This window comes from Rhodococcus sp. SBT000017, assembly GCF_003688915.1.
Taxonomy (GTDB): domain Bacteria; phylum Actinomycetota; class Actinomycetes; order Mycobacteriales; family Mycobacteriaceae; genus Rhodococcoides.
The window spans coordinates 1-57,671 of record NZ_REFU01000002.1; the positions used below are offsets into that span (position 1 = coordinate 1).

Here is a 57,671-nt window from a genome sequence, read left to right on the forward strand (position 1 = left end):
TTTACTCGTAATGCAATTTCGCCGAGTCTATGGTTGAGACAGCTGAGAAGTCGTTACGCCATTCGTGCAGGTCGGAACTTACCCGACAAGGAATTTCGCTACCTTAGGATGGTTATAGTTACCACCGCCGTTTACTGGGGCTTAAATTCTCAGCTTCGCCTCACTGGCTAACCGGTCCTCTTAACCTTCCAGCACCGGGCAGGCGTCAGTCCGTATACATCGTCTTACGACTTCGCACGGACCTGTGTTTTTAGTAAACAGTCGCTTCTCACTGGTCTCTGCGGCCCCACCCAGCTCACACTGCAAGAGTGATCACCGGACAGGGCCCCCTTCTCCCGAAGTTACGGGGGCATTTTGCCGAGTTCCTTAACCATAGTTATCTCGATCGCCTTAGTATTCTCTACCTGACCACCTGTGTCGGTTTGGGGTACGGGCCGTGTAACAACTCACTAGAGGCTTTTCTCGGCAGCATAGGATCACTGAATTCGCCTCAATCGGCTACGCATCACCTCTCAGGCTTGATGAACGGCGGATTTGCCTACCGTTCGCCCTACAGGCTTACACCAGTACAACCACTGACTGGCCCAGCTACCTTCCTGCGTCACCCATCGCTTGGCTACTACCAGATCAGGTCCCACGCATCCACCACACGCCTCACTCTCGAAAGAGATCAGTCACGTGGATTCAGGGTGGTTAGTGTCACTGATTCACCATGGGCGCGGTTACACGGGTACGGGAATATCAACCGTTGTCCATCGGCTACGCCTGTCGCCTCGTCTTAGGTCCCGACTCACCCTGGGCGGATTAACCTGGCCCAGGAACCCTTGGTCATTCGGCGGACGAGTTTCTCACTCGTCTTTCGCTACTCATGCCTGCATTCTCACTCGCGCAGCCTCCACACCTGGATCACTCCGATGCTTCCATGGCTGCACGACGCTCCCCTACCCACCCACACACCTGCACACAAATCCGCAGACTTGCATGGGGCTGTTGTGTGAGTGCCGCAGCTTCGGTGGTGTACTTGAGCCCCGCTACATTGTCGGCGCAGGATCACTTGACCAGTGAGCTATTACGCACTCTTTCAAGGGTGGCTGCTTCTAAGCCAACCTCCTGGTTGTCTTCGCGACCCCACATCCTTTTCCACTTAGTACACGCTTAGGGACCTTAGCTGGCGATCTGGGCTGTTTCCCTCTCGACTACGAACCTTATCGCCCGCAGTCTCACTGCCACGCTCTCACTCACCGGCATTCGGAGTTTGGCTGATTTCGGTAAGCTTGTAGGCCCCCTAGACCATCCAGTAGCTCTACCTCCGGCGAGAAACACGTGACGCTGCACCTAAATGCATTTCGGGGAGAACCAGCTATCACGGAGTTTGATTGGCCTTTCACCCCTACCCACAACTCATCCCCTCAGTTTTCAACCTAAGTGGGTTCGGTCCTCCACGACGTCTTACCGTCGCTTCAACCTGGCCATGGGTAGATCACTCCGCTTCGGGTCTAGAACACGCCACTACACCACACAAGGTGGATACGCCCTATTCGGACTCGCTTTCGCTACGGCTACCCCACACGGGTTAACCTCGCGACATGCCACTAACTCGCAGGCTCATTCTTCAAAAGGCACGCCATCACCAGCAACAGTAAACTGTTCACCAGCTTTGACGGATTGTAAGCGCACGGTTTCAGGTACTATTTCACTCCCCTCCCGGGGTACTTTTCACCTTTCCCTCACGGTACTAGTCCGCTATCGGTCACCAGGGAGTATTCAGGCTTATCGGGTGGTCCCGACAGATTCACAGCAGATTTCACGGGCCCGCTGCTACTTGGGTATCCACAACGACAGTTGCAATGTTTTCGTCTACGGGACTCTCACCCTCTACGACAGGCCGTTCCAGACCACTTCGACTAACACCACAATTTCTCACTGTCGGCCGATCCGGCAGAATCGACAATGCAAACCCCACAACCCTCCATACGCAACCCCTGCCGGGTATCACACGCACAAAGTTTGGCCTCATCCGCTTTCGCTCGCCACTACTCACGGAATCACTATTGTTTTCTCTTCCTGTGGGTACTGAGATGTTTCACTTCCCCACGTTCCCTCCACACACCCTATATATTCAGGTGCAGGTAACACGACATCACTCGTGCTGGGTTTCCCCATTCGGACACCCTCGGATCACAGCTCGGTTGACAGCTCCCCGAGGCTTATCGCAGCCTCCTACGTCCTTCATCGGCTCCTGGTGCCAAGGCATCCACCGTACGCTCTTCATTACTTACAACAAAGATGCTCGCGTCCACTGTGCAATTCTCAAACAACACACACTCGAAAGACTCGCTGCACTACCAGCCACCACCCGAACCTCCGAAAAGACCCGAACAATGCGATGTAGATACAATCTCCCGCTTGTATATGTCTTGCCTAGAAAGAAACATGCTTTCGCGTGTTCTCTCAGGACCCAACAGTGCATCGATATAGTTCCTGCCGGCGAAACATGGTTTCGCGTTCTGCAGGATCTGATTGTCAGTGTTCCACCCGTGAGCTCCCGCCGTTCCACGTGTGGGAACGAAACGGGCTCTGCCAGACCATCATCCGAGCACCTGTGTGCTGGTACATGTCCTGGAGAATGCTCCTTAGAAAGGAGGTGATCCAGCCGCACCTTCCGGTACGGCTACCTTGTTACGACTTCGTCCCAATCGCCGATCCCACCTTCGACGGCTCCCTCCCACAAGGGGTTAGGCCACCGGCTTCGGGTGTTACCGACTTTCATGACGTGACGGGCGGTGTGTACAAGGCCCGGGAACGTATTCACCGCAGCGTTGCTGATCTGCGATTACTAGCGACTCCGACTTCACGGGGTCGAGTTGCAGACCCCGATCCGAACTGAGACCAGCTTTAAGGGATTCGCTCCACCTCACGGTCTCGCAGCCCTCTGTACTGGCCATTGTAGCATGTGTGAAGCCCTGGACATAAGGGGCATGATGACTTGACGTCGTCCCCACCTTCCTCCGAGTTGACCCCGGCAGTCTCTTACGAGTCCCCGCCATAACGCGCTGGCAACATAAGACAAGGGTTGCGCTCGTTGCGGGACTTAACCCAACATCTCACGACACGAGCTGACGACAGCCATGCACCACCTGTACACCGACCACAAGGGGGACCGTATCTCTACGGTTTTCCGGTGTATGTCAAACCCAGGTAAGGTTCTTCGCGTTGCATCGAATTAATCCACATGCTCCGCCGCTTGTGCGGGCCCCCGTCAATTCCTTTGAGTTTTAGCCTTGCGGCCGTACTCCCCAGGCGGGGCGCTTAATGCGTTAGCTACGGCACAGATCCCGTGGAAGGAACCCACACCTAGCGCCCACCGTTTACGGCGTGGACTACCAGGGTATCTAATCCTGTTTGCTACCCACGCTTTCGTTCCTCAGCGTCAGTTGTTTCCCAGAGACCCGCCTTCGCCACCGGTGTTCCTCCTGATATCTGCGCATTTCACCGCTACACCAGGAATTCCAGTCTCCCCTGAAACACTCAAGTCTGCCCGTATCGCCTGCAAGCCCGAAGTTGAGCCCCGGGTTTTCACAAACGACGCGACAAACCGCCTACGAACTCTTTACGCCCAGTAATTCCGGACAACGCTCGCACCCTACGTATTACCGCGGCTGCTGGCACGTAGTTAGCCGGTGCTTCTTCTGCAGGTACCGTCACTCACGCTTCGTCCCTGCTGAAAGAGGTTTACAACCCGAAGGCCTTCATCCCTCACGCGGCGTCGCTGCATCAGGCTTCCGCCCATTGTGCAATATTCCCCACTGCTGCCTCCCGTAGGAGTCTGGGCCGTGTCTCAGTCCCAGTGTGGCCGGTCACCCTCTCAGGTCGGCTACCCGTCGTCGCCTTGGTAGGCCATTACCCCACCAACAAGCTGATAGGCCGCGGGCCCATCCTGCACCGATAAATCTTTCCACCACAACACATGCATGCTGTAGTCATATCCGGTATTAGACCCAGTTTCCCAAGCTTATCCCAGAGTGCAGGGCAGATCACCCACGTGTTACTCACCCGTTCGCCGCTCGTGTACCCCGAAAGGCCTTACCGCTCGACTTGCATGTGTTAAGCACGCCGCCAGCGTTCGTCCTGAGCCAGGATCAAACTCTCCGTAAAAGACCTGCGAAACAACAACCCCACCCCCGAAAAGAGAGCAGAAGCTGCGAATCAGTCAAAGACATCAAGTCAAATCACTAGCAGAAAAACTCAACTAGCATTCAAAACAACACCCGACAACAACCACCACAAGCGGGCAGCTGATACATCGAATGCATTCACCAAAACAAATAATTTCGGCACTGACATTCATCGACACACTGTTGAGTTCTCAAAGAACACGCACACACCGTCGCCGCCGCTTGCACGGAAACTTCGGGGCTCACACGCTCGAACCCCAGGCATGGCTGATACCATCTCGCCTTGCCTGGGTTGTTCAGTGCATACGCCGTACAACCTCGTTGTCCCGGTTTGTGAAGACCGGGTCGGTGTCCGTGTCGCTCTGACTCGACAAAAGTTACGCGAAGACCAACGCTTACGCAAATCGCCTGGTCAGATGTAATTTTCGTGTGAACATCTGCCGCACGACTCGGTCAGAGGATCGCGACGGCATCGATTTCGACCGACATCTCTTCTCTGGGCAGTCCTGTGAACACCGTCGTGCGGCTCGGCAGGACATCCCCCGACGTATGCGCCGACACGAACTGGCCATAGGCGTCGTTCATGGTCGAGAAGTCCTCGCGCTTGGTCAGATACACCCTGAGCATGACGACGTCGTCGAATGTCGCACCGCTGGCCTCGACGATGGCTTTGACGTTCTCGAGGGTGCGGGTCGTCTGCGCGGCAACATCGCCTGGATACAGGTACTCGCTGGTGGCCGGGTCGACCGGCCCCTGCCCGAAACCTGAACGAACGATCCCTTCCGGACTCCTTGGGAAAAGGTGTGAGCCGGTGCGGGCGCACCTGTGGTGCGAATTTCGATCTTTTCACTCATCGTGATCCTTCCTTCGAGCTCTCGTTTTGTGTCTTGCGGTCTTGGGTTTCTTGCGGTCGCCAGCCCAACCCCTCGGATATCGTGGCCGCAGCACGCTGCACTTCGGGGAGTGTGGCGAGCACCTGCTGGTGATCGAGCAGCATGTCGGGCACAGAAATCGACACCGCGGCCACCACATCACCGGTTCCGTTGCGCACTGCGCAGCCGATGCAGTTGACGAAGGACTCGTGCTCCTCGCGGTCTTCGGCGAACCCCTGCTCGAGCACTAGGTCCAGCTCGCGCAGATAGCCCTCGGCCGTCGTGATGGTTCGTTCGGTGAACGGCGTGTAGGTGATGCCGCGTGCAATCTGCGCTCGCTCTGCCTCGGGACGGGCCGAGATCAGAATCTTCCCCACAGCTGTGCAGTGGAGAGGTGCCGGCTTTCCGATTCGCGAATACATCCGCACACTCTGTTGGGCGTCGAACTTGTCGATGTAGATGACGTCGCCCGCCTCGTAGGTGGCGAGGTGGACGGTCTGACCGGTGATCGAGTTCAGTTCGGCCAGGTGCGGCCTGGCAATGCTCCGAACGTCACGCTGTTCGAGCGCATGGTTGGCGAGCTCGAACAGCCTGGATCCGAGCTGATATCGGTGATCTGCGTCGTGCTGGACGAATCTGTCGGCTTCCATCGTGCGCAGCAGCCGCAGCACGGTCGTCTTGTGGACCTCGAGGACCGAAGCCAGCTCGTCCAGTGATCGCGGTCCGTCGCCGAGCAAGCCGAGAAGTGTCATCGCCCGCGCGAGACTTTGACTCACTGCGATACCCCCGAGTGACGCGCGGTAGTGGCTGCGTAGTCCAGCCTCGCCCAATCGACGTCGGCCAGTTCGGCCAGTTCGTTCAGCACCGCCAGAGGCAGCACCGAGGCGATGTCGCCGTGCCCGGTCAAGGCACCCGCCGCACACAGATGCCCGAACCGAACGCGCTCGATGGAACTCCTGCCCAACAGCAGTCCGGTCAGATATCCGCCCGCGAACGCGTCTCCGGCACCGATCTTTTCGACTACGTCGAGCTTCAGCGCCGGTACGTCGACCCGAGAGGTTCCCTCGAACGCCGTCACGGTGTGCGCATCGTTCTTGATCACCAGGTGGTGTGGTTGCGGAAACATCTCGCGCAACTCGGCGGGATCGGATGTGCCGAACACCAGGGCAGCTTCGTCGGCACCCATCGACACCACATCGCTTCCTCGAACATGTTCCCCGAGCACATCGGTGGCTGCGTCCGGCCGAGACTTCCACAGCGCCGGCCGATAGTTCAGATCGAAGCTGACGACGGTGGGTAGATCCAACAAGGACCTCGTCAGGTCGGCCGCGGTATCGGAGATGGCCACGGTGATTCCGGTGAAGTGGATCAGGTCGGCACGGGCAACCAGGTTCGACGCGTGCCCGTCGATGTCTCCGGGCGACAGGGCGCTCGCAGCCGAGCCGGCGCGAAAGTACGTCATCGCACTGTCTCCGCATGCAAGGTCGTGTCGGTCGCCGGAACCCGAGCCGCGTTGCTTCACGTACATCCCCGTGGGTCGCTCGTCGTCGATGGTCACACCGGCGGTGTCGACACCTGCCGCGGCCAATTGTCCGACGAGGTACCGGCCGAATCCGTCGTCGCCCACTCGTGAGATCCACGATGCGTCCACGCCCAATTGACCGAACACCCTGGCCACGTTGGCTTCTGCGCCCCCGGCCGTGCGGTGGAACGTGTCCGACTTCTCCAGTGGGCCCGGCTCGGCAACCAGAACGACGAGGCCTTCGCCTACACACACCGCTCGTGGTGCTTTCACGTCGATCTCCTCGAACTCTTGCGGGAACGCTGACTTTCGTTGCAGACTACAAACCATAAACACATTGCGCAACTGCCGTTGCAAATTACGCAACGTTATGCGATTTTTCCAAGACCGAGGAGACGAACGTGATCGACACCGATGCCGTCGAGGCACTGAGCCGACGAGTGCTCGGACCCGAGCACAAGGCGCTGCCCCCCAGGTCGTGGGGGCACACCATCGAGAGCTTTCTCGCCACGTCGCCTCGGCTGTCCGAGTTCACGACGCCCGTACTCACTCTCGACCGTGCACGCATCGCATCGAACATCTCGGTGATGGCCGAGTGGACGGCGCGCGCGGGAGTGCTGCTCGCACCCCACGGCAAGACGTCGATGGCCCCTCAACTGTGGAAACAGCAACTCGACGCGGGAAGCTGGGCCATCACCCTCGCAACCGGATGGCAGGTTCAGGCAGCACGTGCGTTCGGGGTCGAGCGGATCGTTCTCGCCAATGCCGAGATCGACCCTGTTGCGCTGACATGGATTGCGGCCGAACTGGATTCGCATCCGACATTCGAGTTCTACTGCTGGGCGGACAGCGTTGCAACGGTGCACGAGATGGACCGCATACTGACGGCGCAGGGAACACGCCCCATCCCGGTCATCGTCGAACTCGGTGGCCCGCACGGCCGAACCGGCGCACGGACAACAGACGAAGCGACCGCGGTCGCTCGTGCGATCGCGTCGTCGCCGCGGCTGAGTCTGGCCGGGGTCGGCGGTTACGAGGGCGCACTCAGCCACGATCGGACCGACAGCGGCCTCGCGGCGGTTCGGGCCTATCTCGAGAATGTCGCCGCCCTCCATCGCGCGCTCGATGCCGATGCGTTGTACGGAGACCATGCGATCGTGACCGCCGGCGGCAGCGCCTACCAGGACCTCGTTGTCGAGCGGTTGCAGTCCCTCACCACCGGGGAGGGGGTACGTACCGACGTAGTGCTGCGCTCGGGTGCCTATGTGGTGCACGACGACGGCTTCTACTCGCAGATCTCACCACTGACTCCCGCCCGCACCGACGCGCCGCTGATGTCGGCGATGCACGGATGGGCTCGGACGGTCTCCCGGCCGGAGCCCGGTCTCGCGCTGCTCGATGCAGGCAAGCGGGACTTTCCGTTCGACGAAGGTCTGCCTGTCCCCCAGCTGGTTCGGGGAACCGAGACCCTCGATCCCGATGCCGGCATCACAGCGCTGAACGATCAGCACGCGTTCCTTCGGCTACCTGCCGAGGACGCCGCGGCGCTGCCGGTGGGATCGGTGGTGCGGTTGGGCCTGTCTCACCCGTGCACCGCATTCGACAAGTGGCGTCTGGTTCCCGTCGTCGACAACGCCGATGGCGACGATCCCCGCGTCGTCGATCTCGTGCACACATTCTTCTAGAGAGCCGAAAACCCATGTCCGATATCCTCATTCGAGGTGCCGACGTCATCGACGGCACCGGTTCACCGCGACTGCGTCGTGACGTTCTCGTACGCGACGGAATCATCGCCTCGATCGCCGAACCCGGCACAGTTGGCGGTGCCGACAGAATCGTCGACGCGACTCCGGGGCAGGTCCTGTCCCCCGGGTTCATCGACATGCATGGCCATTCCGATCTGCGTCTGCTGACCGACCCCGACCACTTCCCGAAAATCAGTCAGGGCGTCACCACCGAGGTCATCGGACAGGACGGCATCGCCTACGCTCCGATCGACGATGCGACGCTCGATGTGGTGCGGCGTCAGATCGCCGGATGGAACGGCAATCCCGTCGACCTCGACTTCTCGTGGCGTTCGGTCTCGGAGTACCTCGCTCGCCTCGACCAGGGGATCACTCCGAACGCTGCCTATCTCGTTCCTCAGGGAACACTGCGATACCTCGCGGTGGGCCCTGATCAGCGACCCGCGACGCCGTCCGAGATCTCCCACATGCAGGAGTTGCTGGCCCAGGGATTGCAGGAGGGTGCCGTCGGAATGTCGAGCGGATTGACGTACACGCCCGGAATGTACGCGGACACAAGCGAATTACGAGCACTGTGCGAGGTCGTCGCCGACGTCGGTGGGTTCTATGCGCCGCACACTCGGTCGTACGGCGCGGGGGCGCTCGACGCGTACCAGGAGATGCTCGATCTCTCCCGGGAGACAGGATGTGCGCTGCATCTGACTCACGCGACGATGAACTTCGGCGTCAATCGGGGCCGGGCACATGAGTTCCTGGACCGCGTCGATTCTGCGATCGCGAACGGATGCGACGTCACCCTCGACACGTATCCGTATCTGCCCGGAGCCACCACTCTCTCAGCGCTGCTGCCGAGTTGGGCGATGTCCGGTGGCCCGGACCGCGCGCTCGAACGCCTCGACGATCCGGACATGCGTCGACGCATCGCACAGGATGTCGACGTCGACGGGTCCGACGGCTGCCATGGCGTGACCGTCGAGTGGGAGACCATCCAGCTCAGCGGAGTGGCGAATCCGGAACTAGATCGCTACGTCGGGCGCACGATGTCCGACATCGCGGCCGAGGCGGGTCGGTCCCCGGTGGACGTGTTCTTCGACTTCCTTCGCCGAGACGCGCTGGCCACCACCATCCTTCAGCACGTCGGACACGAGGAGAACGTGCGCGAGATCATGGCGCATCCACGCCATATGGGCGGAAGCGACGCGATCCTGGTCGGTGAGAAGCCACACCCACGCGCCTGGGGGACGTTCCCCCGCTACCTGGGTCACTACGTTCGGGACGAGCAGCTGCTCTCCCTCGAGGACTGCATCAATCACCTCACCGGTCGTCCCGCTGCGCGGCTCCGCCTTCGCGGCCGCGGCACGATCGCCGAAGGGCACGCAGCCGATCTCGTCCTGTTCGACCCGGCCACCGTGCGCGACACCGCCACGTTCGAGAACCCGAAGCAACAGGCCGAGGGCATCAGCCACGTCATGGTCAACGGCGCGTTCGCCATCGACGATCGACGCCCCACTCATTCTCTGGCGGGCCACGCCCTGCGGATGAATCCCACCGGAAAGCAAACATCGTGAACGCACTGACGACGATTCTCGAGGACCGCGCACTGTCGGTGGTCCGCGCCCCGCACATCTCGGATCCTGCCGCGTTGGCAGATGCGCTCGCGCGCGGAGGAATTCGCGCGCTCGAGCTGACCTTCACCACACCCGGCGTCCTCGAACTGATCCGCGCGGCATCGAACTCAGGTGCAGTCGTCGGGGCGGGCACCGTCCTGACCGCCGACCACGCGCGCTCCGCGATCGACGCCGGGGCGCACTTCGTCGTGACCCCCGGGCTGCGTCCCGACGTTGCCGCAATCGTCACCGAGGCCGGGATCCCGCTGATGATGGGCGCGCTCACCCCGTCGGAAGTGATGATCGCCCTCGATCTCGGAGCGGATGCCGTGAAGATATTTCCGGCTCGGACCGTCGGGCCCGCGTATTTCAAGGATCTGCTCGGTCCCTTCCCCGACGCACGACTCGTTCCGTCCGGCGGCGTCAACGCGGGCAACGCTGCTCAGTTCCTGGCATCCGGTGCCGTCGCAGTGACTGCAGGCACCGATGTGGTTCCACCGGCGTCGGTCGCGGCCGCCCAGTGGGACGACATCACCGTGCGAGCGCAGACGTTCGTGGCGGCTATCAGTGCAGACATCAAGGAAGGCTCGTCATGAATTCTGTCGTCGACTGGCTCAGGACCTCCACGCCAGGTCTACTCGTATTGTGCGGCATCGCAATTGCCGTACTGCTCGTCGTCATCATCAAGGTCAAGCTCGAACCGTTCATCGCACTTCTCATCGTCGGCCTCGGCTTGGCTCTGGCTGCCGGTTTGCCCGTCAACGAGATAGTGGGCACCGCGATCAAGAGCAACGAGTCGCTTCTCGAAACCGGATTCGGCGGCATTCTCGGGCACATCGCAGTCATCATCGGACTGGGAACGGTCCTGGGCGCGATTCTCGAAAAGTCCGGTGGCGCACAGGCACTGACCGCCAAGCTACTGGGGGTCTTCGGAGAACGCGGAGCTCCGATCGCAATGGGACTGCTGGGGCTGATCTTCGGCATCCCGGTGTTCTTCGACATCGGCATCTTCGTCCTGGCACCTCTGGTGTACGTGGCGGCGCGTCAAGGCGGAAAGTCGTTGGTGCTCTATGCGTTGCCGATGCTGGCAGGGTTGTCCATGACGCACGCCTTCTTGCCGCCACATCCGGGTCCGGTTGCCCTCGGCGGGTTGCTCGAGGTGAACCTGGGCTGGCTCATCCTGTTCGGATTCATCTGCGGAATACCAGGATTCATCGCCGCCGGCCTGGTGTGGGGTAACTGGATCGGCAAACGCATCATCGTCGACGTCCCCGAGGACTTCATCAACGACGGAAACGACGCGAGCACCACCGAGGGTGGAGGCGCAGGCACGGTCGCGACCAAGCGACCGGTCGTCACGACGCCGCCGTCGGTGGGCACCATCGGAGCGATCATTGCCGTTCCATTGGTCCTGATCCTCGGTGCCACGTTCGGCAGTATTCTGCTCGATCCCGGCAACCTCCTCGAAGTGCTCACGTTCTTCGGCACACCGGCCGTCGCACTGCTCATCGCAGTACTGATCGCGTTCTACGTGTTGGGAATCCGCCGCGGATCCACGGTCCAGGAATTGAGCACACTGACCGGAGAATCTCTGCGTCCGGTGGGCATGTTGCTGCTCGTCGTCGGTGCAGGCGCGTTCTTCGGAAAGGTCATCTCGGCCACGGGCATCGGCACCGCGTTGGCCGACACCATGGCGGCCGCGGGCCTACCGATCATCGTCTTGGCCTACATCATCAGCTGCGCGCTGCGCGTGGCGCAGGGCTCGGCCACAGTGGCCATCGTGACGACCGGCGGAATCGTCGGACCCCTGGTTGCAGCTCAGGACTACTCGGCTCCGGCCGTCGCGCTCATCGCCATGTCCATCGCGGCGGGTTCGATCATCGCCAGCCACGTCAACGACGGCGGATTCTGGATCATCGCGAAGTTCTTCAACCTCACCGTCAAGCAGACACTGCAAACGTGGACGGTCCTCGAGACGATTCTGTCCGTGGTCAGCTTCGCCGTCGCGGGAATTCTGTTCGCGATCATCGCCTAGTGACAGTGGCGCGATTCAGTGCCCTGGACGGCACTCAGTCGCGCCACTGGGTTCGCACTTGATCACCGACGAAGTGCGTGTTCTCGGCAGACATCTCCCGGCTCCCCGACCGCCCGACGAGGTCATCGATCCGATCGTCCAAGCTGTGCGCGCGGGCCATCGCGTCGGATGTGCGTGCCTCGGTCTCCGAGGACTCGACCACATTCGCGAGCCGAACCAGCGCGGCCACCCGTCCGGTCAACTGCTTCCACACCACTTCCAATGCGCCACGGCGGGATTCGACCTGCGCTGCGGTCTCCTCGTCGACCATCGTTTCACCGATCCGATTCAGCTCGGTCGCTACCGTACGCAGCGACGTGGCATCGACCGAGATCTCGGTGAGTTCGACGAACAGGTCCAGCTGATTGCGTTGGATCTCGAAGTACGTCGACTGCCATGCAGGCGAACGACGCACCCGATCGAACGACATGCCGGCGAGGAACAGCAGGGTGTCGTAGCGGTCGACGAAGCGGTCGTCCTTTCGGTCCACGAATTGATCGACCATTCCTGTCGCCCAGTCGACTCTGTCGCCCACCGGGGTTTTGCGCGCCAGCGTGCTCACCCGATCCGTGGCCGCATCCACCAGCGACAGGCCACGCTCGGCGATCGGGCCGAACTTCTGAGGCGCAGGCGTTCTCGTCAACGCATCGAAGACCGCGTCCCGCTGGTCCAGGTCGAGATGCACACCTTCCCGGCGCTCTTTTCGCGCCGCGCGTACTCCGGTGGCGTAGTGCCGGTTGGACATCACCACGGTGGTGCGGTGGTGATTGACGCGTTTGGTCAACTCGGCAGCTCGGAGTCTGTACACGAGAGCCGACCCGGGCTTGCTCGTCGTGTCCTTGGCGAGCCAGCGATCGCGCTCGTCCACCAGGTTGCGCAGTGCGCCGAATCCACCGATCGACGGTAGCGAGCGTCCGGCGCGCCATCGGTTTACGAGGACGGCTCGGGTGGCCTCGTCCACTCGCCCGGCCGCGATGGCGACGGCGGCCGCGTCGGAGAGTGGCTCGGAGTGACCGGGCAACCGGCAGTCGGCACAGCGGCGGTGGACCTCGTCGTCGAATCGGGCACGCTGTTCGGCCGACTCACTGCCATCGAACTCGGACATCGTCTCTCCTAGGTCACGCCGCATCGCCGGTGTCGTCGACGGATCGCTCGCCATCGAGTGTTCCAGAAGTTCAGATCAGTCCGCGCAGCGATTCCTCGGTCTGCGGCTTCTTCTCGGCCAGCAGGGTGCGCGCCACGTCGAGACCCTCCCAGACGTTCCACATCAGTACGCCCCGAACGACGGCATCGTCGTCGAGGTAGTAGACGACGCCTTCCTTGCCGACCGACTTCCAGTCCTCGACGACATCGAGCGTCGTGGACACAGTGCCGATCGCCTGATAGCCGTCGTCGTAGACGTCGGAGTAGAAGTACGGGGTGTACGTGTAGGGATCTGCGGCACCGGCCATGTTGCGTCCTGCGGCCTTGCCCATCTCGGTCGCGTTGTCGACATGCTCGATCCGTCGGCGTCCGAGGATGGCGTCGGGGTAGTTCGCCACGTCACCGGCGGCATAGACGTGTTCGTCCTCGGTCCGGAGGAACTCGTCTACGACCACGCCGTCGTCGACCGCAAGCCCTGCAGATTCGGCCAGTTCCGTGTCGGGTCGCACGCCGAGTCCGAACACGACGCCGTCCGCCTCCACGGTCGAACCGTCGTCGAGTTGCAGTTGTACGCGCGCCGACGCCTCGGCTCCGGAAACGACCCTCGTCCCTCGGCGCACGGTCACACCGTGGCCGGCGAAACCCTTGTCGAAGCCGGCAGCCAGGCTCGACGGAAACATGTGTCCCCCGAGTACGGCGTCCGTCGTCACCAGTGTGACCTTCACACCCTGGAGAGACAGGGCAGCTGCGATTTCGGTGCCGATGTATCCGCCGCCGACCACGGCGATGTGATCGGCGGTCTTCGTCAGCTCGCGCAGCGCTCGGTAGTCGGCAAAAGTGCGGAAATACACCACGCGGGGGCTGGGAGCGAGTTCGATTCGCGTCGGCGTCGCACCCGTTGCCAGGAGAAGCTTTCCGTACTCGTGGTGATCTCCGGCTTCGGTGGTGACCGATGAGTTCGAGCGGTCGACCGATCCGACTCGAGTTCCGGTGTGCACCTCTGCACCGGTGTCGGAAGCCGTGTCGAGTGAGACCTGATCGCGGCCGAACTCCGGGTCGGTCCACAGTTTCTTCGACAGCGCAGGGCGCGTGTACGGCGCATCGGGGTCCGCTCCGAGGATGCCGATGGACCCCGTCGCGTCCTGCTCGCGGATTCCGCGAGCTGCGCTGTCCGCAACCATTCCCCCGCCGATGATCAGGTAGTCGTAACGCATCGTTCACTCCTCGAAAGTCGACGTCATTCACTTCGTGGCTACCCGGAACAACACGAGAAGAATCCTTCGAGCCGCTCCGTCCGGAGAACCCGCAGGTAGCGGAACCGACCGGACTGTATGCAGCATCACACCCCGAAGAGGTTGGCCCAGGCCCGTCGAGTGGGCATCTTGGTCTGGGCGACGAAACATCGTTTTTACTCGGGTCGAGCTGTAACGGTTCCGGCCGGCCGAACGACTCACACCTCAGGACGCGAACAAAAGGAGACGATGTGACTGTTCAGATCGATTCGCTCGCAATTGGCACCGACAGTGCCGATATCGCGACAGCTGACGTCGACCAGCTCTTCGACGAAGTTTCAACGCTGGACGCCACCATCCTCGACGCCATCGAGCGTCGCACCCGCCTGGCGCGCACGCTTGCTGCGGCAACGCCCGGCGCCACCGAGTCGGACCAGGCAGCCGACCCCTACGCAGACCTCGGCAACGACGGCCACGTCTTCTCACGCATGCTGTCGCGCCTCGCGCAGATCGCGCGATAGCCACACGCCCCCTTCAGCTTCGCAGTCCGCGACCCCGTCGAGCACCCGCTCGGCGGGGTCGCGTCGTGTCGGCACATCTGCACCCGATGACTTTTCGGATCGACAGCTGTCAGTACGAGCAAGACCGTTGTTCGACGGTTCGACGCAGCAGGTTCTTCCAGAAAAGGTGTGTATCCATGTCACGTTTGCTGTTCGCCAACATGCCCGTCCGCGACGTCGTCGCCACCCGCGCATTCTTCGAGGGTCTCGGATTCGAGTTCAACGATGTCTTCAGCGACGAAAACTGCGCCTCGATGGTCGTCAGCGAGCAGGCGACCGTGATGTTCCTGGCCACCTCGCGATTCGAGGACTTCATCTCCGACTCGATCTGCGACACGAGCTCGGCCCGGGAGGTGCTGATGTGCGTCTCTGCCGACAGCCGCGAGGAAGTCGATTCGCTCACCGACGCGGCAATCGCCGCCGGTGGATCGAAGTGGATGGAGCCCCAGGATCACGGGTTCATGTACGGCCGGGCGTTCCGCGACCTCGACAACCACGTGTGGGAAGTGATGTGGATGGATCCGTCGGCCGTCTCGGAGAGCTGAACGGCCGTTCGTCTATTGGCGGTCGGGCAGACCGAATCGATCGAACAGTGTCAGATCGAAGAAGCAGGCCACATGCCCGACCCCTCTGGCATCGACATCGAGAACATGCAGCTGGAACGGCCGGTGCACACCGTCCTCGGCCAGCATGTACAGCCCGTAAGCGGGCTGACCGTTGGCAGAGGTGGACACCATCCGCATATCGCCTGCTCCGTTCGCGGGGCAGTTGTTCCGGATGAGAGATCCGATGGTCTCGCCACCCTGGTACCACCCGACGAACGGCGGCATTTCCCACACCGCGTCCGAGGTGAAGAGGGTGACCAGTCGGTCGATGTCGTAGCTCTCGAAACACTCCACGTACTGCGTTAGAAGTTTCTGCAATTCCGCGGATTCGATGGGCTCGACATCGTCGAGCTCGGGCGCGATCTCGTCGAGGCGCTCCCGTGCTCGCTGCAGGAGGCTGTTGACTGCGGTCGTCGTCGTGGCGAGAACCTCGGCAACCTCCGACGCTTTCCACTGCAACACTTCGCGCATCAGCAGCACCGCGCGTTGCCGCGACGACAGATGTTGCAGTGAGGCGACGAAGGCGAGTCGCACGGATTCCTTGGCCACCACGATCGAGGCGGGATCACTCGCATCCGCCAGATCGGAATCGGCGATCGGCTCGAGCCACGGAATCTCGTTGTTCTGCACCAGTTCGTCGGTGGGGCCCGAACTCGGTGCACCCAAGCCTGTCGGCAAGGGACGCTTCGCCCGGCCGTCCAGAGCGGTGAGACAGGTATTGGTTGCGATTCGGTACAGCCATGTTCGTAGCGACGAACGGCCCTCGTATTTGGCGTACCCACGCCACGCGCGAATGTACGTCTCCTGCAACAGGTCCTCGGCATCGTGAATCGACCCGGTCATGCGATAGCAGTGCGCGAGCAACTCACGACGAAAGGGATCGAACTGTTCGACGAAGTCGTCCTTCTGTTCCGAGGCCACGGTCATGCGGTAGAGCGTAAACCGGACACACGCGCGCCACAGCTCGAACGCGCGCCGCCGAAAGGATTGCCGACACTTCTGCGTTAACCTCGGCATCGTGACATCGGCAACGAGTATCGACGACTTGGTCGAAGAGCTGTACCTGCAGCGCCGTCGAGCGTGGGAAGCCGCTCTCGTCACCGCGCAGAATTTCCTCGAGACCATCGCCGACGAGATTCTCGAGGACGTCGATCGAGACCGCTTGAATGCGCAGACGGCACGAATCAAGGACCCGGGACGATCGGCCGACAAACTGCGCCGCTATCTCTCCGAGGGCCGCATCACCGAGCCGACCGACGCCGATGCCGTCGCCGAGGCGTTGCCCGATCTCGTCGGCGTCAAGGTGCTGTGCAAGACCCCGCGCGATCAACTGACGTTCGTCGCTGCGCTCGAGCGCGCGTGCAACGACCCGGAATGCTCTGTACGGTTCGCGCAACCACCCACCGACTACGTGGCCTTTCCCAAGCCGAGTGGCTACCGCGCGTACCACGCCGTGCTGGTCGTTCGAGTGGCAACACATCAGGGTGATCTCGATGTGAAGGTGGAAGTTCAGGTCAAGACGCGCCTGCAGGACGCCTGGGGCGAGCTGACCCACGAGGACATGTACAAGCCCGGTGAGGCACTCAAGCCGACCAAGAAGCACACCGACTACGCCGCGCACATGGCCCACCTGCTCGATCAGGTGGATGCGATGGCCGACGATCTGGCCGCGCAGCTCGACTCGTTGACGGCCGCGTCGAAGGACGGGGGCGTTCTCGCGGCCGACCCGATTCCGAAGGATCCGGACTTCATCAGCGCCAGGGTCACCCGCACCGGTCCACGGTATGCACTCGCCGTCGGACCGGACGGCCGCAGAGGCCTGGTTCCCGCACGATCGGTGAAAGCGGTCATCGGCTCGACCGACCGGATCGCCGTCAACGACTACCTCGAAGTGGGCGACTTCATCGATGTGGTGGTCGAGGACTCCGAGGATGCGCTCTACTATCACCTCACTTCGCAGCCGCCACGACGCAAGCCCGCGAAGAAGCGCAAGCGCTGACCGGCGGTTCTCAGGAACATCTCACGTCGGTCCGGTAGACATGCCTCCTCGTGACCACTACCGAGAAATCCACGGTCGTCACCGATGCCGACAGTGTCGACACAGCGACCGACGAAACCGCGACCACAGACCGGCGCTCGACAATCCGCTCCGCCGAGACTCTGGTGCCGGCCGTCTCTTTCGCCGTGCTGGCGACCCTGTACTCGGTGATGTCCGTCCTCGGCCATCGCCAGCTCCGAACATCCGGATTCGACCTGGGGATATTCGTTCAGCAGATCGCGTCGTACTCGCAGTTTCGCGCGCCGACGTCCGACCTACTCGGCACCGGCTACAACACGCTCGGCGATCACTTCTCGCCCATCACCGCGTTGCTGGGACCTCTCTACCGGGTGTTCCCACACGCCGAGACGCTGCTGATCGCCCAGGCCGTGCTGTTCGCGCTTGCCGTGATTCCGATCAGCAGACTGGCGGTACAGAAATTCGGCACGGTCGTCGGCATCGTGACGGCCGCGGCGTTCGGGCTGTCGTGGGGCGTGCAGGCCGCGCTGAACTTCGATTTCCACGAGGTGGCGTTCGCGATGCCCCTACTGGCCGTGTCGATGGTCGCGCTGGTTCGACAGCGCTGGCTGCCGGCCCTGGCCTGGGCTGTACCGTTGGTGTTCGTCAAAGAGGACATGGGCCTGACGGTGATCGTCGTCGGGGCGTTGGTCGCGCTCTGGACGAGCGGCCGCACTCGCATCCTGGGGGCGTTGACTGCTGTCTGGGGACTGACCTGGGTAGTTCTCGCGGTCAAGGTGATCATCCCGGCCCTCAGCTCGGACAACTCGTACGACCAGGGCTCGAAGCTGCCTCCGCTCGGTGAAGGCATCGCCGACACCGCGCACGGTCTGGTTGCCGGCGATTCACGGGCGGCCACCGCTTTTCTGCTGCTCGCGGTCACCGGGTTCTTCGCCCTGCGATCGCCACTGCTCCTGGTCGCCGTCCCGACGGTCGCGTGGCGCTTTCTCAGTGACAACACCAACTTCTGGAAGCCGATCTATCACTACAACGCGATCCTCATGGTCATCGTGTTCGTCGCCTTGCTCGACGCATTGGCGCGTAGCCACCGGCACGGTCAGCTCACCGAACGCGGCCGGAAGCTGATCGTCGCGTTCGTGGCCGCGTTCGCAGTTGTCGCATTGCCGTTCCTGCCCATGTCACGTGTGGTGCACGCGCAGGAATGGACGATCGATCCGCAGGCCGCGACCGCCCGAGAGATCTCCGAGTGGATTCCTGCCGGTGATCGAGTTGCGGCGTCGAACAATCTCGTGGCCCAACTCGTCGCCGACCACGCCGTGTCGGTCTTTCCGCAGCGCACGACCGATTCGACGGTCCCCGAGTGGATCGTCGTCAACCAGCAGCGGCCTGCGGGTTGGCCGACGGACGAGACCGGCGATCGTCAGGCGGTCAGCCGGGCGCTGGCGAGCGGATACGACGTCGTCTTCTCCGTCGACGGAATCGAGGTCCTGCACCGCGACTGAGTGGTCCCGATTAGTGTTCGAACGAGTCGACCTCCCAGTCGACTCATAGAGACGACTACCGCAAGGCAGGTACAGGACATCGACGCTCGAACCGGCGATCTCGGCGCCACCAAGACCGCATCGAAGCGCTCACCGTGGAATCGGAAGAATCCCTACCGCGCGCAGATTCTGAGCAACCGCCGTCTCTCCGGCCCCACGTCGGCCAAAGAAGTTCGACACTTCTCGATCGCGCTCGGCGAGAGCGGCATCGCCTACGAGGCCGGCGACGGATTCGGCGTCAAACCCGTCAACGACGCGGCGCTGGTCTCGGCTGTGATCGAGCGCCTCGGCGTGCCCGCCGACACCGCGGTCCACACCAAATCCGGCGAGATCACCTTGGCCCATGCTTTGACCACGGACTACGAGATCGGCATCCCGTCCATGGATCTGATCGAGGCCGTGGCCGAACGCGCCGGTGACGCCGAGCTCGATCACGTTCTGCAGAACGGCGACCGCGCGTCGTTCGACGCCTGGACGTGGGGTCGGGACGTCGTCGACGTTCTCGATCTGGATCGGTCGGGGGCGTTCGATCCAGCCGAATTCCTCGGTTTGCTGCGTCCTCTGCAACACCGGGTCTACTCGATTTCGTCGTCGCCGATCGCGCACGAGGGCACCGTGCATCTGACCGTGTCCACAGTTCGATATCGGTCGGCCGAGCGAGATCGCGGTGGTGTCTGCTCGACGTATCTGGCCGATCGCGTCGGGGAGGAACACCAGGCCGGGGTATTCCTGTCGGCCAACAAATCGTTCCGCCTCCCGTCCGACGACACCCCGATCATCATGATCGGTCCTGGAACCGGAGTGGCACCGTTCCGAGCTTTTCTGCACGAGCGTCGTGCCCGGGGCGCGACAGGCGAGAACTGGCTGTTCTTCGGCGATCAGCATCGAGCCAGCGACTTCCTGTACGAGGACGAAGTCGTCGATTTCGAGCGCGACGGTCTGTTGACTCGACTCGATCTGGCCTTCTCTCGCGACCAACCGCAGAAGATCTACGTCCAGCACCGCATGCGGGAGGCAGGCAAGGAGCTCTACGGGTGGCTCGAAGCGGGTGCGCAGCTCTATGTGTGCGGCGATGCGGCTCGCATGGCCAAGGGCGTCGACGAGGCATTGCACGAGATCGTCGCCGAGCATGGTGGCCTCTCCCCCGATGCCGCCGAGGACTACGTCAACGACCTCAAGCAATCCAAGCGCTACCTGCGCGACGTGTACTGACTCGGGTTCTTGTCGGACCCTCTCGCTACGGTCTCGGATACAGGCATCAGTTCTCGTCCGAGAAGAGGGTTTGCATCGTGACCGCACTGCAGAACGGCCATTTCGACTCCACCACCGCCCTCGCGTGGGCCACGTTCACCGAAAACCTGCATGCCCGTCTTAGGACTTTGCCGAGGCGGGACTACATCACGGTTACCGCCGCTCAGGCGAGCCCAGGAGAGCGTGGATTGCGGCCGTACATCGATGTGGCCGCGACGGACGGCAACGTGCTGGTGTCGGTGGCAGCGCTGCCGTCACTGCTGTACCCGGATGCCCAGGACGCAACGGCCATGGATGTGCAGCTCCTCGACTGCGGTTGGTTGGATCGAGGCAAGCCGGTCGCAGACGGATCGATCATCGACCTCACGCGAACCGACACCCGAGCAGATGCGGCGCTCGTCGCGGAGATGATCACGCGCGCGTTCCGAGAGATCTGGAACGTCCCGCATCCGTCGTTCCTGAGTGTGTGGAGCGTCGCGGCCGACGGTGCGTCGTCGGGACCGGTCGACCTGCAACGCGGGTTCGTCGATCGCACTACCGACGCAACGACCGAAACTCCGTCGGAAACATCCGACGCCGTTCCTGCCGAGCTGAAGTCACTGCAAGCGTTGTGCCAGTTGGTCGGTCGGCGCGTCGATGCGCACACCGTTCGATCGGTATGCGCCGACGGCGATATCGACGCGTTGAAAGCGCGAGCACTCTCGCTGCACAGATCGGCCGCTGTTCGGGCTCGCCCTGCCGACGACGCGAGTCGGGATACCTCGGTCGCGGTATGGAAGAGCCTTGCCCGCACCTGGCTCCTGGTCGCACACAGCATGGACGCCGTGACGAGGGCAGACCGGCACGCGTGCCGGTGATGAACGGGATCTGACGAACTACAGGATCTGTCGGCGCAGGCCGCTCGCCCGCAGCACCTGACGTTCGACGCCCGCGCGGATGGCCTCCTCGGTACCGATCACCCGTACGTGCGATCGTGCGCGGGTGATGGCGGTGTACAGCAGTTCTCGGGTCAGCAGTGTCGATGCCTCGGCGGGCAGCAGAACCGAGACGGTGTCGTACTGACTGCCCTGACTGCGGTGAATAGTCATTGCGTACACGGTATGTACCGAGGAGAGCACGTTCGGGTGAATCAACACGTGGCCACGACCTCGGGCAAACGCCGCCATCGGAGTTCCGTTGTCTCCCAACACCACGACGCCGGTGTCCCCGTTGTAGATCCTCGCCTCGTGGTCGTTGGCCGTCACCAGTAGTGGCTGACCGGGGTACCAGAGCGAGGGATCGAGAAACGTTCCGCTTCCTTCTCCTACCCACTCCATCGCCTGCCGGTCCCACCGCGAGACTCCCCATCGACCCTCGCGGTGCGCGCACAGCAGGCGATGTTTCTCGAGCCCGAGTAGTGCTGCGGTGGCATCTCCGCGTACAGCGGCGGCGGTGACCTCGGCTGCGGTGTCGATCACGTCCGAACGCAGCGCGTCGACGTCGTCGGGGCCCTGGAACGAAATCTCATCCGCGCCGGACTCGAGCAACGCCATCACATCGTCGCCCCGGCCATCCCTCACGGCCACGGCCAAGCGAGCGATAGCTCCACCGAACCGTCGACCACGACTGAGCCGAACGACGCCACCACGCAGTCGGTCTCGCTCGAATGCGCTCAGAGCGGCTTCTGCGGGATCCTCGGCGGCGGCGAAGTCCGCGTCGACGAGCTGCGCCAGAACCGGGTTTTCGGTCCCGGTGACCGGCCTGGCCACCAAATCTGCCAGCACCGCGCCTGCGTCCACCGACGTCAGCTGATCCGGGTCCCCGACGAGAATCAACCGAGACTCGGGACGCACGGCTTCGAGCAGCCGACACATCATCGTCAGAGACACCATCGAGGTTTCGTCGACGACGATGACGTCGTACGGCAGTCGGTTCTCGGCGTCGTGCCGAAACCTCGTCTTGCTGCCGGGCTTCCATCCCAGAAGTCGGTGCAGCGTCATCGCTTTCAGGTCCGCAGGAAGTCCGAGGAGCCCGGCTTGTTCGGACACGGACTCCTGCAGTCGGGCCGCGGCCTTGCCGGTGGGTGCGGCCAGCCCGATGCGCAGATCGCTGCCGTGTTCGCGTACGAGGAGCGCCAGAATTCTCGCGACGGTGTGAGTCTTTCCGGTTCCGGGTCCGCCGGCGATGACCGTGGTCCACTGCGTCGCCGCCAGAGCCGCCGCTATTCGCTGCCGATCGGGAGCCGCCGTCGGTGCACCCGATTCGTCCACGAACAGCTCGGCCAAGGCACCGCTGATCTCGACGGCATCAGCGGCCGGATGGGATTGCGAACGCACGTCGAGGAGATCTCGGACGGTGCTCTCCTGCAGATGATATCGGTCCAGATACAGCAACTCACCCTGATCGGTGTCGACCAGTTTCAGCGGCCTCAACGGCCCATTCGAACTGCCGACCACCAGTGGACTCACCCTCAGCGCTCCGAGCACGTCATCGAGCTCGGGCCACGGAAGTGCGCTCGGATCGACGTCCGAATCCTCGTCGACGGTGACGTCTCGCAGTCGTCGCAGATCCAGGCACACCGAGCCGGATCGTACCGAGCGCACCGTCAGAGCGGTGGCGAGCAGTACGTGCTCCGACGACTCCCCGGCCAGGGCACCGAGGCGCAACGCCACGTGCACGTCGGATGCCGACAGCACACCCACATCATTGAACGCGCGCAGAATTCCACTGCCGCGCAGCGCAATCGAGACGCCGGTCATCGGGCCACCTTCCCGGCGAGCAGGTCCGACAGCTCGACCACAAGGGCGGCGGGCGGATTCCAGTCGAACACCCCGCAGCCGGCGGGGGTCTGCGGTCCGACCATGCCCCGCACGAACAGGTATCGGATGCCGCCGAGGTGTAGTTGCGGGTCGTAATCCGATTGACGCCATCGCAGATATCGATGCAGCGCAACGGCATACAGGATTGCCTGCAGCGGGTAGTGCGAGCGGATCATTTCCTGGGCCATCTTCTCGCGCGTGAAGTTGCCGGTGGTCAGATCGCCTCTGGCGATTCGATTCGTCTTGTAGTCCACCACGACGTACCGCGGTCCGGACACGCGCAGAACCGAGTCGATACTCCCGGTGAGGAAGCCGCGAAGCGGTGTCGCCTCGAGATCATCGAGCAGATCTGCGTAGGACGCGAGCACGTCCGCCGGATCCAGGTGATAACGCAACAGGCGCGCCACGGACTTCAACGTGACCGTGTCCGCCACCGGATCGTCGCCGCCGGCCAGGGGCAGCTCGAAGTCGAGCTCGGCCAGATGGTCGGACGGTGCCACGTCCGCCAGCGTCCCGAATCCCAACGGTGTCTGCATCACCGGTAGCAGGGCTTGGGCCAACGCCACCGGATCGACTTCCGCCATCCGCGACGCGACCGCCGCAGCGCAGCGACGTTCGAGTTCCGCGAGCAGATCGGGTGCGGACGTGTCGACGTGTTCGAGTGCCTCGTGGACGAGCGTTCCGAACGCCGCGCCGGCAGGCATGCCGTTCATCGGAGACGCGATTCCGTCCAGCTGTTCGTCGGTGTACTCGCTTCCCGGGTATTCGCCGCCCACCGACGTTTCGGTGGGCTCGTCCGTCTTCTCGGGATGCTCGGCCTCGCTGGTCACTCCTACCTCGGGCCGGCCGGGCGCGGCGTCGTGAGCGTGAGCTGTCAACGCGGAGTACGACGTCCGACGCCACAGCAGGTCGAGGGTTCGATCGAATCGTGCGGCAGCGACGTCGAGGTGCGGTTGCTCGGGACGAATCCAGTGTGCGGTGGACGGCTCACCGGGCCCCACCGGTTCGACCGAGATGAGCCCGGCTGCCGACCCGACCCAGGATTGGAGCCGGTTCGCGGTCGTCGCGTCGTCGAGAACCTTGTACGACGGCTCCGGCAGCGCAATTGCGGGGATGCGTCCGAACAGCATGCGGTGCAGCGAGGACGTCGCGGTGTTTCGGCCCGGTGCCCACCAGAGCACGATCCGGCACTCGGCGCGGGTGAGACCGACGTAGAGCAGTCGCAGTTCCTCGCCTGCCTCCTCCTGGTCGTTGAGAATTTTTCTGGCCGCGTAGCCCGAACCGGACGGTCCGCCGACGTCTCGGATTCGCTTGCCGTTCTCGTGCAGCAACAGCGTCGACGGCTTGCTGAAGTACAACGTGTCCCAGGCGTAGGGCAGATAGACGACCGGGAATTCGAGCCCTTTGCTGCCGTGTGTCGTCATGATCTGCACTGCTGCGGAATCACTGTCGAGTCGACGACTGCGGTCGGTCGACCCGCCCGCTGCCGGTTCCTTGATGCGGTCGGTCAGCCAGCGAGTGAGGGCGGTGATCCCGTAGGACTCGGATACCGCTGCGCGATTGAGCAATTGGGCGATGTGCCGCAGATCGGTCATGGTGCGCTCACCGGCTTCGACCGCGAGCAACCGGGCGTCGAGTCCGGACTGGGCCGACACCCGCTCGAAGACTGCTGCGAACCCGGCCTCGTCGAACAGCACCGAATACTCGCGCAGCCGACTGCTGACCTGGGACAGCGCGTCCTCGGCTCCGGAGTCGAGCTGCGCGGCCGTCCACCCGAGCAGCGGAGTCAAGGCGGCCAGACGTACGCGATCGGTGCGATGAGGTTGCTCGATCGCCTGCAGCAACCACAGCCAGTGTCGGGCACTCTCGGTGCCGAACACGCTGGTGCTGCTCGACACGACGGACGGGACCCCGACCGCGTCGAGTGCATCCCGAATCAACGCCACCTGCTTGGTCGTTCGGGTCAACACGGCAATGTCCCGCGGTTCGATCACCCGAGGGCCGTCGGGTCGCTCGATCACGGCAGATCCGGACAGCAGCTCGACGATGTCCGCCGCGACGTCTGCCGCAACGCGGGATCGGAGTCGGTCGACTGCCGGAAAACCCTGCCGCAGTGGACCGGCGCCGGTTCGGGGGAGATAGCGCAACCGCAAGGGAGGGTGCCCGACCATGCGCGAGAGCGGGTTTCGCGCCTCGACTCGGTGTACCACGATGTCGTCGTGACCGAGGGCTGCGCCACCGTACAGATGGTGCAGGGCGTCGAGCAGCCCCGAATCACTACGCCAGTTGGCAGTGAGCTCGTAGAGGTGGTCTGCGGTCTGCACCGCGTCGAGGTAGCTCAGTACCTCGGCTCCGCGGAACGCGTAGATGGCCTGCTTCGGATCGCCGACGAGGATGAGCGTCGTGAAGCCGTGAAACGCCCGCCGCAGAATGTCCCACTGCATCGGGTCGGTGTCCTGGAACTCGTCGATCAGCACGACGCGGAACCGGTCTCGCACTCGTGCGCAGGCGGCCTCGCCGTGGACGGGGTCGGACAACACCGAATGCAGAAGTCCCAGAAGGTCGTTGTAGTCACGCACCCCGAGCAGGCGTTTGCGACGTTCGATCTCCCGGCGTGCTTCCCGGGCGAACCGCACACGTAGCGCGGGCTCGCGGTTGTCGTCGTCCAGGTCCTCGGTGTCGGGATACAGAATCGACTGCTGGTCGCCCACGGCCGCCGACGCCAACTGCTGAGCATCCCGCCTGCTGAATGCCGGTGCCTCGTCGGCACCGCTGAACATCTGCAGATACAGGTCGTCCACGACCTGTTCGAGCAGGTCCGAGACCGATTCGACGAAGGCCGATTCCGGTTCGCGCTCGCCGGCGATGCCGAGCCCGTCGAGCATGCGCTGGCAGAAACTGTGGGTGGTGACGATGGTTCCGGCGTCGAAGTCCGACAACGCCCTTCGCAACCGTCGACGCCGCCGGTCCACTTCGGCGTCGTCGACTGCTGCCAGAAACGCCACGAGTGGATCCCGAGATGCACGAGCGATGTTCGGGTCCGCGAGGTCCCGGGCGATCGACGCGAACCTGCTACGGGTGCGATCACGGAGTTCCTGAGTCGCGGCCCGGCTGAACGTCACCAGGAGCAGGTCCGAGATCTCGGCGATCCCCTCTGCAATGTAGCGCGCGGCCAACCCCACGATCGCGTACGTCTTGCCGGTCCCGGCGCTGGCTTCGAGGACGGTCGTTCCGGTCGGCATCGGGCCGAGCAGGTCGAATCCGTGGGCGGCTGTCATGCATTCCCCATGTTCTCGGCGGTCAGCAACGGGTCCCACAGCTTTCGAGCGAGAATCCCGAAGCGGCTCTTCTCGTTCGACGGCTCGGTCTCGTCGACGAGCGGGGCCGCGGCGAGCAATGTCTGGAACGACAGCGTCGACCCATGGACGTACCGCAACGATCGATCGGTCCCGTCGCCGAAGTCGCCTCGCCAGGCCCACGTGGCCGAGTCGTAGCCGTCCTCGATGGATCCGCCACCGAACCGCTTCTCCGCGTACGCCGACGCGGTACCGGTCGATATCGGCAGCGGCGAGGCCATTCCACGATCACGCAAGTCCACCAACTCCCTCAGGACGGCGACGGGGTCCCGCGGGGCGCTCAACCGAGAGCGACGAGGCGGACGCATCCCGCTCGCGCGGCCGATGGTGACGGCGCTCCACTCCCCTGGCTGGGATGCGGCCACCGCCAGCAACCGCACCCACGCGGCCAGTCGATGCTTGGCGGCCAGGCGCGAGTAGGACGAACGGGCCAGCGTGCGGCCGTGAATTCCGGTGACGGTGCCGGCCAGGCGGCGTCCGTCGCCGAGATCGACCGCGACGTCGATCGTCTCGGCAGGACCCTCGTGGAATGCAGCGGCCGCGTCGGCGATGATTCCGACGATCTGCCGAATGTCGGACATCTCCCGGCGGCCCTGATGGAACGGCGGGAGGGTGCCGCGCCGCCACTCGGCGTCGGCGAATTCTCCGATGTCGCCACCGGCGAGTACTGCCGCGAGCATACGATCACCGATGTTCCACCGGGACAACGGATCCAGCTCGATGTCCAGGCTGTCTGCCAGGTCGTCCTCGAGCTCCGGAACGCGAAATCCGAGCCGTTGCCGCAGAAAGGCCTGCACCGGATTCTCGACGAAGGCGATGAGTTCGGCGAGTTCGACGTCCCCGCGATCGGCCGGAGGGAGCGCGTGGGGCAGAAACGGTGCCACTGGATCGGGGGTCCGTTGCTGGGAGACCGCCCCGGCCAGGGCAACCGTGTCGAAGCTGAAGGGGTGTTCGGCTTCGAAGTTGTGCGGATCGAACGGTTGCAACGGATGCCGATGTTCGACGCTTCCGCCCGCCGTCACCTCGAGCACGTCCATCAACTCGCGCAGCGGGATCGCGGGCGGCTTGGCGGACCCGTCGACGGGGTCGGCTCCGGTGTAGAACAAGAGCAGCTTCTCCTCGGCCGACATCACCGCGTCGAGGAGCAGTTGTCGGTCCTCACTGCGAATGTCTCGTTCGCCGACGGCCGGATCACGGGCGAGGATGTCGTCTCCGTCGGTACTTCCCACTCGGGGGAACACCTCGTCGTCGAGCCCGAGCAGCACCACCACTCGGTGCGGAACCGAGCGCATCGGCACCATGGTGCACACGGTCAGCTCGCCGGTGCGGAAGTTCGCTCGGGTGGGCCTGCCGGCCAGTCGGCCGGCCAGCATGGCGCGCACGTCCGCGAGCCGCAGCTCGGCGGTGCCGCCGTGTTCGGTGGCGTCGGAGATCTCGCGATGTGCCTGTGCCAGTTGCCATTCGTCGGCGGTGGGCACGTCGGCGAGGAGATCGAGGGCACGGCCCAACTGCCGGGTCCACTCGGCCACCGATGCCGGACCGGCCAGTGCTCGGAGCACCGAGGCGAGCCGGTCCACGAGTTCGGCGAAGCGGCCGGCGAGGGTGATGTCGTTGCTGTCCACATCGTCGAGAGGTAGTGCGAGGTCGAGGTATTCGTTTCGCGTCTCGTCCGCGGCCACTCCCAGCAGGATGCGATCGAGTGCCGATTTGAAGGTGTTCTGCCGAAAACCGTTCAAGCCATACGCTTCTCGTTGACGAACTGTCAATCCCCAGCGAGCACCCGAGCTCGTCACCCACTCGCGCAGGCGCTCGAGATCGTCGTCGGTGAACGAGAACTTCTCCCGCACCGGACCGCTCGCGGCGAAGTCCAACAGCTCGCTCGCCGTCACCCGGCCCTCCGAGAAGTCGAGCACCGTGGCGATGACGTCGAGGACTGGGTTTGTGCGGCGCAGGCCCCGATCGGCCAGGCGCACACGCAACCGGTGTCCAGGATGCACCAGCGCCGCCTGCCCGAAGTTCGCGCGGATGAGCGGCGCATAGGTCTCGACATCCGGGCACATCACCAGCACGTCCCGTGGTTCGAGCGTCGGGTCGTCGGTGAACAGATGCAACAACGACTCACGCAACACTTCGACTTGCCGAGCCGGACCGTGACAGGCGTGAATCTGCACAGATCCGTCCACCAACGTTGTGCCGTCGTCGAACTCGGGAGATGGAGGCGAATCGGCGGTGATGTCCGCTTGAATTCGACCGAGCAGGGTCTTCGCTGTTTCCGGGCCCTCGTGATGCACGGTGTGCGTCGCCACCGACGCGGTCGTGGCCTGGAGTTCTCGCACGTCTCGCGAGAGGCCGGCCAGCAGGGGGTGCTCGACGGCCAGAGCCGTCGTGTCGTCTCGGCGGCGCGTCACCGCAGGAATCTCGGCAAGGGTGCGCCACATCGACGGGCTGGGATGCGGAACCCAGATGTGCACGTCGCGCGCCTGCGAGAGCGCACTCAATATCTCGAGCTGATCGGTTGCCAGCCGGGTCGGACCGAATACCGACAAGCGGCTCGGTAGGTCCACCGACTCCGGTGCGTCCCGAAGCCGTGCGCAGGTCTGCGGTAGTCGTTCGGCTGGGCTCGGGCTGCCGATCCGCTCGCGCATCGCGGCCCACACTCGCGGTTGCCACAGCAGGTCCTCGTCGAGATCGCCGCCGAGTCCGTCGGTGAAACGACCGTCGAACCAGTCGCGCAGCATCTGGGGACGTTGAGATCCGTAGGTGCGAAACAGTTCTGCCACGTGCGATGCCGTCGACCAGCGGCGTCCCGCCCGGTGATCCTCGGAACCTGCACCGAGGTGCTTGAACAGCACGGCCGCCCAGGTCTCGGTGCGGCACTCGTCGATCACATCCAGCGCGGTCCAGAGAACCCGGCCCGGAGCCCAGGGGTCGTCGTCGGGGTCGATGTCGTCGACCGCTGCAATGGCGCGCGATACCAACCGTGTCGGGCTCGGGAATTCGATGTTCGCGGCGATGCCGTCGCCGTCCGAACCGCCCAGAGTGCTCGACAGTCGCTGCGTGAGCCACCGCTCGACGCCCTTCGCCGGGACCGACACGATCTCGGGTACGAACGGATCGTCCAACGGTACGGACAGGATGTCGGCGAGTGCAGCCGCGAGTGTTCCGGCGCGTTCGGCGCGGTGGAGCGTCAACACCGTTGCGATCCCCTGCCTGCTCGTATCGATGCCCGATTTCGGGCTCGTGACGACCCTACTCGAGCCTCCGACAGATTCTGCGCGATGAGTCGGGCCGTCGGATCCGGTCCATATCTGCGCAACCGAACGATACGAAGGAGAACGCGATGATCGAACATGTACTTGCCGTGGTGGCGGTGCGCGATATCGACTCGGCACGAGAGTGGTACGAGACCCTGTTCGACCGCCTACCCGACAACACTCCGATGGCGAGTCTGGTGGAGTGGCGACTGGCTTCCGCTGCGTGGCTGCAAGTGACCGTAGATCGCGAGCGGGCAGGCTCGTCGTTGTTCAACGTTGCCGTCGAGGACATCGAGGTGTTCGTCGATACCGCTCGTTCCCGCGGCATCGACTTCGGCAACATCGTCGACGCGAACAAAGGGGTCAGACTGTCGATGGTCTCCGATCCAGACGGCAATTTCATCACTGCGATCGGCGGCTTTCGCGAGCACTACTGATCGGGCGGTTGGCGTTCTCGCACGGAATGTAACGACGAACCCCGTCGATGCGACATGGTGAACGGAAATGCGACCGACCGGTTCGAACAGAACGAGACGGTTGCTTCCGGTCTCGCGGGTGACATCTCGGCCGCGACATCGACGCCTCTCGCGACCCGAACGGACCCCTCGACATGACCAGCGCCTACCCGCCACCCTTTCAGCGACCGGCACCCGAGCCACAGACGCCTCGCCGCCCCCTGTTCGGCAAGGTATTCTCCTGGGCCGCAATTGTTTTCGGTGCATTCTTTCTGATCGGGGCAGTGTTCTCGTTCGAGCTCGGCGCGCTACTCGTCGGCGCGTTGCTGGTCGGCAGCGGCGTCATGTACCTGCGCTCGTCACCCGCGCGGGGTCGCAAGGTCTGGGCGGTACCTGCCATCGCTGTCCTCCCGGCACTGTTCGTCATGGGTCTGACCACCACGACCGAACCCGAGACCACGACCGCCATCGCACCGGTCGCGGCCGTGCCCGCGTTGCCGACCGTCACGACGACCACCGCGCCGCCGACGACAACCACACCGGCCCCAACAACCACGACCGCGACTCCGACCACTGAGCCGGTCGCCGCCGTTGTCGAGATACCGACGACAACGGAATACATCCCGCTGCCCGAGCCCGAACCTGTGTACATCCCCGAGCCCGTCTACACGCCGGAACCGGTGTACACACCCGAGCCCGTCTACACCGCCCCCGCGCCGTTGGCCGCGGTGCCTCCCGTTGTCACGTATGCCAATTGCGACGCAGTCCGAGCCGCCGGTGCAGCACCGATCTACGCGGGCGAGCCGGGTTACAGCCTGAAACTAGACCGCGACAAAGACGGGATCGGCTGCGACACCTAACCCACCAACCGCCGCGTCAGGTTCGCGGCTTCGCGGGAGTAGGGGACCAGCATGACGAGGTCGACCGACGGCCGGGCAGCTTTGACTGCCACGACCTGTTGGGTGACTGCATCCTGCATCGGCCATCCGTAGGATCCGCCGGAAATCAAGGGAAATGCGATGGATTTCAGATTCATCGACGCGGCCAGCGCCAGACTTCGGGCGTAGCAGAGTCGCAGTAGCTCCGATCTGTCCTCGTGCGGGGAAAAGCGCGGGCCGACGGTGTGGATGACACAGCCGGCTCGAAGTCGGCCCGCGGTGGTGGCGACGGCTGCGCCGGTGTCGAGGCCGTGGGGCAGGGTGGTGGCCCGCAGCGCCTTGCATTCTGCGAGGATGTCCGGCCCACCGGCCCGGTGGATAGCACCGTCCACGCCCCCGCCGCCGAGCAATCGCGTATTGGCGGCATTGACGATCGCATCTGCGGCCACGTCCGTGATGTCGCGCTGGACGACGTCGATGACTGTCATGAAAGCTCCTTCGCTGCAATGATTTTCGAGGTGATTCGGTCGAGATCGTCGGCGCGCAACCCCGGGTAGCCGTGGACGATGTCGCGCCATCCGCTCGGCACCGCCGATGCACCCCAACGCGCTCCGAGGAGTCCTCCGGCTATGGCCGCCGTGGTGTCGGTATCGCCGCCGGCGCGGACACACAGTTCGAGAGCGGCAGGCAGGGGCCGCTCCGCGTCGGCAGGTCGATGGATTGCCCACCATGCCGTCTGCAGAGCGTGGACCACCCAGCCGTTGTTCGGGAAGTCGGACGGCTGCCCCTCCTGTGCCTGATGGAGCAGGGGCTGCCAGAACTCGCGGACATCGGCCTCGGCCTCGTTCAAGAACTCGGCCACGCCGTCGTAGGTGGAGTTCAGAACCGCGTATCGAATTGCGTGACTCCACATTTGGCACGCTTGACCGGCGCGGGGATCGGAATGAGTGAGGGCACTGATCCGCGCCGCAGCATCTCGACATCCGGTCGGGTCGTCGAGGTAGGCCAGGGCAATCGGCGCCGTTCGCATGAGAGATCCGTTGCCGCCGGTTCTCCCTGCCAACGACGCTGCCGCCGCAGTCATGTCGGCACCATTGCGTGTCGGCTGCGACAGCACCAGCCGAGTCTGGTTTCCCACGTCCGGAGGGTTCTGGTCGAACCAGTCGCGAAAGTGCTCGGCGATCTCGTCCACGTCGCCGCCCTGCTCGAGTCCGCGCGCGACACAGAGCGCCATCGAGGTGTCGTCGGTCCATTCCCCCGGGGCCCAGTCGAATGCGCCGCCGCCGATCATGTCGATGGTCGTCTCGGACGTGGGATATCCGAATTCGTATCCTGCGCCCAACGCGTCGCCTACCGCGGTTCCGAGCAGAACGCCTCGCGCCCGATCGTGCTGCATAGCGGGCAGTTCCATGAGTCCCCCTTAGATCGATATTGCTCTAACTATAGATCAGATTCGCGCTAAGATGCAAGGCATGACGTGGCGAGACCGAGACGGCAATACTCTGACCGACTATCCACGCCCCTCCGTAGCCGTCGATGTCGCAGTACTGACCGTCCGCGAACGGCGACTGCACGTCGTCGTCGTTCCGTCGCAGCGCGGCCCGCGTTGCCGGGCACGTTCCTGCGACCGTCGGAAACTCTCGCCGACGCGGCGGACCGAGCGTTGCGGACGAAGACAGGCCTGATCGATCTCACTTTCCACCAGCTGAGGATGTTCGACGGCCCCGACCGGGACGACCGCGGATGGGTACTGTCGATGGCGCACAGCGCAGCAATGTCGGCTCGATCACTCTCTCCCACAACCGAATCGATGCCGATCGACGGCATCAGGCCGGTGTTACCGCTCGCCTTCGACCACGCCGACATGGTGACCGAGGCGGTTCTCGACCTCCGTGATCGCTACGCGCGTGAGGTCGATCCCGCACTGTTGGCGGATGCGGAATTCACCCTTCTCGAACTCCGCGAGCTGTACGAGATCGTGTTCGATCGCCCGCTGCCGAAAGACACGTTCCGACGCCACCTCATCGGCTCGCTACACGGGACGGGCGCGACCTCGACCGCGGGCGGCGGGCGCCCTGCGGAGCTGTATCGCCGTGCGTCGAATCCGGCTCTTCCTGCGTCTGCGGGCTCGTTCCTTCTTCGCTGAGGGCACGGATCGACGAAACCGGACATGCCTACAGATAAGCTGGCAGGCATGGGATCGAAGCGGCCTGCCAACCGCGGACAGAAACGTGCAGAAAAGACCAAGGCCCGGCAACGGCGTCACCAGCAATCCCGACCGGCCCCGACCGGTGCCGTCACCGAACGCATCGCCGACCTGATCGACGGTTTCGTCGAGTGGCTCGACGAGAGCGAGATGTCGGAACAATCGGAGGCGATCTCTCGGCTCGTGTCGTCGACACTGACCCAACTTGCCGGTGCTCGTCAGGGCTTCTCCCCCAGCGCTTGGCTTCCTGCCGATGCGCACCTGCTGGTCGATGCGGCCGAACGCATCCTGCAGGAGGAATCCGACAGTGCGGAGGACACCGCGGTCAATCTCGTTCTCACCTCCCTGCAGTACCTGACCTTCCTCGATGAGACCGATCTTTGGGACGGCAGCCCCGAGGACTACGCGCACTGCATGGAAGACCTCTCGGACTTCCTCGAGGGCGACGAGCCCGACATGCTCGACGCCGACGACATCGACCTGCCCGACGTTTCCCTCGCCCAGGAACTTGCCGCGATCTCGGCGCTGCCTCTCCTGCCCGCCCTCGACGACATCGTCGCGCGTGTGGCCGACGGATTGGCGGTGGGCGACAACGCCGACCTGCAGCACGCCGTCGGCTCTGCCCCGCTCGATCCCGCCCAGCTGCATGTGGGTGCAGCGGTCGATTACTGGTCGACGGCTATCGCCACCGAACTGATTCGCATCGACGGGGATATCGCCAGGCCGGGAGACAATGCACATTCGCTGGCCGGCCGTGGAGCCGAGACCGTGCACGAGCTTGTTGCCGAACACGTCCGCGTGCAGCTGTCGGGAGATGGCGACGATCCCGACGTGTCACGGTCGTTGGCCAACACGTTCGCGGTGCAGACGCTTCTGGCCGCGATGACCGACGAGCTGCCGATCAACAACGAGGGCGAGGACTACGCCGAGCTCGAAGGTGAAGATCTGCGTACGGCGCAGCTGATCGACCACCGGGTTCGATCCCTCATCGAGCAGGGCATCCTCGTCAGAATCGAGGAGGTTCTCGCCGTTCCGCACGCGTTGCGTCCGGCGGTGCTGGACGGTGTGGCCGAGGCGCAGCCGTTCGGTGTGATCGACGAGGAGTCGCAGGACGACCCGCTCTACGGCTCGGTCGAGGATTCGGCGTCGTCGTGACGGCCCCCGCGAGCGCCGAGATCGTGTCGGTGGTCGCCGCTAGCGTCACCGACTGTGCGTTACGGCAACGCGATCTGGGTAAGGAGCCGACATGAGCGATTCACTCGAGTTCGACTTCGATGTCGATGCTGCCTGGATGCAGTTCCAGCGCAAGCTCGGCGATTACGTCAGCGCGATGCGCGATGGCGATGCGCTGGTGATCGAGTCGCGTTACGACACCACCGACGGCGTGCCCGATACCGCCGCCTGTGTGCAGTTCTACGCCTGGGATCTCGATATGGTCCGCTGCGAAATTCCGTCGAACGAGCACCTGCACAGTGGCCGTGCCATCACCGCTGAGCAGCGAGAAGCGCTGAGCCAACTGGGATTTCGCACGTCGGTCGATTCCGAGCCCACGGCACCGCACGTCGACCGCAATCGCTCGTGGTCCGATGATCTGGCGAAGAAGACCGTCGCGGTGTTTCGCGATATCTGGGGCCTGCCCCACCCGTCCTTTCTGGGCTCACGCGCCACCGGTCGCTACGACGTCCCGAACTTCGACGCCACCACCGCCGAGTCCGACACGACTGTCGTCCCATTGTGTGTGCAACCGAAGGGCAAGGAACACCTACAGCAACTCGTCGATCGCGCCCTCGAGCCGTGGTTCGGTTTTCCGCCGGATCACGACCCCGACGGCGACATTCCCCTTCGGTTCGCGGGCGGCACCGCCTACGTGTCGGTCAAGCCCACCGAACCTGTGGTCGAGATCAATTCGACGCTGGTCCACGCTGTGTCGGGACGAACCCGCGCAGCCGAGTTGCTGGTCGATCTCAATCTGCAGCTCCCCGACGTGATGCTGCACCTGGTTCAGGACTGCGTCGTCGCGCAGGTGCGGGTGAGCGGGTCACCCTTCGTTGCCGATCATCTGCTGTGGGCAGTGCGGATGCTCAGTCATGTGTGGGAGCAGGTCGACGAGAAGTTCGCCGAGGATTTCGGCGGCGCACTCGGGGAACCGACGCCGCCGATCGACGCGGACGACTTCCCGGACGGCCTGCTCGAACTGGTCGAGCTCCTTGCCCGGCCCGAAGAATCCCTCGACCTCGACACCGTCCTCGGATGCTGCTCCTCCGATCGCGAGGTCGTCGTCTCCTACCTGCGGATCAGCGCCGAGCAGGAGGCGTCGTGGCGCGGTATGGCCGTCGCCGCAGATCTCGGTGACGAGCACTGCGACGTCGACGAGGCAGACCGAGAAGCCGGCAAATGGGGCCGCGCCGTAGCTGCTCTGCGCGAGGTACTGCGCAGCACCCCCGAGCAGGTCACGCCGGTGGTCGATCCGTCGGCGATCCAGTTGCAGCTGTTCGAGACCGACGAGGTGGCAGAGATCTCCGACGAGCGTTCGGACGAACAGTAGACGGCAGCCGAACAGGAATTTTCCCGCACGCTTCCCTTTCGTGTGAACTGGGGTTACATTAACTCTATGTTCGCACCTCGTTTGGAGAAGCCATGACACTGACGACAGGCACGACGTCCGTTTCGGTCGACACCGACGCCACGGACGAACAGCAGTACAACGAGACACTCACCCTGCTGTCCGAGGGTTCTGTGCACAAGCACTTCGATCCGTACGTCGACATCGACTGGGAGTCCGAGAAGTTCGCGGTACCCGCGAACGATCCCCGCTGGGTACTCCCCGCCAAGACGGACCCGATCGGTGGCCACGCCTGGTACCGCGCATTGCCGCTCGACAAGCAGATCGAGATCGGCATGTGGCGTCAGGCCAACGTCGCCAAGGTCGGTCTTCAGTTCGAGAACATCCTGATCCGCGGCATGATGCAGTACGTGTTCTCGCTGCCCAACGGCTCGGCCGAGGCACGCTACTGCACACACGAATCCATCGAAGAGTGCAACCACACTCTGATGTTCCAGGAGATGGTCAACCGCGTCGATTCCGACGCCCCCGGCATGAGTCGGCCCATGAAGATGATCTCGCCGTTCGTCCCGCTGTTCGCCACGCTGCTGCCCGAACTGTTCTTCGTCGGCGTTCTCGCAGGCGAGGAGCCCATCGACCACATTCAGAAGTCGGTCCTGCGGTCCGGTGAAGAAATACACCCGATCATGCAGAGCGTCATGGCCATTCACGTCGCAGAAGAAGCGCGGCACATCTCGTTCGCGCATCAGTTGCTGCGTCGTCGCGTTCCCAAGATGTCCAAGGTCGGGCGGTTCCTGCTCTCGCTGGCCTTCCCGATCACGATGCGCATCCTGTGCGACGTCATCGTCATTCCGCCGAAGAAGTTCTGGACGAAGTTCGATATCCCGAAGCAGGTCAAGAAAGACCTGTTCTGGGGCACCGAGGAATCCCAGCACGCGCTGCAGGACTACTTCGGAGACGTACGCATGCTGGCCACCGACACCGGCATGATGAATCGCGCCGCCCGGCTGATGTGGAAGCTGTGCGGAATCGACGGCAAAGCGTCACGTTTCCGCAGCGAACCCGACCGCAGTTCCAGCCAGTTCGCCGCATAGCCCTCTCGCCGCTCAGCCTTCTTGCCTCTGCCGTCAGGAAACCTCTTGCCCCACGTCGTCACCCAGTCATGTTGCAGCGACGCATCGTGCGTCTACGCATGCCCCGTCAACTGCATTCATCCCACTCCCGACGAGCCGGACTTCCTGACGGCGGAAATGTTGCACATCGACCCGCAATCGTGTGTCGACTGTGGCGCTTGCGTGTCGGCCTGTCCCGTCGATGCCATTGTGCCGCAGGCAAAACTGACCGAGGCGCAACTGCCGTTCCTGACGATCAATGCGGATTTCTACAAGCAGGAGCGCCCACCGCGGCCCATCCTGGCCCCGGTCACCCCGGCAGCATCGGTATCGAGGGATCGCCAGCCGCTTCGAGTCGCAGTCGTCGGATCGGGCCCGTCGGCCATGTATGCGGCAGATGAGCTGCTCACCCAACCTGGCGTGCGCGTCGATGTCTACGATCGGCTTCCGCAACCTCACGGTCTCGCTCGACTCGGCGTCGCACCCGATCATCAGAAGACGCGTCAGGTGTCCCGATTGTTCGAAACGATCTCCGCGCAAGAGGGATTCGAGTACCACCTCGGCGTGGAGGTCGGCAAGGACGTGACTCACGACGAGCTGATGGACACCCATCACGCCGTGATCTACGCAGTCGGGGCGTCATCGGATCGCGAGCTCCGTATTCCGGGAGCCGAATTGCCCGGGCGCAGTTCGGCAACCGACTTCGTCGCCTGGTACAACGGCCACCCCGATCACGCGCACCGCACATTCGACCTCTCGCACGAGCGCGCCGTCGTCGTCGGTAACGGCAACGTCGCACTCGACGTCGCCCGCATTCTGACGATGAATCCGGATGCGCTCGCTCAGACCGATATCGCACCGTACGCCTTGGACGCCCTGCGCCACAGCGCAGTTCGCGAAGTGGTCATCGTCGGCCGACGCGGTGTGGCACAGTCCGCTTTCACCGTGCCCGAGTTCGCCGGATTGCTGACCGTCCCCGATATCGACCTGGCCATCGACCGCAGCGAACTCGCACTCGATCCGGTCACCGTCCGACTCGCCGCGAGCGACGACCTACCCCACGCCGTGGCGCAGAAACTGCAGTTGCTTCGCCACGTCGACGAATCCCCCGAACACAGCGACGGCCGCAAGCGAATCACTCTGCGCTACCTGCTCTCCCCCACCAGAATCCTGGGCACAAATCGCGTGACGGGTATCGAGTTCGACAGAATGGGCCTGTCCGCGGACGGCGACGACGTGGTTCGCAGCACGCCGACAGGCGATGTGGACAGCATCGAGGCCGGCCTCGTCCTCACCTCCATCGGCTATCGCGGCGTCGCGCTCCCCGGAGTTCCGTTCGACGACCGAGCCGGCATCATTCCCAACACCGGCGGCCGTGTGTTGCAGGAATCCGGTGGGCAGACTTCGGTCGGCAGCTATGTCACCGGTTGGATCAAGCGCGGCCCCTCGGGATTCATCGGCACCAACAAATCCTGCGCCCAGGAAACCGTCGGCAATCTGGTCGACGACTTCAACGCCGGCCGCCTGACGGATCCGATCGAGCTGCCCAGCACCTGGCCGACCGGGGCGAACCGAGGCACGCTACGACGCTCGAAGGACAAACTGCTGGCCCTGCGCCGCTCCTGATCGCTCACCCCCCCGGTTGGGATCAATGCGCCTTTCGGTCACTCCAACTGCAAGAAAGCCACATTCATCCAGGTGACGAAGGCCGCAGAACCGGGGAAAGCGGCGTGAGGTTGAACCGTCTACCATCGGGGTAGCTACAGTCATCGGCCACCGATTCGCGGCGGGCCAACACCTCGAGGAGCACGAGATGCCGGCCCTGCGACGCATCTTCACCAGGACTGCTGTCCCGATTGTCGGTATCGCTGTGGCGTTGGTGTGCGCGGCACCGGCCCAGGCTCTGCCGACGCCCGGCGACCTCGCCGATGTCCCGGCCCGAACCTCGATTTCGTACGAAGACATCCCGACGGGGACATATGTGGGCAGCGCGGAGGACAACTCGGCGCGCCCGGGACTGTCGACGGTCAAGCTCTACATGGCCGACTACGTCGTTCGCTTCGGCGACGGTTCGCCCAGAGACCTCGACCTGGCCGCCAGGATGGTCCAGGTCAGCGACGACGGTGCCGCTTCGACGCTCGACAACAAATACCCCCAGGCGATTTCGGCAACCGCTGCGGAATACGGACTCACTTCTACCTCGCGGGGCGGTTTCTGGGGCAACTCGTCCACGAGCACAGCCGACACCGTGCGATTCCTGGCGGCGAAGAATCGCACCGATCCCGCCAGCCCCGTTCTCGCCTGGATGAACACCGCGGCTCCGGTGGCACGCGATGGAATGGTTCAGGACTGGGGCACCAAGCAGTTGCCCGGCGTGACCGGGAGCAAGTGGGGCTGGGCCGACGACCGATCGAGTGTGGTCGCGTCCGCGTCGATCGGCGATGGCTTCGTCATTGCATCCAATACATACGGACCGCCCCGATCCAACACCGACGACGTCATGGCGGGCCTCGGCGGCATCGAGTTGACGGCACCGCCCGCCGCCGCCCCTGTACCGAATCTTCCCGTGATTCCCGGCCTGCCGTCGGTCGAAGAATTGCTGCAGATGCTCGCTCCTCGCTGATACGTTCGAAAATCTGTCGGACCCCTCCCCTACTCTGCGATCTACCGAAAAGTTCGGGGACCACACCGGGGGACGTGGAGGGGACGACGATGAGTCGTATCGATTTGGACAGTATTTTCAAGTACTCGCGCTCGACAAACGTGCGGCAGGATGCCGACCCGAGCGAATTACTGGACAGCGGAATCGGTTTCGCTCAGGTGATGCCGTCCTCGAAGGACATGGTTCGGCTGATTGCGAAACGCTTGTCCGCTGCGGACGCAACCGATCCGGCGTGCTCGGTGCACGATCGGGCGGCGATAACACTCTACGGCGCATTCGACACGGCTTTCGAGAACGGTTGGCAGCCTGCCGAACTGGTACACGTGACGCGTCAGTGCGCCGGAGGCGACGGCACAGTGGTCATGGTCGAGGCCATCGGATCTCTCGCCTGTCCGTCACTGTTGCTGGGGCGTAACTTGTTCAGGAAAGAAATCCTTGTCCCGCCGCTCGACACCGGACGCGACATCGCGACCCGGTTCTCCTCCGTCGCAGCTTCGATACTGAAATCGGTGGACGCTGACACTGGAGGCATCGACTACGCCTGTCGGGCAGCAGTCAGCGCCGTTCTGGCGGCAACGGACCTGTGGCCCGACGACCCGACGGCTCGAAGCGGCGGACTTCGTCGATCGAATCGCCACGCTCGTGTTGGGCCTGCTGGACGCCTTCCTGCGGCGCGGGAAGGCGGCCTCGACGGGGACGAACCGATCTTCGCCACGCTCGCGTGGCTGAAAAAGTAGTTCTACGCCAGCACGGTTCTAGATCGGAACCAGGCGTCTAACGTCACTGCGGCCTCTCGGGCCTGTGACCAAGTGTCAGCCGCGAACACGGCCCGCCCGGCCCTGGTGTTGGTGTCCGCCACTGCTTCCATACTGTCGCCTGGGCGAAGTTTAAGCTCCGCGTCAACAACTCCTGATCGTCCCATGATCTCTTCCACCGAAGGTAGGGTCACGATGGTTCCTGGATCGGTCCGCAGGTCCAGATTACCGAAGACCAACCCTGGCGACCGATCAGCGCGAAAGGCTTCTTCGACACCGAGCGCAGCTGCAGCCCAGGCCGAGTGAAGGTCGACTCCCGTTCCCCGCCGAACCATCTCGTCAATTCGGCCGCCCCCGACGCGGCCACCGATCTCGCCGAAGACCACCGACCCGTCGGCTTGCTCGAACATCTCGGCATGAAATACACAATCCTGTAGATCGAGTGCGGCGACCACCTGCGCCATGCACGTCTCGGCAGCGAGAGAGACGATGTCGGAACGTTCGGCACCGAGCATGGCCGAACCGCTCAATTCCCCGTCGTACACGCCGATCATCGGTGCGAAGTATCGGGAGGTGCACACGCTGCGCAACGTTCCATTTCGGACGACGCCATCGAGGTGGAGTTCGTCGCCAACGACGAAGGACTCGCACAACCACGGACGGGGGCGTGCACGAGCACTCCACCCGCGCAGGTCGTCCGCACTGCGGATCATCTCGGTATCACCCGCACCTGCACCGTCTGTAGGTTTGACCACGACCGGGAGACCACCCACCCGAGCCACCGCCCCCTCGAGGTCATCTGGTGCGACGAACACCTCACTCGACGCCACCCGTATCCCTGCGTCCAGGAGTGCGCGCTTCTGAGATGGTTTGTCGCGCAGCAGGACTGCGGTACGTAGCGGTAGCGATCGGACACTGACCGCCGATCCGATGACCGATGCCGCCACGAGCCCGAACTCCAGGGCGCTGGTTACGACATCGAACTCTTCGACCCTGATGCCGTGACGGGACAGTCCGAGCATCACATCCTCCGCATCTGCGGGGTTCCGGACCGCTACCGCTGCGTCCACCAGAGCACCCCCGGACAGTTTCGCCGCGTGTTTGACGCTCGCTACGCAGGTCACGCTCGCCCCGAGGTCACGAAGCGCGTGCAGTGCACGGTCGGGCTTTCCACCAACGAGCAGCACTCGGTGACCGTCGCATCGTTCTCGTCCGGGCATCGTCATCAGCTTCCTTTCGAGTTGGTCACCGATTCGGCTAGCCGATCGATGAAGGGACCGTCGGTGGCGGCGAACCGCCCGTGTTCGTGGACTGCCATCGACTGGGAGTATTCGATTCCGGCTTGCCGCAGCTGCTCTCGAACGCCGAACGACGGCGAGGCGATCGGAGTCAGGTCCACGTCGGGAACTTCGACCGGGTGTGGAGTCGAAGCATCGACGCCGGAGTCGGCCCGAACTGCATCAACTCGGCTCTTCACTGCAGGCCAGTAACCGGTCATTTTTGCACCGCCGAGAACTCGCGGATCCCCGAGCAACGAAAGCAGTGCCATGTTCGAGTTGTGGTCGAAGACGTCCGCCTCGATTGGGTCACACGGTCGTAGTCGTCCATCCGGTCCTTTCCGGCGTCCGTCAGCGTGCGCCAGAACGCCTTTCGACCACCGTGTGAGGGGGTCGGAACCGGGTCCATCCGAGCGGTCCCGTACAAAGCTCACCAACTCGTCGAAGGGAACATAGGTCGTGCGGCCGGACTCGCTCATCCCGGCAGCACGTTCGACCGTAGACAGAATCAGCATCGACGACACTGCGTGGTCACGTCCCCAACTAGCCGCGTTGCCGGCGTCCAGGTCAGCGCCCGATGCACCGGGAGGCGGGCCGTTGATCGGACCAACGCTGCTGACGACCGCGTGCTTACGCTTCTTGTTGCGCGTGCTCAACCGAAGTTCGGCGAGGTCCCCCCGCTCGTCGAGGTACCACCACGCATAGGGTCGCCAACCGAGATCCGACAAGTTGACGTGCGTGAGGCAGAGCCGCACATGGTGTGTGTCCGGCTCGCGTGCCTGCAGACGACCCGCGTACCAGGACACTCGTACTCGGGGAAAGAAGACGTTGGGGCTCGCGTGCGGAAGTGTGGCGATCACGTCGGTCGACGAGCGCCACCGTGCAAGCGTGGCGTCGTCGAGTCCGAGACTCTGTAGTGCCGACTCAGGCGCCGCAGGGTCGACGTAGTCGCCACGTCTGGATCGCACGAATTCGATCAGCTGCTCTCCGACCATCACGACGGGATCGACACTCCTTCGTACTTTCGATCGACGAAGTACCACCCGACGCCGAAGACGACGAGGACCACCGCGAGCACCAACCATGATTGCGCTGGGCCACCTACGTCGACAATCCATCCGGCGACCAGCGAAAAGCCCCCTTTTGCAAGCCCGGCAACGCAATTGCGCATCACCGTGAACTTCCCGACCTCGTTTTCGGCCGGTGCCTGATTGGTCAACACCTGCATCGAGATCACGTGGGCTGTCAGAACCACCGCAACAAGGAAAACCAGTAACAGCACCAGCGGCGCCCACGTTGCCGCCCCGAGCCCAACACACAGGGCCGCTGAGGCGAGCAATCCAAAGGTCAACACGTGGCCGATCGTGATCTTCTCGGCCGACAAGGCCATACCTGCGACGAATCCGCCGAGAGTGGTTGCGATGGTCAGGGCTGCATAGAACGCACCGGCACCCGGCGCGATCACGTCCGAGAACGGAACCATCAGCGTCGATATGTAGGGAAGCGCACCACTGCTGGGGACCGAGAACACCAGTACCAGCCAGAGCAAGCGGCGGTTGGACCCGGTGAGTCCGGAACTCGTCTCGGCAGGCGACGCCTTTGCAGGGGCAGGATCGACGCGCTGCGGATCGACGCCCTCCCTCAGCGTGAATCGAATGGCCCACAGGCTCACTACGTACATCAGAGCCGCAAGCGCGAATAGCCAACCAGCCGAGCCGAGTTCGAGCAAGAGCCCGCCGAGACCACCCCCGACGAGGCCACCGACGAGTCCGAGTGACGTTGCGCGTTCGAGCACGTGACGCGCTTGCGCACCGCTGAATCGCTGCCGCACGAATCGGCCGATATAGGCTTTGTTGAGCATCTTGACTACGCTGAGCAGGATTTGGGCAGCGATGAAGAATGCAATGAGCAGCCATTCCGCACCCGCGACGAGCCAGACGACCGTCAATGCTGTCGAACCCACGACGAGCGCCCGATTGGTCCGCGCTAATGAGCGATCGGAGTCGCCGGAGTCCGCACGATTGCGGTAGAGGACACCGACCACAACACCGGGGAGATACGCGAAAGCATTCACCACACCGACCACAACACCGCTGTCGGTGAGCGCGAAAGCAGCCCACAGAATGCCGACGGCCTGCAGTGTCTCGGCGAAGCTGTTGGCGAAGAAGAAGAGCAACGCGCGCTCAGCTCGAGTAGGAGTCCTTGTCACCACTTTTACCCCTTTCCTGCGACGGCTCGACGCAGATCCGCGACCGAGGAGCGTTCGACGCCGTCGAAGAACACCAGATACTCGTATTCGCACATGTTTTCTGGATCGGTGTTTCGGTCGATATTGCCGACTCCGATGCCGATGACACCTGGCAAGCTCCGCGCGGCAGACTCATCCAGTGGGGGTTCACCATTGACGCCCGGTCTTGCCATGATCAGCCCGGCGACGTCGCGAACGTCAGCGGCGGTCCGATCCGGGGCGCGCTCGGTACCAAGTTGCGCTGCAAGAAACTCGGCCCACAAATCGATTTCGTTGACCCGAAGTATCAGCTCGGCGATTCCGGTTCCGGCCGGTCGGAAACCGATTTCGCCGAACACCAGTCGACGACCGTCGTACATAATCTCTAGGTGGAAAACGCCGCGTTCGATCGCGATCGCAGAGATCACCGCAGATGCGAACAGAGACAGCTCGTCGCGGAGAGGATCAGACGCGTCCAACACCGTGGTCGATCGAGTTCCGAAGGACCGCAATACCGGACGGTCGTACTCCGAACTCTGCATCCACGCGATCGATCCGTCGCTTACGACCCCATCGCAGTGAAATTCGCGCTCGACGTCGATCGCCTCGGCCACTACCCACAGCCGATCATCGGAACTCAGGAAATCGAGGGCATCCATGTATGAGAGCCGGCGGACCCCGCGCGCCGAGGACGATGCTCGGGGTTTGACGACGACCTCCGGCAGTCCGCTCGGCCGCTCGTGGAGGAATTGCCCCGACAACCAGGTGCGAGGACTCAGGACCGCACTGCGTACTGCCATGGTCATGTGCCACTTGTCTGTGACGACGAGGGACTGCTCGAACTGCAGGCCGTCCAGCCCGTACCGAGTGCGAAGGTATCCTGCCAGCTGCATGGTGCTTTCCGAAGTAGCGACCACCCCGACGACCGGTCGGCGCGCGACGATGGCGTCGGCTGCGCGTTCGTAGTCGGCAAGAGTGTCCGACAGCGCAACCACGTCGACGAAGCGGAACCCGTCCAACCTCCCGAATGCACGTTCCAACAGCGGTTTCCGCCGACCCAGAACGAGAACGACCGATTCGACTGCCTGCATCATCCGGTCTTCGTGAATTCCGCGACGCTGCGGAGGTCAGCTTCCAGAGCCGAAACCGATGCGCGCCCAAGGATCGCGTGCCCCCAGCGGCCGTACGACCTCGTGCTGTCGCCGATCCGGGACTCAGGGAAGGAACAGTCGGCAACGTCGAAGCGCGCGCGAATATCAGCTTCACTGACTCGGGCACCCGGGTGACGGTTCAGGAACACGAATCCGAACAACGTGTCCGGAGCCTTCCGCGACTTCGGCAGCACCGGTGCACGTCCGAGTGCGAGGTCGAGCGATGCTCCATAGAGGTCGACGCCGTAGGTTCGCGCCAAGATCTCCGGCGTCATTGCACCGACCATTCGGGCTGCGACCTCACCGAGGGTGAGCGTTCCGTCCGAATCTACAAATGCTTCCAGGTGGAAGACGGTGTCGGGCGCTCCGAGTGCCGTCAGCACTTGCGTCGCGAAGGCTTCGGCGAGGCGGGTCAGCGAAGAATCGGAAGAGTCGATCGGATAGTCGCCGACCACACCGCCCATGGCCCAGTTCATCAATTGATCGAGATACGCAGACACAGCGGACCACTCGATTCGCCCGTCGACCCACACTCCGTCGACGTGGATCTCGCGACCTGACACATAGGACTCGGCGACGGTACCGACATCCGACAGGATTGGGCTCTCTGCGAAGTAGCGATCGTAGGACTGCTGAGAGTCCACCAGTGCGGTGTTGTTCGATCCGTGACCATCGGCCGGCTTGAGGACCAGGGACGATCCCATCTGGGCAGCCATCGCCGCGAACTCGGTGTCTGCTCGCTTGACGTACCTACACTGTGCGTGTGCGATCGTCGGCGGCAATGCCGCCTTCTGCAGGTATTTGTCGCGAAACCTCAGATACGTGGCAAGATCCCGGTTTCCTGGAAGGCCGTGGAGCCCACGAAGGGCGGCAACAGGAAGAACAGCTTGCTCGTGTCCCGTCACTGCAGCCGTCGGAACGAGGTTTCCGCTGGCCGCGACCGCACGAACCACCTCCGCGATATCGCTGAGATCGGACACCAGGGTGTACGCCGAACCCGCTAAATCTGCTTTGACTTTTTCGACTACGAAGTGGATGTCGACGCCGCGCTCACGGGCTGCCTCCACGAACCCCTTCCTGTACCCCAAACACAACACAGTCATCGGCGCACCTGCGCAGAAAGCGGTGCGACATAGACGTCATGGTCGGCAGAAAAGTTCCGCGATCGAACGAAACCACACGCACCGACGAACGCGACGTTGCCGGACAGGGCGTGCCGCACGGCAACGATCAACTGGTGCGCTCCAGCTTCCATCGCGCGCACACGGACTGCCGCGACTAACGATCGGCCGATACCTTGCCTGCGTACGGCAGGGTCGACGCTGAGCGAATCGAACGTGTACCCCTCGTTGTCGACACCGTGACGAACTGCACCGACTATCAATCCGTCTCGCCGCAGCACAAGCCAATCGTCCGGCCGATCGGCGATCGCCTCGGCCGTCCACCGCATCGCGGTCGGCTCGAATTGTGCACGGAACGGCTCGAATACCAGACGGACGAGTTCCGCTACCAGTCCGGCGTCTTCGCTGTCGACCGACGTCACATCTGTCACAGGCCCTGCCAGCCGTAGAAACCTTCCGACACGTACGGAAGCGAGACCGTCCCATCGACGGCGTGGGCTTCGGACAAGGCTCGAACCTCGTCCAGAAACTGCAAACCAGTGGCGGCGATCGCGCGCTGCGCCTGCGTCGACGACGAGCTCATCGTCACGAAGTCATCGACAGATATAGCTTGTGCCCAGCTGATTTCAGTTGTCGTGACCTTGACGAACACCTCCTTCAGCTCGGCTTCGATGTCGAACGAACGATAGTTTCTGCTGTACCCGGGTGACCGCTTCTCGAGCAAGGTCTCGTATTCCTCCGCGAACCCACCTACCCCGAAGTTGCGGTTGTTCTGCACGATCGCCAATACCCCACCAGCACGTAGCCGCTCACCTGCGAGCGTCAAAAACCGTGCTCGGTCCATCCACTGGTAGGCCTGCGCGGCTATGAGCGCATCAACGCTTCCGCGTTCGGCGAGATAGTCCTCAGCGGTCCCTACCATCCAGTGCACGTCGGGAAACTTCGACCGTCCCCGCGTGACCATGTCCGACGAGATGTCAACCGCGTGGACCGCAGCCGTTGATGGGAGCAAGGGAAGTAGCGTCTCGAGGGCGATTCCGGTTCCAGCTCCAGCATCGACCACCAGCGGCGAACGCGTGTCTCGAAGAGACTCGACCACCGGACCGAACAGTTCAGCCGGATAACGCGGCCTCGTACGGTCGTAGCTCTCGGCGAGGCCGTCGAACTTCGCATCGATCTCGGGCATGTGACTTCCTTTCTACAATGAGCGAGCGAGAGTACGCAGCAGCCCTCCTGCGCGCACCATCTCGATCAGCATCGACGGTGGTGGCACGAAATCCACGACTACGTTGCCGTCGCGGTCGAGAATGTGCCCTTGATCAAGGTCCAGCCCGACAGAGTCGTGACCGACCAACAACGCGGTATCCACCTCGATGGCAGGCACCGCGAGATTCCAGCAGTTCCGGAAGAAGATACGCCCGAATCTGGGGGCTATCACCGCTGTGAATCCGGCCGCAGCCAAAGCCGATACGGCCTGCTCCCGAGAACTGCCGATACCGAAGAGCGAGTCACCGACCAGAACGTCCCCCGACCGCACCGTGTCGACGAAACCCGGCGCGAACGCCTCGAAAGTGTGTGGTGCAAGCAGGTCCGGGTCGGTGTGCATATGTTTGTACCGAGCCGGAATTATGTCGTCCGTCGATACCACCCCGAACAATCGTCGAACGCCGTGGACCTCGGTGCTCACGTGATGTCCTTCAGAGTCGGAATCGCACCCACGAGGGCCGACGCTGCCGCAACTATCGGCGTGGACAGATAGATGTCGGCATCGGGATTCCCCATGCGACCTCTGAAGTTTCGATTCATCGTCGACAGCACATTGTCCCCCCTCGCAGGTAGGGGACCCTGCGTTCCCACACACGCCCCACAGCCGGGCGGCGTCACGACGGCACCTGCCTCCATCAAAGTGTCGATGTAGCCCAAGCGCGCCGCGTCGCGGTAGATGTCTATGGATCCCGGTGTGATCACGAATTGTGTTCCAGCAGCTACTTTTCGGCCCCGCACGACCGCAGCGACCTCGGCCAGGTCTTCGAGACGGCTGTTCGTGCAACTGCCGATGAATACGTAGTCCACGCGCGTGCCTGCAAGTTCGGCCAACGTCGCCGAGTTGGCGGGCAGGTGCGGACGCGACACTACGGGTTCGATTCCGTGGATGTCACGTCTGATCGTGCGCTTATCGGGGGTAGTCCCGACCGGCACGTCACCGTTCAGGTCTTCGAGGAACACGCACTTGGCGCCCAGTTCGACGCCGAGGCTCGCCATGCTTGCCCGGCCGTCCGGCGTCAGCGACCTGATCCATTCCCCGACGAACTCGACCGATCTGTACAGGAAGTCGTCCTGGCCGACATCGGCCAGTAGATCGATCAATACATCTCGCGGACGAGTCAGTGGATGTGGGTGCCCGACGAACTCCACCACCACGGTCTCGGGCACGCGGAGCCATGTCGCACCCGAAACCATCGCCGCAGTGATATCCGAGGCACCCATACCCAACCCCATGGCACCGAAAGCGCCACCCACACACGTGTGCGAGTCCGATCCCAGTACCAGCTGCCCCGGCGCGAACCAACCCAACTCGGCCGCAATCACGTGGCTGATTCCCCTGCCCCGAGCTTGAACGTCGACCCCAAGTGCCGCAGCGAACTCGTCAGCCTCCTTCATTCGATCGGCCATGTCCACGTTGGCCACCAGAACCGAGTGATCGAATACGAAGCTGACCTTGGCTCGATCGAAGACGGTCGAGAAGCCATGATCTGCGTACAGCTTCGCGATGGTCGGCGCATTCCCGTCCTGCACATAGACCCGGTCCGGGCTCACAGTCACCAGCTGGCCGGGCACTGGCATGGCATCGGACTCGGTACCCGTCCGATGTGCGTGGATGATCTGGTCGGCCATCGGGCGACCCGCAACCAGACTCACCGTCACTTGGCCGCGACCTCTAATGGTCGCTCGATCAGCGCGGCGATGGTCTCGGCGGACAACGCACCACCGGAATCGATCGAGGACTGGCGGACGCGCTCCAGCAGTCGGTCCAGCTGATCGTCGTCCAAGCCGTCGGCTGCGGCGCCGAGAACACTCTTGATGACGCCACGGCCAGAATGCTTCCCGACCAGCAGGTGGCGCTCACCACCGACAAGTTCCGGAGGGAACGGCTCGAACGTTGAGGTGTCCCGGAGCATGCCAGTGGTGTGTATACCCGATTCGTGGCTGAACACGTTGCCCCCGACGACGGGCTGCCACGGAGCGGTCGGAGCACCGCATGCATCCGCCACTATGCGCGCCAATGCCGTCAACTTTTCTGTGTCGATACCAAGGTCCACTCCGTACCACTGTCGAAGACTCATTACGACCTGAGCGATGTCGGCCATGCCTGCCCGCTCGCCGATACCGTTGACCGTGACATGGAAGTACCGCACTCCCGCCTCGATCGCGGCAAGTGTGTTGGCCACCGCGACGCCGAAGTCGTTGTGGCAGTGAGCCTGCAGATCAAGATCAGTAGCCTGTTTGACAGCAGACACGCGCTCGCCGTATTGCGACGGTGAGAGGATTCCGATGGTATCGGACAGACGCAACCGATCGGCTCCTGCCTCGGCGACCGCGACGGCGTACTCCTGCAGGAAGGGGATTTCGGTCCGGCCGATGTCCTCCGCGCTGATACTGACGAAACTGCCCTGGTCCTTCGCCAACTTCACCATGTCGCGCGCTGTAGCGAGCAACCACGTACGGTCCTTGCGCACTGAATTCGCGAGGTGATTGTTGGACGTCGGCAAACCGATGTGAATTGCTTTGAAACCGAGGTCGATGCTGCGTTGGATATCCGAGCGCACTCCTCGATTCCAGCCGATGAGCGTGACCTCGTCACGCCGCTCGAGCATTGCTTGCAATGCACGAACTTCCTCCCCACCCATCGCCGGAATGCCTGGTTCGATCCACCGCACACCGGCGTCGATCAGCGCGTCGAAGATCTGAAGCTTCTTCGCCGCGGACAGCGCCACTCCCGGCGTCTGCTCGCCGTCGCGCAGTGTCGTGTCTTCAAGAATCAAGTTCTCGTGCATATAAGCCCCGTTTCTCAGGTATCGAAAATTCGTACTTTTTTGTTGTGGAAAGAAGTTCACGCCTCTGCGTGAACGCGCTTGCCGACCGGCCGCTGCAATCCGAGCTTTTCCCGCAGCGTTCCCGGCCCGTATTCCGCGTCGAAGAGCCCACGTCGCTCGAGCCGTCCGACGACGTGTTCACCGAACTCAGACAATCCGTCAGGAAGCAACGGCGGCATCACGTTGAATCCATCTGCCGCTCCGCGAACGAACCACCGTTCGATTTCGTCCGCCACATGGTCGTAACTGCCCACAAGAGTGAGGTGCCCTCGGGATGTGGTCATGTGTTCGTACAACTTTCGGATGTTCCAGCCCCGTTCGTACGCCAAGTGCTCGATGAGCTTGCGACGGCTGGTATTGGCGTTGCTCGCGGGTAGCACCGGCAGCGGACCTTCCGGGTCGCAGCCGCTCAGATCGAAGCCGCCGACCAAATCGGAGAGCATACTGATCCCGAACTCGGGCTCGATGAGAGCCTGCAGTTCAGCGACCTTCTCGCACGCCTCGGCGTCGGTCTTTCCCAAATAGGTTGTCAAACCAGGCAATACGATCACCGCAGAATCGTTCCGCTCGAAGCCTGATGCTCGCTCATCGATGTCGGCCGTGAACGCAACTGCCGACTCAATATCGGTCTGAGCAGTGAATACGATATCTGCGGTGCGAGCGGCCAACTGACGCCCAGCATGCGAAGCACCTGCCTGTACGAGGATCGGATGACCTTGCGGTGGCCTGGGTACATTCAGCTCCGCATCGAGGTCGAACACAGACCCCCTGAACCGAACGGGGTGCCTTTTGCGCGGATCGTAGAAGAAACCCGAACTCTTGTCGGACTCGAACGCGTCGTCCTCCCATGTGTCCCAGAGCTCCCGCACCACGTCGACGAATTCCTCTGCGCGCGAATAACGATATGCGTGCTCGGGATGCGCCGGTAAGCCGAAGTTGCGTGCCGCCGCAAGCTTAGAGGTGGTCACCAAATTCCAGCACGCCCTGCCGCCGCTGATCAGATCCAGGCTCGCATACTCGCGTGCGACGTTGTACGGCTCCTTGTAGGTAGTGGACGAGGTGACGACGAGGCCGATGTCATGACTGTGTGTCGCCAGGGCACTCATCAGTGTCATCGGCTCGAACGATGCCACGCGACCGCCCCGCCCCCCGCGGTCGTCATTGAACACAGCAGGTGCATCCGAGAGAAACATCAGATCGAAGCCGTAATGCTCTGCGGTTTCGATCATCCGTACGTGATGGCGGAAGCTTCTGGTCGAATCCACGCTGGTAGTGGGATGACGCCATGACGCCGCATGGTGCCCGGTTCCATACGAAAGGTACGCTCCCAGCACCATTCGTTCACGTCGCTGGGCCATCAGAGAACCCTCGCGAACTCGGGACCCCTCGACTCGTGCAGCCCTTCGGTAAGATGTAACAGGTCATGTGTTGCAAGACAGTGTGGTTCGGCTTCAAGCGCCCTACCGTTGTCCAGGATAGACTGTGCGACAGACTCCATCGCAAGTAACGATGCACGGAACATCTGATTCGCGTATATGACGAGATTGATTCCAGCCCTGATCAGTTCGTCCTCGCCGGTGCCGGGATAAGCCGTTGGAATCGCCACGAGCGGTGTATCGGGATGCCTGACCCGAAGCTCACGCGCAAGGCCGATGACCAGGTTTTCGTCCGAACTCCGGCTGTGAACGACCAACCCATCGGCACCTGCGGCGACGTACGCGGCGGCACGAGCCAGAATCTCCTCTCTCGGCAAGCCCGTGATCAGGCCTTCGAGGCGTGCGATGACCATGAAGCCATCGCTGGCCTGCGCGGCCTTCCCGACGGCGATCTTTTCGGCGAACGCGTCCACACCCGCCATTGTGTGCAGATCGTCGCCGGAGAGCAACGAGTTCCGCTTCTCGCCTGCCTTGTCCTCGATGATTACTGCAGACAGGCCTTCCCGTTCCATGTGCCGGACGCTGAACGCGAAGTGCTCACATCGCCCTCCGGTATCACCGTCGATGATCAGGGGCTTCTTGGTCAGAGCGACGGTCGCTGTTGCCCATTCGATCCGGGATCGCGGATCGAGTAACTCGGTGTCTGGCAACCCACGCAACGCCGAGTCTGTGAGTGAACTCGACCAGAAACCATCGAACTCTCGATTGGAGCCGCGCGAACGTTCGGCAATGATTGCTGCAGCCGGACTGTGCACCTCGATTATTCGGCAAAACCCGTTGTCCTTCAGTGCTTTACGTAGAAGTCCGGATCTCTCCAAATTTGAAACAGGCTCCACTGAGCCCCCCTTCTGCGAACGTTGGCGCGGACGTGGCATAGCTGACATGTCCGGGGCGTGAATTCGAGCAGAAGCCAATACTAAGCACAACGAACAGGTCTCGTAAACCGTACGAGTGGTCTTTTATCGAGATTTTACCTACCGGTGGTTCAACCGTGGGATTGGTTGTCCATCAACGAATCCGCCGCTAGGGCCCAGTCCGCGCACAGACGGCCGGGCCGGCATGCAATCTTGAGATGTGCGGAGTCGCCTGATATGCCTCGGCAGTCACTTCTCTGCCTCTGTGGCCACGGACTGCCTGCCGCAGTACCGGATTCGTCACACCATAAGTGCGGTGTGCCCACTCGTAGAACGTGCTGATCGCCACCAGATCCGACCTGACGGTGCCACCTGCAACCCGTACCGGGTTCGCAGTAACAGTCATCCTCCAAAACTTGAACGTATCTGTCTGGCCGGAATCTGCCTCATACCAACAGCATTCGATCGCGTCGAGGAAGCCCCGCCACGTCGCGAGGGTGAATACATACTTACGTAGCGTCCCTGCTTGCAGCTAAGCATCCGAGGCGAAGCGAAGAACACGTCGACCTCCGGCACGCAATGACCATCCGTCCGCAGAAGAAACGGCTGCCCCGCACGCGTCCCATGCCTGCGAGCGCACTCCGGCAGCGTGGGCAACCCGACCAGAACCGGATGGTCGACCAAATCCGCCGGCGAACCAGCTGGATCGCACCAGAACACCTGCCACCGACAAAGATCGACCATTACGAACCACCGTATCGGCAAGCACCACGCTGGCGACCGGAATCGGTCAAATCGACTGCCACAACAACACTTCACTGGCTAGAGACCTTCGGCGCACACGCGGAGCGAAGCTCGGCCGAACGCCTCGCTCCGGATTCCTGGCGTGATCAATTGTCCTAGCTGCACATCGACTACGCAGGGGGCACGACGGCAGAGCGCCTTCAGCGGTGGCGGTCGTACAACCGCCCAACGTCGGCGCAGTCCTGGTACACCCTGTTGCTCGTACTCGGTTGCTCGACGTGGCTGTTGCCCCTCGACAAGCTCCTGCCTCCTCCGGCCCAATGGACCGCACAGTCGGCAGCGACCGGCCCCGGACGAGCCACGGACTCGAAGATGCTCGGCAGAATCCGAGGGCTGCTGGCCAAGGCCGAGTCGACACAATTCCCCGCCGAGGCCGAGGCGTTATCGGCCAAGGCCCAGGATTTGATGACGCGCTACGCGATCGACAGCGCGCTTCTCGATACGGGGAACCCTCGGAACCCGTATCGACGATGTCGTCACTCGACGCATCATGGTGAGCAATCCGTACTCCAAAGCCAAACTTCCTCTGCTGCACAGCGTATGTCGCGCAAACGGCGCCAGGACACTGTGGAAAAAGAAGTACTTGCTGGCCACCGTCATCGGCATGCCCGTCGATCTCGATCTGTGTGAACTTCTGTACACCTCGCTACTGGTCCAATCGGCACGCGTACTCGACGAGGTCGGCGAATCCCCGACTGCGCGGACACGCAGCTTCCGCAACGCATTCCTGATCGCATACGCCCATCGAGTCGGCGAACGACTGCAGGACGCACGTAAGCGAGCTACTGCGGCGGCAACACAGCAGCACGGTTCGGCTCTGGTGCCCATCCTGGCGAAACGTTCCGATGCCGTGGACCGTGTGTACGCTGCCCGGTACCCATCGACGAGAACGATCACGTTCGGCAGCGACAATGCACAGGGTTGGCTTGCCGGCCGGGCCGCCGCCGAACGCGCGGACCTTACCGGTGGGCGCGAACGTCTCGACAAATCCGATCTGGCCTCGTGAGTGCGCGCTACATTGACTGCCATGACCGGTCTCGATACTCCCCTGACGCCCCTTCGCTTCCTCGAACGCGCAGCGGAGGTCCACCCCGACAAGACCGCGGTGGTGGACGGGCCGAGGACATTCACCTACGAGCAGTTCGCAGCCGACGTCACCCGGCTCGCACACGCACTGCGCGCGTCGGGTGTCGGCCACGGAGATCGAGTGGCTTACATCGCGTCCAACTCTGCAGAGCTGTTGTTCGCGCACTACGCGGTTCCACTGGCCGGCGCCGTTCTGGTCGCGATCAACACCAGACTGTCGCCCGCCGAAGTTCGCTACATCTGCGATCATTCCGGTTCGGTTCTGCTGGTTGGCGATTCGGACCTGCTGACCGGACTCGGAACAGATCCGATCGCCGACTCGGTCCGTGAGATCGTCGAGACACCCTCCGTCGACGGCACGTACGCCGAGCTGCCGCACACCACTCGATACGACGCCTTCTTCGAACGTGGCTCGGACGATCCGATGGAGTGGGAGGTCGACGACGAGACCTCGACCATCACGATCAACTACACCTCGGGCACCACCGGTCGACCCAAGGGCGTCATGTACAGCCACCGCGGTGCCTACCTCAATTCGCTCGGAGAACTGCACCACCAGGGATTCGGGATCAATACTCGTTATCTGTGGACGCTGCCGATGTTCCATTGCAACGGGTGGTGCACGACGTGGGCGATCACTGCTGCGTCGGGCACACATGTTTGCCTTCGCGGTGTCCGCGGCGATGCGATCTGGTCGGCCATCGACGACGGCGTCGACCACCTCGCCGGGGCACCGACCGTGCTGACCACTCTTGCCACTGCGGCAGAGGCGCATTCGCTCGATCGACCGCTGACCATCGTTACTGCTGGCGCTCCTCCCAGCCCGACGATCATCGGCAAGATCCGTGCGTTGGGCGCGACGCTCGTACATGTCTACGGCCTCACCGAGACCTACGGTCCGTACTCGGTGTGCGAGCCGAAGCAGGAATGGCTCGAGCTCGACGGTGACGAGCAGGCTCGACGCTTGGCTCGACAGGGAGTCGGCATGCTCACTGCCGACCGCTTGCGCGTGGTACGCGAAAGATCCGGTCCGGGTGGAGCACTGATCGACGTCGAGCCCGACGGCGCGGAAATGGGTGAGATCGTCATGCGCGGCAACAACGTCATGAAGGGGTACTACAACGACACCGCAGGCACGACGCAGGCCTTCGCAGGCGGATGGTTCCATTCCGGAGACCTCGGGGTGATGCATCCCGACGGCTACGTTCAACTACTGGATCGCGCCAAGGACGTCGTCATTTCCGGCGGCGAGAACATCTCGACGATCGAGGTCGAACAGGCACTTGCGAGCCACCCCGCCGTTGCCGACGTCGCGGTGATCGGGGTACCGGACGACAAGTGGGGTGAACGGCCCAAGGCATTCGTGGTGTTGGCACCCGGCGCGGACGCGTCGGAGGCAGACCTCGTAGCGCACGTGAAATCTGCTATCGCCTCGTACAAAGCCCCGCGTGCAGTCGAATTCATCGTCGAGCTGCCGAAAACATCGACCGGCAAGATCAGGAAGAAGGAGCTGCGCGACGCGGAGTGGGGCTCGGCGACGTCGAAGATCAAGGGGTAGTTCGACACCCGGCCATCACGCCATCTGGACGCCGGCGATTTCGGTGACCCCACCCTTGCCGTCGAACGACAACTGGCGAAAGGCCACCTTCTCGACGAAGAACCTGTCGTGGCTCACCAAGATCACCGCGCCGGGGAACGCCATCAGGGCACGTTCGAGAACCTGGGTGCTCTGCAGGTCGAGGTGGTTGGTGGGCTCGTCGAGCACGATGACCCCTGCGCCGAACAACAGACACTGCGCCAGAGCAACTCGGGCCTTCTGGCCACCGGACAGAACACCGATCTTCGATTTGAGATCCAACTCCGAGAACTGCAGCAGGGTCAGAAAGCGATGGACTTCCTTCTTGGTCGCGGTCAGTGCGAGGCTGCCCGGCATCGCATTGACCGAATGCGACACGGTGTCGTCGAGATCTAGATCGGCCAGCACCTGGTTGTAGTAGATGAACGACGGTGCCTTGGTCTTCCACTTGATCTTGCCGCTGTCCGGTTGCTCGGCACCGACGAGGATGTCGACGAGGGTCGTCTTGCCGCATCCGTTGGGTCCGGTGATGGCGATGCGGTCACCGCGATGCACGGTGAACGAGATGTTCTCGAAGAGTCGTTGCTCGCCATAGCCTTTGGAGATACCCGTGATCTCCGCCAGGTTGTCGTGGACGTGCAGTCCGCCGTAGATCGCAGTGACCACAGTGTCGACCGGGCGCGGGCTTTTGCTCTTCTTGATGTTCGCGAGTCGACGCTTGAGCACCCCGCTGGGGTTCTTCACCGCTTCCTTGCGATCGCTGATCGCTTCCTGTTCGTACGCCAGCAGCTGTTGCTCGTTGCTGAACTCACGCTCGAGGTTCTTGAGTCGAAACTGTTTCTGCTGAACGTATTCCGAGTAGCTACCGTCGTAGGTCTGCAGGTGATGGTTCTCGATCTCGACGATGCTGGTGACGACCTGCTCGAGGAAGGCGCGGTCGTGCGAGACGACCAGAAGCGCTCCTCGAAAGTCACGCAGCCAGCGCTCGAGCCACGCGATACCGGCCACGTCGAGGAAGTTGGTCGGCTCGTCGAGGAGCAGCACATCCGGCGCTTCGATCAGAATTTTGGCCAGAGCCGCGCGGTTGCGCCAGCCCCCGGACAGTCGATCGACGGGCAGTTCACGCCGCTCCGTGTTGAAGCCGAGCATGGAGAGCACCGTGTCGATCTGTTGGTGATAGGTCCAGCCGCCGCTGTTCTCCATGGCGTCGAGCAATTCGGCTTGGCGATCGACGAGCTTGTACATCTGCTTCTCGTCGAGGTCGCCCCCGAGTGCGGCCTCGACCTCGGCCAATTCGACCTCGATCGCGTGGACAGCGACGAAAAGCGATTCGAGTTCCGCCTGGATGCTGCGATCGCCGTCGAGTTCCGAGAACTGCGAGAAGTAGCCGATCCGGGCGCCCTCGGTGACATCGACCGTTCCCGTATCGGGAGTCTCACGCCCGAGAAGAAGCTGCAGCAGGGTGGTCTTGCCCGTGCCGTTGCGCCCGATCAGACCGACACGGTCGCCGTCGGAGAGGCGGAAGAACACCTCACGCAACATCACCTTCTGGTCGTATCCCTTGGCAACGTCGTTCAAGCGAATCCAGCTCAAGCGTTCACTTCTCCTGAAAACACGGGTCCGCTGAGTCGTCGAACCGGGCGCGCTCACTCTAGCGTCGGC

Annotated in this window: 43 protein-coding genes, 2 rRNA genes and 3 pseudogenes; 22 read left to right on the plus strand and 26 right to left on the minus strand. The window is 63.1% G+C overall.

The genetic code is table 11. The features are described from left to right. From AYK61_RS21215 to AYK61_RS21235, 5 genes and pseudogenes are all read right to left on the minus strand, one after another. Nucleotides 1-2,281 (minus strand): 23S ribosomal RNA (locus AYK61_RS21215); the annotation flags it as partial. A 356-nt stretch (nucleotides 2,282-2,637) separates the two neighbouring features. Beyond that, a 16S ribosomal RNA gene (locus AYK61_RS21220) occupies nucleotides 2,638-4,155 on the minus strand. A 473-nt stretch (nucleotides 4,156-4,628) separates the two neighbouring features. Beyond that, nucleotides 4,629-5,029, minus strand: a pseudogene (locus tag AYK61_RS21225) (RidA family protein). Continuing rightward, on the minus strand, nucleotides 5,026-5,823 hold the full coding sequence (locus tag AYK61_RS21230) for an IclR family transcriptional regulator (protein WP_121872977.1): 798 nt from the start codon (nucleotides 5,821-5,823) through the stop codon (nucleotides 5,026-5,028). The pseudogene AYK61_RS21225 and the gene AYK61_RS21230 overlap by 4 nt, the downstream one beginning before the upstream one ends. Beyond that, complete coding sequence (locus AYK61_RS21235) at nucleotides 5,820-6,842, minus strand: sugar kinase (RefSeq protein ID WP_259468211.1); 1,023 nt, start codon at nucleotides 6,840-6,842, stop codon at nucleotides 5,820-5,822. The genes AYK61_RS21230 and AYK61_RS21235 overlap by 4 nt, the downstream gene beginning before the upstream one ends. Nucleotides 6,843-6,970: 128 nt before the next feature. Here AYK61_RS21235 and AYK61_RS21240 point away from each other — a divergent pair, with 128 nt between their 5' ends. From AYK61_RS21240 to AYK61_RS21255, 4 genes are read left to right on the plus strand one after another with little or no spacing between them, the layout of a single operon-like run. Then, nucleotides 6,971-8,254, plus strand: coding sequence for an alanine racemase (locus AYK61_RS21240; protein ID WP_121872979.1), 1,284 nt, complete (start codon nucleotides 6,971-6,973; stop codon nucleotides 8,252-8,254). 14 nt (nucleotides 8,255-8,268) lie between these two features. Further along, nucleotides 8,269-9,882, plus strand: a complete 1,614-nt coding sequence (locus tag AYK61_RS21245) for an amidohydrolase family protein (RefSeq protein WP_121872980.1) — start codon at nucleotides 8,269-8,271, stop codon at nucleotides 9,880-9,882. Then, nucleotides 9,879-10,517: a bifunctional 4-hydroxy-2-oxoglutarate aldolase/2-dehydro-3-deoxy-phosphogluconate aldolase gene (locus tag AYK61_RS21250; RefSeq protein ID WP_121872981.1), complete on the plus strand. Its 639-nt coding sequence runs from the start codon at nucleotides 9,879-9,881 to the stop codon at nucleotides 10,515-10,517. The genes AYK61_RS21245 and AYK61_RS21250 overlap by 4 nt, the downstream gene beginning before the upstream one ends. After that, nucleotides 10,514-11,956, plus strand: a complete 1,443-nt coding sequence (locus AYK61_RS21255) for a GntP family permease (RefSeq protein ID WP_121872982.1) — start codon at nucleotides 10,514-10,516, stop codon at nucleotides 11,954-11,956. The genes AYK61_RS21250 and AYK61_RS21255 overlap by 4 nt, the downstream gene beginning before the upstream one ends. A 34-nt stretch (nucleotides 11,957-11,990) precedes the next feature. Here the strand turns inward: AYK61_RS21255 and AYK61_RS21260 are convergent, their stop codons facing one another. Together AYK61_RS21260 and AYK61_RS21265 are read right to left on the minus strand one after the other, a co-directional pair. Continuing rightward, complete coding sequence (locus AYK61_RS21260; RefSeq protein WP_121872983.1) at nucleotides 11,991-13,100, minus strand: hypothetical protein; 1,110 nt, start codon at nucleotides 13,098-13,100, stop codon at nucleotides 11,991-11,993. A 70-nt stretch (nucleotides 13,101-13,170) separates the two neighbouring features. Continuing rightward, entirely contained in the window at nucleotides 13,171-14,352 is a 1,182-nt protein-coding gene (locus AYK61_RS21265) for an NAD(P)/FAD-dependent oxidoreductase (RefSeq protein ID WP_121872984.1), read from the minus strand. Between the two features lie 269 nt (nucleotides 14,353-14,621). Between AYK61_RS21265 and AYK61_RS21270 the strand changes: the two genes are divergently transcribed. After that, nucleotides 14,622-14,891 carry a hypothetical protein gene (locus AYK61_RS21270; RefSeq protein WP_121872985.1) on the plus strand — a complete coding sequence of 90 codons (270 nt, stop codon included), beginning with the start codon at nucleotides 14,622-14,624 and terminating at the stop codon, nucleotides 14,889-14,891. Nucleotides 14,892-15,067: 176 nt separating this feature from the next. Next, a complete protein-coding gene (locus AYK61_RS21275; RefSeq protein ID WP_121872986.1) occupies nucleotides 15,068-15,475 on the plus strand; it encodes a VOC family protein in 408 nt (135 codons plus the stop codon). Nucleotides 15,476-15,487: 12 nt separating this feature from the next. Here the strand turns inward: AYK61_RS21275 and AYK61_RS21280 are convergent, their stop codons facing one another. Continuing rightward, nucleotides 15,488-16,462: a sigma-70 family RNA polymerase sigma factor gene (locus AYK61_RS21280; RefSeq protein WP_121872987.1), complete on the minus strand. Its 975-nt coding sequence runs from the start codon at nucleotides 16,460-16,462 to the stop codon at nucleotides 15,488-15,490. A 91-nt stretch (nucleotides 16,463-16,553) separates the two neighbouring features. On the opposite strand from AYK61_RS21280, the gene AYK61_RS21285 reads away from it, so the two are divergent. From AYK61_RS21285 to AYK61_RS21300, 4 genes are all read left to right on the plus strand, one after another. After that, nucleotides 16,554-17,534 carry a GTP pyrophosphokinase family protein gene (locus AYK61_RS21285; RefSeq protein ID WP_094613371.1) on the plus strand — a complete coding sequence of 327 codons (981 nt, stop codon included), beginning with the start codon at nucleotides 16,554-16,556 and terminating at the stop codon, nucleotides 17,532-17,534. 50 nt (nucleotides 17,535-17,584) lie between these two features. Continuing rightward, nucleotides 17,585-19,054, plus strand: a complete 1,470-nt coding sequence (locus tag AYK61_RS21290) for a DUF2079 domain-containing protein (protein ID WP_121872988.1) — start codon at nucleotides 17,585-17,587, stop codon at nucleotides 19,052-19,054. Continuing rightward, on the plus strand, nucleotides 19,055-20,305 hold the full coding sequence (locus tag AYK61_RS21295; protein ID WP_259468212.1) for a sulfite reductase subunit alpha: 1,251 nt from the start codon (nucleotides 19,055-19,057) through the stop codon (nucleotides 20,303-20,305). 77 nt (nucleotides 20,306-20,382) lie between these two features. Beyond that, nucleotides 20,383-21,201, plus strand: coding sequence for a TY-Chap domain-containing protein (locus tag AYK61_RS21300; protein ID WP_147458369.1), 819 nt, complete (start codon nucleotides 20,383-20,385; stop codon nucleotides 21,199-21,201). 18 nt (nucleotides 21,202-21,219) lie between these two features. On the opposite strand, the gene recD is transcribed toward AYK61_RS21300, so the two are convergent. From recD to recC, 3 genes are read right to left on the minus strand one after another with little or no spacing between them, the layout of a single operon-like run. Beyond that, the gene (gene recD, locus AYK61_RS21305) at nucleotides 21,220-23,082 is read right to left on the minus strand and encodes an exodeoxyribonuclease V subunit alpha (protein WP_121872990.1); all 1,863 of its coding nucleotides are present in this window, start codon (nucleotides 23,080-23,082) and stop codon (nucleotides 21,220-21,222) included. Further along, a complete protein-coding gene (locus AYK61_RS21310) occupies nucleotides 23,079-26,420 on the minus strand; it encodes a UvrD-helicase domain-containing protein (RefSeq protein WP_121872991.1) in 3,342 nt (1,113 codons plus the stop codon). The genes recD and AYK61_RS21310 overlap by 4 nt, the downstream gene beginning before the upstream one ends. Further along, nucleotides 26,417-29,692, minus strand: a complete 3,276-nt coding sequence (recC, locus tag AYK61_RS21315; protein ID WP_121872992.1) for an exodeoxyribonuclease V subunit gamma — start codon at nucleotides 29,690-29,692, stop codon at nucleotides 26,417-26,419. The genes AYK61_RS21310 and recC overlap by 4 nt, the downstream gene beginning before the upstream one ends. Nucleotides 29,693-29,838: 146 nt before the next feature. Here recC and AYK61_RS21320 point away from each other — a divergent pair, with 146 nt between their 5' ends. Both AYK61_RS21320 and AYK61_RS21325 read left to right on the plus strand, forming a co-directional pair. After that, complete coding sequence (locus AYK61_RS21320; RefSeq protein WP_121872993.1) at nucleotides 29,839-30,189, plus strand: VOC family protein; 351 nt, start codon at nucleotides 29,839-29,841, stop codon at nucleotides 30,187-30,189. Nucleotides 30,190-30,362: 173 nt separating this feature from the next. Further along, nucleotides 30,363-31,067 (plus strand): excalibur calcium-binding domain-containing protein, encoded by a 705-nt coding sequence (locus AYK61_RS21325; RefSeq protein ID WP_259468213.1) that lies wholly within the window; start codon nucleotides 30,363-30,365, stop codon nucleotides 31,065-31,067. Here AYK61_RS21325 and AYK61_RS21330 read toward each other — a convergent pair. Together AYK61_RS21330 and AYK61_RS21335 are read right to left on the minus strand one after the other, a co-directional pair. After that, nucleotides 31,064-31,573, minus strand: a complete 510-nt coding sequence (locus AYK61_RS21330; protein WP_121872994.1) for an O-acetyl-ADP-ribose deacetylase — start codon at nucleotides 31,571-31,573, stop codon at nucleotides 31,064-31,066. The genes AYK61_RS21325 and AYK61_RS21330 overlap by 4 nt on opposite strands. Beyond that, complete coding sequence (locus tag AYK61_RS21335) at nucleotides 31,570-32,496, minus strand: ADP-ribosylglycohydrolase family protein (protein WP_121872995.1); 927 nt, start codon at nucleotides 32,494-32,496, stop codon at nucleotides 31,570-31,572. The genes AYK61_RS21330 and AYK61_RS21335 overlap by 4 nt, the downstream gene beginning before the upstream one ends. A gap of 61 nt (nucleotides 32,497-32,557) precedes the next feature. Here AYK61_RS21335 and AYK61_RS21340 point away from each other — a divergent pair. From AYK61_RS21340 to AYK61_RS27415, 7 genes and pseudogenes are all read left to right on the plus strand, one after another. After that, a pseudogene (locus tag AYK61_RS21340) lies at nucleotides 32,558-33,231 on the plus strand (NrtR DNA-binding winged helix domain-containing protein). Nucleotides 33,232-33,255: 24 nt separating this feature from the next. Then, entirely contained in the window at nucleotides 33,256-34,446 is a 1,191-nt protein-coding gene (locus AYK61_RS21345; protein ID WP_147458370.1) for a hypothetical protein, read from the plus strand. A 91-nt stretch (nucleotides 34,447-34,537) separates the two neighbouring features. After that, nucleotides 34,538-35,836 carry a T3SS (YopN, CesT) and YbjN peptide-binding chaperone 1 gene (locus AYK61_RS21350; RefSeq protein ID WP_121872997.1) on the plus strand — a complete coding sequence of 433 codons (1,299 nt, stop codon included), beginning with the start codon at nucleotides 34,538-34,540 and terminating at the stop codon, nucleotides 35,834-35,836. A 92-nt stretch (nucleotides 35,837-35,928) separates the two neighbouring features. Further along, entirely contained in the window at nucleotides 35,929-36,948 is a 1,020-nt protein-coding gene (locus tag AYK61_RS21355) for a diiron oxygenase (RefSeq protein WP_121872998.1), read from the plus strand. A 45-nt stretch (nucleotides 36,949-36,993) separates the two neighbouring features. Next, nucleotides 36,994-38,592, plus strand: a complete 1,599-nt coding sequence (locus AYK61_RS21360; protein ID WP_121872999.1) for an FAD-dependent oxidoreductase — start codon at nucleotides 36,994-36,996, stop codon at nucleotides 38,590-38,592. Nucleotides 38,593-38,779: 187 nt separating this feature from the next. Next, nucleotides 38,780-39,589 carry a hypothetical protein gene (locus tag AYK61_RS21365; protein WP_121873000.1) on the plus strand — a complete coding sequence of 270 codons (810 nt, stop codon included), beginning with the start codon at nucleotides 38,780-38,782 and terminating at the stop codon, nucleotides 39,587-39,589. Nucleotides 39,590-39,678: 89 nt separating this feature from the next. Then, nucleotides 39,679-40,365 carry a hypothetical protein gene (locus AYK61_RS27415; RefSeq protein WP_183130481.1) on the plus strand — a complete coding sequence of 229 codons (687 nt, stop codon included), beginning with the start codon at nucleotides 39,679-39,681 and terminating at the stop codon, nucleotides 40,363-40,365. A 2-nt stretch (nucleotides 40,366-40,367) separates the two neighbouring features. On the opposite strand, the gene AYK61_RS21375 is transcribed toward AYK61_RS27415, so the two are convergent. The 12 genes from AYK61_RS21375 to AYK61_RS21430 all read right to left on the minus strand — a co-directional run bounded on the left by AYK61_RS21375 (nucleotide 40,368) and on the right by AYK61_RS21430 (nucleotide 52,573). Then, entirely contained in the window at nucleotides 40,368-41,609 is a 1,242-nt protein-coding gene (locus AYK61_RS21375) for an ATP-grasp domain-containing protein (protein WP_121873001.1), read from the minus strand. Beyond that, on the minus strand, nucleotides 41,609-42,658 hold the full coding sequence (locus AYK61_RS21380) for a hypothetical protein (RefSeq protein ID WP_147458371.1): 1,050 nt from the start codon (nucleotides 42,656-42,658) through the stop codon (nucleotides 41,609-41,611). Before AYK61_RS21380 ends, AYK61_RS21375 begins: the two co-directional genes overlap by 1 nt. Further along, nucleotides 42,655-43,869, minus strand: a complete 1,215-nt coding sequence (locus tag AYK61_RS21385; RefSeq protein ID WP_147458372.1) for an MFS transporter — start codon at nucleotides 43,867-43,869, stop codon at nucleotides 42,655-42,657. The genes AYK61_RS21380 and AYK61_RS21385 overlap by 4 nt, the downstream gene beginning before the upstream one ends. 5 nt (nucleotides 43,870-43,874) lie before the next feature. Beyond that, nucleotides 43,875-44,981, minus strand: a complete 1,107-nt coding sequence (locus tag AYK61_RS21390) for an acetyl-CoA carboxylase biotin carboxylase subunit family protein (RefSeq protein ID WP_121873004.1) — start codon at nucleotides 44,979-44,981, stop codon at nucleotides 43,875-43,877. Continuing rightward, on the minus strand, nucleotides 44,978-46,105 hold the full coding sequence (locus AYK61_RS21395) for an acetyl-CoA carboxylase biotin carboxylase subunit family protein (protein WP_121873005.1): 1,128 nt from the start codon (nucleotides 46,103-46,105) through the stop codon (nucleotides 44,978-44,980). Before AYK61_RS21395 ends, AYK61_RS21390 begins: the two co-directional genes overlap by 4 nt. Before the next feature lie 32 nt (nucleotides 46,106-46,137). Further along, nucleotides 46,138-46,590 (minus strand): GNAT family N-acetyltransferase, encoded by a 453-nt coding sequence (locus AYK61_RS21400; protein WP_121873006.1) that lies wholly within the window; start codon nucleotides 46,588-46,590, stop codon nucleotides 46,138-46,140. After that, complete coding sequence (locus tag AYK61_RS21405) at nucleotides 46,587-47,345, minus strand: trans-aconitate 2-methyltransferase (protein WP_121873007.1); 759 nt, start codon at nucleotides 47,343-47,345, stop codon at nucleotides 46,587-46,589. Before AYK61_RS21405 ends, AYK61_RS21400 begins: the two co-directional genes overlap by 4 nt. Nucleotides 47,346-47,357: 12 nt before the next feature. Then, complete coding sequence (leuD, locus tag AYK61_RS21410; protein ID WP_121873008.1) at nucleotides 47,358-47,846, minus strand: hypothetical protein; 489 nt, start codon at nucleotides 47,844-47,846, stop codon at nucleotides 47,358-47,360. Continuing rightward, nucleotides 47,843-49,084 carry an aconitase family protein gene (locus AYK61_RS21415; RefSeq protein WP_220709162.1) on the minus strand — a complete coding sequence of 414 codons (1,242 nt, stop codon included), beginning with the start codon at nucleotides 49,082-49,084 and terminating at the stop codon, nucleotides 47,843-47,845. The genes leuD and AYK61_RS21415 overlap by 4 nt, the downstream gene beginning before the upstream one ends. Further along, nucleotides 49,081-50,202 carry a hypothetical protein gene (locus tag AYK61_RS21420; RefSeq protein WP_220709163.1) on the minus strand — a complete coding sequence of 374 codons (1,122 nt, stop codon included), beginning with the start codon at nucleotides 50,200-50,202 and terminating at the stop codon, nucleotides 49,081-49,083. The genes AYK61_RS21415 and AYK61_RS21420 overlap by 4 nt, the downstream gene beginning before the upstream one ends. A 68-nt stretch (nucleotides 50,203-50,270) precedes the next feature. Further along, nucleotides 50,271-51,611: an LLM class flavin-dependent oxidoreductase gene (locus AYK61_RS21425; protein ID WP_183130482.1), complete on the minus strand. Its 1,341-nt coding sequence runs from the start codon at nucleotides 51,609-51,611 to the stop codon at nucleotides 50,271-50,273. Next, on the minus strand, nucleotides 51,611-52,573 hold the full coding sequence (locus tag AYK61_RS21430) for an isocitrate lyase/phosphoenolpyruvate mutase family protein (RefSeq protein WP_121873010.1): 963 nt from the start codon (nucleotides 52,571-52,573) through the stop codon (nucleotides 51,611-51,613). Before AYK61_RS21430 ends, AYK61_RS21425 begins: the two co-directional genes overlap by 1 nt. Before the next feature lie 1,086 nt (nucleotides 52,574-53,659). On the opposite strand from AYK61_RS21430, the pseudogene AYK61_RS28305 reads away from it, so the two are divergent. The 3 genes and pseudogenes from AYK61_RS28305 to AYK61_RS21450 form a co-directional block, all read left to right on the plus strand. Further along, nucleotides 53,660-53,761, plus strand: a pseudogene (locus tag AYK61_RS28305) (DUF2786 domain-containing protein); the annotation flags it as partial. 76 nt (nucleotides 53,762-53,837) lie between these two features. Next, entirely contained in the window at nucleotides 53,838-54,353 is a 516-nt protein-coding gene (locus AYK61_RS21445; RefSeq protein ID WP_237668958.1) for a hypothetical protein, read from the plus strand. Nucleotides 54,354-54,374: 21 nt separating this feature from the next. Next, entirely contained in the window at nucleotides 54,375-55,991 is a 1,617-nt protein-coding gene (locus AYK61_RS21450; protein ID WP_121873014.1) for an AMP-binding protein, read from the plus strand. Between the two features lie 15 nt (nucleotides 55,992-56,006). Here the strand turns inward: AYK61_RS21450 and AYK61_RS21455 are convergent, their stop codons facing one another. Beyond that, nucleotides 56,007-57,602, minus strand: a complete 1,596-nt coding sequence (locus AYK61_RS21455; protein ID WP_237668957.1) for an ABC-F family ATP-binding cassette domain-containing protein — start codon at nucleotides 57,600-57,602, stop codon at nucleotides 56,007-56,009. Between the last annotated feature and the right edge of the window lie 69 nt (nucleotides 57,603-57,671).

Excerpts from the sequence above, each read along its gene's own strand:
- AYK61_RS21245 (WP_121872980.1), top strand. The coding sequence starts at position 8,269 with ATGTCCGATATCCTCATTCGAGGTGCCGACGTCATCGACGGCACCGGT.
- AYK61_RS21255 (WP_121872982.1), top strand. The coding sequence starts at position 10,514 with ATGAATTCTGTCGTCGACTGGCTCAGGACCTCCACGCCAGGTCTACTC.
- AYK61_RS21260 (WP_121872983.1), bottom strand. The coding sequence starts at position 13,100 with ATGTCCGAGTTCGATGGCAGTGAGTCGGCCGAACAGCGTGCCCGATTC.
- AYK61_RS21265 (WP_121872984.1), bottom strand. The coding sequence starts at position 14,352 with ATGCGTTACGACTACCTGATCATCGGCGGGGGAATGGTTGCGGACAGC.
- AYK61_RS21275 (WP_121872986.1), top strand. The coding sequence starts at position 15,068 with ATGTCACGTTTGCTGTTCGCCAACATGCCCGTCCGCGACGTCGTCGCC.
- AYK61_RS21280 (WP_121872987.1), bottom strand. The coding sequence starts at position 16,462 with ATGACCGTGGCCTCGGAACAGAAGGACGACTTCGTCGAACAGTTCGAT.
- recD (WP_121872990.1), bottom strand. The coding sequence starts at position 23,082 with ATGACCGGCGTCTCGATTGCGCTGCGCGGCAGTGGAATTCTGCGCGCG.
- AYK61_RS21310 (WP_121872991.1), bottom strand. The coding sequence starts at position 26,420 with ATGACAGCCGCCCACGGATTCGACCTGCTCGGCCCGATGCCGACCGGA.
- AYK61_RS21320 (WP_121872993.1), top strand. The coding sequence starts at position 29,839 with ATGATCGAACATGTACTTGCCGTGGTGGCGGTGCGCGATATCGACTCG.
- AYK61_RS21325 (WP_259468213.1), top strand. The coding sequence starts at position 30,363 with ATGACCAGCGCCTACCCGCCACCCTTTCAGCGACCGGCACCCGAGCCA.
- AYK61_RS21330 (WP_121872994.1), bottom strand. The coding sequence starts at position 31,573 with ATGACAGTCATCGACGTCGTCCAGCGCGACATCACGGACGTGGCCGCA.
- AYK61_RS21335 (WP_121872995.1), bottom strand. The coding sequence starts at position 32,496 with ATGGAACTGCCCGCTATGCAGCACGATCGGGCGCGAGGCGTTCTGCTC.
- AYK61_RS21345 (WP_147458370.1), top strand. The coding sequence starts at position 33,256 with ATGCCTACAGATAAGCTGGCAGGCATGGGATCGAAGCGGCCTGCCAAC.
- AYK61_RS21350 (WP_121872997.1), top strand. The coding sequence starts at position 34,538 with ATGAGCGATTCACTCGAGTTCGACTTCGATGTCGATGCTGCCTGGATG.
- AYK61_RS21355 (WP_121872998.1), top strand. The coding sequence starts at position 35,929 with ATGACACTGACGACAGGCACGACGTCCGTTTCGGTCGACACCGACGCC.
- AYK61_RS21365 (WP_121873000.1), top strand. The coding sequence starts at position 38,780 with ATGCCGGCCCTGCGACGCATCTTCACCAGGACTGCTGTCCCGATTGTC.
- AYK61_RS27415 (WP_183130481.1), top strand. The coding sequence starts at position 39,679 with ATGAGTCGTATCGATTTGGACAGTATTTTCAAGTACTCGCGCTCGACA.
- AYK61_RS21375 (WP_121873001.1), bottom strand. The coding sequence starts at position 41,609 with ATGACGATGCCCGGACGAGAACGATGCGACGGTCACCGAGTGCTGCTC.
- AYK61_RS21390 (WP_121873004.1), bottom strand. The coding sequence starts at position 44,981 with ATGATGCAGGCAGTCGAATCGGTCGTTCTCGTTCTGGGTCGGCGGAAA.
- AYK61_RS21405 (WP_121873007.1), bottom strand. The coding sequence starts at position 47,345 with ATGCCCGAGATCGATGCGAAGTTCGACGGCCTCGCCGAGAGCTACGAC.
- AYK61_RS21425 (WP_183130482.1), bottom strand. The coding sequence starts at position 51,611 with ATGGCCCAGCGACGTGAACGAATGGTGCTGGGAGCGTACCTTTCGTAT.
- AYK61_RS21430 (WP_121873010.1), bottom strand. The coding sequence starts at position 52,573 with ATGTCAGCTATGCCACGTCCGCGCCAACGTTCGCAGAAGGGGGGCTCA.
- AYK61_RS21445 (WP_237668958.1), top strand. The coding sequence starts at position 53,838 with ATGGTGAGCAATCCGTACTCCAAAGCCAAACTTCCTCTGCTGCACAGC.
- AYK61_RS21450 (WP_121873014.1), top strand. The coding sequence starts at position 54,375 with ATGACCGGTCTCGATACTCCCCTGACGCCCCTTCGCTTCCTCGAACGC.